This window comes from Micromonospora sp. NPDC049240, assembly GCF_040647835.1.
Lineage (GTDB): Bacteria > Actinomycetota > Actinomycetes > Mycobacteriales > Micromonosporaceae > Micromonospora.
In genome coordinates this window covers 219,730-275,671 of record NZ_JBEZCX010000008.1, presented here as the reverse complement: position 1 = coordinate 275,671, position 55,942 = coordinate 219,730, and the positions used below count along the sequence as shown (strand labels likewise).

At 73.7% G+C, this 55,942-nt stretch carries 52 protein-coding genes and 1 pseudogene (2 of these 53 running past the window's edge); 24 read left to right on the top strand and 29 right to left on the bottom strand.

Annotated features, from left to right (window positions below; all coding sequences use genetic code 11):
* Both AB0B02_RS14875 and AB0B02_RS14870 read right to left on the bottom strand, forming a co-directional pair.
* Positions 1–287: the 5' portion of a hypothetical protein gene (locus tag AB0B02_RS14875; RefSeq protein ID WP_357300548.1), read on the bottom strand. The gene continues 148 nt to the left of window position 1, outside the view; the window shows 287 of its 435 coding nt (coding positions 1–287); its start codon is at positions 285–287; its stop codon lies beyond the left edge, outside the window.
* Positions 288–538: 251 nt separating this feature from the next.
* The gene (locus AB0B02_RS14870; protein WP_281939401.1) at positions 539–3,031 is read right to left on the bottom strand and encodes a Tex family protein; all 2,493 of its coding nucleotides are present in this window, start codon (positions 3,029–3,031) and stop codon (positions 539–541) included.
* A gap of 171 nt (positions 3,032–3,202) precedes the next feature.
* Here AB0B02_RS14870 and AB0B02_RS14865 point away from each other — a divergent pair, with 171 nt between their 5' ends.
* Together AB0B02_RS14865 and dgt are read left to right on the top strand one after the other, a co-directional pair.
* Positions 3,203–4,465, top strand: coding sequence for a nucleotide sugar dehydrogenase (locus AB0B02_RS14865; protein WP_281939403.1), 1,263 nt, complete (start codon positions 3,203–3,205; stop codon positions 4,463–4,465).
* 45 nt (positions 4,466–4,510) lie between these two features.
* Positions 4,511–6,022, top strand: a complete 1,512-nt coding sequence (gene dgt / locus AB0B02_RS14860) for a dGTP triphosphohydrolase (protein ID WP_281939405.1) — start codon at positions 4,511–4,513, stop codon at positions 6,020–6,022.
* A gap of 7 nt (positions 6,023–6,029) precedes the next feature.
* Here the strand turns inward: dgt and AB0B02_RS14855 are convergent, their stop codons facing one another.
* The 8 genes from AB0B02_RS14855 to AB0B02_RS14820 form a co-directional block, all read right to left on the bottom strand.
* Positions 6,030–6,674 carry a NeuD/PglB/VioB family sugar acetyltransferase gene (locus AB0B02_RS14855; protein WP_357300544.1) on the bottom strand — a complete coding sequence of 215 codons (645 nt, stop codon included), beginning with the start codon at positions 6,672–6,674 and terminating at the stop codon, positions 6,030–6,032.
* Positions 6,675–6,679: 5 nt separating this feature from the next.
* Complete coding sequence (locus AB0B02_RS14850; protein WP_281939409.1) at positions 6,680–7,348, bottom strand: sugar transferase; 669 nt, start codon at positions 7,346–7,348, stop codon at positions 6,680–6,682.
* 108 nt (positions 7,349–7,456) lie between these two features.
* Positions 7,457–8,602 carry an MBL fold metallo-hydrolase gene (locus AB0B02_RS14845; protein ID WP_281939411.1) on the bottom strand — a complete coding sequence of 382 codons (1,146 nt, stop codon included), beginning with the start codon at positions 8,600–8,602 and terminating at the stop codon, positions 7,457–7,459.
* Between the two features lie 83 nt (positions 8,603–8,685).
* Positions 8,686–9,510: an SDR family NAD(P)-dependent oxidoreductase gene (locus AB0B02_RS14840; protein ID WP_281939413.1), complete on the bottom strand. Its 825-nt coding sequence runs from the start codon at positions 9,508–9,510 to the stop codon at positions 8,686–8,688.
* Positions 9,507–10,691: a zinc-dependent alcohol dehydrogenase gene (locus AB0B02_RS14835; protein ID WP_357300541.1), complete on the bottom strand. Its 1,185-nt coding sequence runs from the start codon at positions 10,689–10,691 to the stop codon at positions 9,507–9,509. Before AB0B02_RS14835 ends, AB0B02_RS14840 begins: the two co-directional genes overlap by 4 nt.
* Before the next feature lie 518 nt (positions 10,692–11,209).
* Positions 11,210–11,971, bottom strand: a complete 762-nt coding sequence (locus AB0B02_RS14830) for a succinate dehydrogenase/fumarate reductase iron-sulfur subunit (RefSeq protein WP_281939416.1) — start codon at positions 11,969–11,971, stop codon at positions 11,210–11,212.
* Entirely contained in the window at positions 11,968–13,902 is a 1,935-nt protein-coding gene (locus AB0B02_RS14825) for a fumarate reductase/succinate dehydrogenase flavoprotein subunit (RefSeq protein ID WP_357300538.1), read from the bottom strand. The genes AB0B02_RS14830 and AB0B02_RS14825 overlap by 4 nt, the downstream gene beginning before the upstream one ends.
* A 1-nt stretch (position 13,903) precedes the next feature.
* Complete coding sequence (locus tag AB0B02_RS14820) at positions 13,904–14,635, bottom strand: succinate dehydrogenase cytochrome b subunit (protein ID WP_357300536.1); 732 nt, start codon at positions 14,633–14,635, stop codon at positions 13,904–13,906.
* 29 nt (positions 14,636–14,664) lie between these two features.
* Between AB0B02_RS14820 and AB0B02_RS14815 the strand changes: the two genes are divergently transcribed.
* Positions 14,665–15,603, top strand: coding sequence for a LysR family transcriptional regulator (locus tag AB0B02_RS14815; RefSeq protein ID WP_281942596.1), 939 nt, complete (start codon positions 14,665–14,667; stop codon positions 15,601–15,603).
* Here AB0B02_RS14815 and AB0B02_RS14810 read toward each other — a convergent pair.
* On the bottom strand, positions 15,600–16,178 hold the full coding sequence (locus AB0B02_RS14810) for a TetR/AcrR family transcriptional regulator (protein WP_357300534.1): 579 nt from the start codon (positions 16,176–16,178) through the stop codon (positions 15,600–15,602). The two genes, AB0B02_RS14815 and AB0B02_RS14810, sit on opposite strands and share 4 nt — an antisense overlap.
* A gap of 67 nt (positions 16,179–16,245) precedes the next feature.
* Between AB0B02_RS14810 and AB0B02_RS14805 the strand changes: the two genes are divergently transcribed.
* Positions 16,246–16,737: an FBP domain-containing protein gene (locus tag AB0B02_RS14805; RefSeq protein WP_281939421.1), complete on the top strand. Its 492-nt coding sequence runs from the start codon at positions 16,246–16,248 to the stop codon at positions 16,735–16,737.
* Between the two features lie 20 nt (positions 16,738–16,757).
* Here AB0B02_RS14805 and hrpA read toward each other — a convergent pair whose 3' ends face one another.
* Entirely contained in the window at positions 16,758–20,753 is a 3,996-nt protein-coding gene (gene hrpA / locus AB0B02_RS14800; RefSeq protein ID WP_357300531.1) for an ATP-dependent RNA helicase HrpA, read from the bottom strand.
* Between the two features lie 127 nt (positions 20,754–20,880).
* Here hrpA and AB0B02_RS14795 point away from each other — a divergent pair, with 127 nt between their 5' ends.
* Positions 20,881–21,354 (top strand): cytidine deaminase, encoded by a 474-nt coding sequence (locus tag AB0B02_RS14795; RefSeq protein ID WP_281939425.1) that lies wholly within the window; start codon positions 20,881–20,883, stop codon positions 21,352–21,354.
* Positions 21,306–21,497: a hypothetical protein gene (locus AB0B02_RS14790; RefSeq protein WP_357300528.1), complete on the top strand. Its 192-nt coding sequence runs from the start codon at positions 21,306–21,308 to the stop codon at positions 21,495–21,497. Before AB0B02_RS14795 ends, AB0B02_RS14790 begins: the two co-directional genes overlap by 49 nt.
* Before the next feature lie 10 nt (positions 21,498–21,507).
* Here the strand turns inward: AB0B02_RS14790 and AB0B02_RS14785 are convergent, their stop codons facing one another.
* Positions 21,508–22,440, bottom strand: a complete 933-nt coding sequence (locus AB0B02_RS14785; RefSeq protein WP_357300526.1) for a MerR family transcriptional regulator — start codon at positions 22,438–22,440, stop codon at positions 21,508–21,510.
* 119 nt (positions 22,441–22,559) lie between these two features.
* On the opposite strand from AB0B02_RS14785, the gene AB0B02_RS14780 reads away from it, so the two are divergent.
* From AB0B02_RS14780 to AB0B02_RS14765, 4 genes are all read left to right on the top strand, one after another.
* Positions 22,560–23,606, top strand: a complete 1,047-nt coding sequence (locus tag AB0B02_RS14780; protein WP_357300524.1) for an iron ABC transporter permease — start codon at positions 22,560–22,562, stop codon at positions 23,604–23,606.
* Positions 23,607–23,743: 137 nt separating this feature from the next.
* On the top strand, positions 23,744–24,736 hold the full coding sequence (locus tag AB0B02_RS14775) for an iron ABC transporter permease (protein WP_357300522.1): 993 nt from the start codon (positions 23,744–23,746) through the stop codon (positions 24,734–24,736).
* Entirely contained in the window at positions 24,733–25,575 is an 843-nt protein-coding gene (locus tag AB0B02_RS14770; protein ID WP_357300520.1) for an ABC transporter ATP-binding protein, read from the top strand. Before AB0B02_RS14775 ends, AB0B02_RS14770 begins: the two co-directional genes overlap by 4 nt.
* Positions 25,576–25,612: 37 nt before the next feature.
* On the top strand, positions 25,613–26,557 hold the full coding sequence (locus tag AB0B02_RS14765; RefSeq protein ID WP_357300518.1) for an iron-siderophore ABC transporter substrate-binding protein: 945 nt from the start codon (positions 25,613–25,615) through the stop codon (positions 26,555–26,557).
* A 63-nt stretch (positions 26,558–26,620) separates the two neighbouring features.
* Here the strand turns inward: AB0B02_RS14765 and AB0B02_RS14760 are convergent, their stop codons facing one another.
* From AB0B02_RS14760 to trmB, 3 genes are all read right to left on the bottom strand, one after another.
* Positions 26,621–27,268: a hypothetical protein gene (locus AB0B02_RS14760; protein WP_107160752.1), complete on the bottom strand. Its 648-nt coding sequence runs from the start codon at positions 27,266–27,268 to the stop codon at positions 26,621–26,623.
* Between the two features lie 257 nt (positions 27,269–27,525).
* Positions 27,526–30,030, bottom strand: a complete 2,505-nt coding sequence (locus AB0B02_RS14755) for a DUF3516 domain-containing protein (protein ID WP_357300516.1) — start codon at positions 30,028–30,030, stop codon at positions 27,526–27,528.
* A gap of 88 nt (positions 30,031–30,118) precedes the next feature.
* Positions 30,119–30,745, bottom strand: coding sequence for a tRNA (guanosine(46)-N7)-methyltransferase TrmB (gene trmB / locus AB0B02_RS14750; RefSeq protein ID WP_357300606.1), 627 nt, complete (start codon positions 30,743–30,745; stop codon positions 30,119–30,121).
* A gap of 151 nt (positions 30,746–30,896) precedes the next feature.
* Here trmB and AB0B02_RS14745 point away from each other — a divergent pair, with 151 nt between their 5' ends.
* Both AB0B02_RS14745 and AB0B02_RS14740 read left to right on the top strand, forming a co-directional pair.
* Entirely contained in the window at positions 30,897–31,454 is a 558-nt protein-coding gene (locus tag AB0B02_RS14745) for a hypothetical protein (RefSeq protein ID WP_281939442.1), read from the top strand.
* Between the two features lie 257 nt (positions 31,455–31,711).
* Positions 31,712–32,347, top strand: a pseudogene (locus AB0B02_RS14740) (class F sortase); the annotation flags it as partial.
* Positions 32,348–32,614: 267 nt separating this feature from the next.
* On the opposite strand, the gene AB0B02_RS14735 reads toward AB0B02_RS14740, so the two are convergent.
* Genes AB0B02_RS14735 through AB0B02_RS14725 form a run of 3 tightly spaced genes read right to left on the bottom strand, consistent with a single transcriptional unit; the run spans position 32,615 to position 34,714 of the window.
* Positions 32,615–32,935 carry an antibiotic biosynthesis monooxygenase gene (locus tag AB0B02_RS14735; protein ID WP_281939444.1) on the bottom strand — a complete coding sequence of 107 codons (321 nt, stop codon included), beginning with the start codon at positions 32,933–32,935 and terminating at the stop codon, positions 32,615–32,617.
* Between the two features lie 20 nt (positions 32,936–32,955).
* Positions 32,956–33,753, bottom strand: coding sequence for an exodeoxyribonuclease III (locus AB0B02_RS14730; protein ID WP_281939446.1), 798 nt, complete (start codon positions 33,751–33,753; stop codon positions 32,956–32,958).
* 37 nt (positions 33,754–33,790) lie between these two features.
* Positions 33,791–34,714, bottom strand: coding sequence for a PAC2 family protein (locus AB0B02_RS14725; RefSeq protein WP_281939447.1), 924 nt, complete (start codon positions 34,712–34,714; stop codon positions 33,791–33,793).
* A 389-nt stretch (positions 34,715–35,103) separates the two neighbouring features.
* Here AB0B02_RS14725 and AB0B02_RS14720 point away from each other — a divergent pair, with 389 nt between their 5' ends.
* The 3 genes from AB0B02_RS14720 (at position 35,104) to AB0B02_RS14710 (ending at position 36,991) form a co-directional block, all read left to right on the top strand.
* Entirely contained in the window at positions 35,104–35,967 is an 864-nt protein-coding gene (locus tag AB0B02_RS14720) for a peptidase M23 (protein ID WP_357300512.1), read from the top strand.
* Between the two features lie 92 nt (positions 35,968–36,059).
* Complete coding sequence (locus AB0B02_RS14715) at positions 36,060–36,209, top strand: hypothetical protein (RefSeq protein ID WP_281939450.1); 150 nt, start codon at positions 36,060–36,062, stop codon at positions 36,207–36,209.
* A gap of 38 nt (positions 36,210–36,247) precedes the next feature.
* Positions 36,248–36,991 (top strand): EcsC family protein, encoded by a 744-nt coding sequence (locus AB0B02_RS14710; RefSeq protein ID WP_281939452.1) that lies wholly within the window; start codon positions 36,248–36,250, stop codon positions 36,989–36,991.
* A 15-nt stretch (positions 36,992–37,006) separates the two neighbouring features.
* On the opposite strand, the gene AB0B02_RS14705 is transcribed toward AB0B02_RS14710, so the two are convergent.
* A complete protein-coding gene (locus AB0B02_RS14705) occupies positions 37,007–37,852 on the bottom strand; it encodes a GDSL-type esterase/lipase family protein (protein ID WP_281939454.1) in 846 nt (281 codons plus the stop codon).
* 116 nt (positions 37,853–37,968) lie between these two features.
* Complete coding sequence (locus AB0B02_RS14700; protein WP_281939456.1) at positions 37,969–38,568, bottom strand: antibiotic biosynthesis monooxygenase; 600 nt, start codon at positions 38,566–38,568, stop codon at positions 37,969–37,971.
* 161 nt (positions 38,569–38,729) lie between these two features.
* Between AB0B02_RS14700 and AB0B02_RS14695 the strand changes: the two genes are divergently transcribed.
* The 5 genes from AB0B02_RS14695 to AB0B02_RS14675 are packed head-to-tail and all read left to right on the top strand — an operon-like array spanning position 38,730 to position 43,297.
* On the top strand, positions 38,730–38,993 hold the full coding sequence (locus tag AB0B02_RS14695; protein ID WP_107160622.1) for a DUF6343 family protein: 264 nt from the start codon (positions 38,730–38,732) through the stop codon (positions 38,991–38,993).
* An 11-nt stretch (positions 38,994–39,004) separates the two neighbouring features.
* Positions 39,005–40,417, top strand: coding sequence for an NADP-dependent succinic semialdehyde dehydrogenase (locus AB0B02_RS14690; protein ID WP_357300508.1), 1,413 nt, complete (start codon positions 39,005–39,007; stop codon positions 40,415–40,417).
* A gap of 42 nt (positions 40,418–40,459) precedes the next feature.
* On the top strand, positions 40,460–41,425 hold the full coding sequence (locus tag AB0B02_RS14685) for a TIGR03885 family FMN-dependent LLM class oxidoreductase (protein WP_107160756.1): 966 nt from the start codon (positions 40,460–40,462) through the stop codon (positions 41,423–41,425).
* A 37-nt stretch (positions 41,426–41,462) separates the two neighbouring features.
* Positions 41,463–43,043, top strand: coding sequence for a Na+/H+ antiporter (locus AB0B02_RS14680; protein WP_281939462.1), 1,581 nt, complete (start codon positions 41,463–41,465; stop codon positions 43,041–43,043).
* Entirely contained in the window at positions 43,040–43,297 is a 258-nt protein-coding gene (locus AB0B02_RS14675) for a UBP-type zinc finger domain-containing protein (protein ID WP_281939464.1), read from the top strand. Before AB0B02_RS14680 ends, AB0B02_RS14675 begins: the two co-directional genes overlap by 4 nt.
* 12 nt (positions 43,298–43,309) lie before the next feature.
* On the opposite strand, the gene AB0B02_RS14670 is transcribed toward AB0B02_RS14675, so the two are convergent.
* The 3 genes from AB0B02_RS14670 to AB0B02_RS14660 all read right to left on the bottom strand — a co-directional run bounded on the left by AB0B02_RS14670 (position 43,310) and on the right by AB0B02_RS14660 (position 45,077).
* Positions 43,310–43,843, bottom strand: coding sequence for a GNAT family N-acetyltransferase (locus AB0B02_RS14670; RefSeq protein WP_281939466.1), 534 nt, complete (start codon positions 43,841–43,843; stop codon positions 43,310–43,312).
* Positions 43,840–44,220 (bottom strand): hypothetical protein, encoded by a 381-nt coding sequence (locus AB0B02_RS14665; RefSeq protein ID WP_357300505.1) that lies wholly within the window; start codon positions 44,218–44,220, stop codon positions 43,840–43,842. The genes AB0B02_RS14670 and AB0B02_RS14665 overlap by 4 nt, the downstream gene beginning before the upstream one ends.
* Before the next feature lie 248 nt (positions 44,221–44,468).
* Entirely contained in the window at positions 44,469–45,077 is a 609-nt protein-coding gene (locus AB0B02_RS14660) for an HAD family phosphatase (protein WP_281939470.1), read from the bottom strand.
* 61 nt (positions 45,078–45,138) lie between these two features.
* Here AB0B02_RS14660 and AB0B02_RS14655 point away from each other — a divergent pair, with 61 nt between their 5' ends.
* Positions 45,139–45,654: a GNAT family N-acetyltransferase gene (locus AB0B02_RS14655; protein WP_357300502.1), complete on the top strand. Its 516-nt coding sequence runs from the start codon at positions 45,139–45,141 to the stop codon at positions 45,652–45,654.
* A 49-nt stretch (positions 45,655–45,703) separates the two neighbouring features.
* On the opposite strand, the gene AB0B02_RS14650 is transcribed toward AB0B02_RS14655, so the two are convergent.
* Positions 45,704–46,024 carry a multidrug efflux SMR transporter gene (locus AB0B02_RS14650; protein ID WP_091067592.1) on the bottom strand — a complete coding sequence of 107 codons (321 nt, stop codon included), beginning with the start codon at positions 46,022–46,024 and terminating at the stop codon, positions 45,704–45,706.
* Between the two features lie 89 nt (positions 46,025–46,113).
* Entirely contained in the window at positions 46,114–48,723 is a 2,610-nt protein-coding gene (locus AB0B02_RS14645) for a glycoside hydrolase family 9 protein (protein WP_357300500.1), read from the bottom strand.
* 219 nt (positions 48,724–48,942) lie between these two features.
* Here AB0B02_RS14645 and AB0B02_RS14640 point away from each other — a divergent pair, with 219 nt between their 5' ends.
* Positions 48,943–49,668 (top strand): protein phosphatase 2C domain-containing protein, encoded by a 726-nt coding sequence (locus tag AB0B02_RS14640; RefSeq protein WP_281939475.1) that lies wholly within the window; start codon positions 48,943–48,945, stop codon positions 49,666–49,668.
* A gap of 6 nt (positions 49,669–49,674) precedes the next feature.
* On the opposite strand, the gene hrpB is transcribed toward AB0B02_RS14640, so the two are convergent.
* A complete protein-coding gene (gene hrpB, locus AB0B02_RS14635) occupies positions 49,675–52,281 on the bottom strand; it encodes an ATP-dependent helicase HrpB (protein ID WP_357300497.1) in 2,607 nt (868 codons plus the stop codon).
* A 118-nt stretch (positions 52,282–52,399) separates the two neighbouring features.
* Positions 52,400–53,200 carry a SigB/SigF/SigG family RNA polymerase sigma factor gene (locus AB0B02_RS14630; RefSeq protein ID WP_281939478.1) on the bottom strand — a complete coding sequence of 267 codons (801 nt, stop codon included), beginning with the start codon at positions 53,198–53,200 and terminating at the stop codon, positions 52,400–52,402.
* Positions 53,201–53,466: 266 nt separating this feature from the next.
* On the opposite strand from AB0B02_RS14630, the gene AB0B02_RS14625 reads away from it, so the two are divergent.
* Positions 53,467–54,201: a hypothetical protein gene (locus tag AB0B02_RS14625; protein WP_281939479.1), complete on the top strand. Its 735-nt coding sequence runs from the start codon at positions 53,467–53,469 to the stop codon at positions 54,199–54,201.
* On the opposite strand, the gene AB0B02_RS14620 is transcribed toward AB0B02_RS14625, so the two are convergent.
* Positions 54,150–55,739 (bottom strand): phospholipase D-like domain-containing protein, encoded by a 1,590-nt coding sequence (locus AB0B02_RS14620; RefSeq protein WP_281939481.1) that lies wholly within the window; start codon positions 55,737–55,739, stop codon positions 54,150–54,152. The genes AB0B02_RS14625 and AB0B02_RS14620 overlap by 52 nt on opposite strands.
* Before the next feature lie 142 nt (positions 55,740–55,881).
* On the opposite strand from AB0B02_RS14620, the gene AB0B02_RS14615 reads away from it, so the two are divergent.
* Positions 55,882–55,942: the 5' portion of a hypothetical protein gene (locus AB0B02_RS14615; RefSeq protein WP_255563042.1), read on the top strand. The gene runs 68 nt beyond the window's last position; the window shows 61 of its 129 coding nt (coding positions 1–61); the start codon lies at positions 55,882–55,884; its stop codon lies off the right edge, out of view.

Below are 55,942 nucleotides of genomic sequence, written 5' to 3'. Positions count from 1 at the left end.
GGCACGCTGAGCAGGTAGAAACGCCCGTCGGTGTCCACCGCCCGGCTGCGCGCCCGGTCCACGTACCAGCCGGTGATCCGGGTGCGGTAGCGACCGCGGCCGTCGTGGGCGGTCGCGACCAGCCGGTCGGTCGCCAGGCCGCGCCGCCGCGCCTCGGCGGCGAACGCGGCCACCAGCTTCGCGGCCTCCGCCTGCTCCGCGGCGCGTTCCCGGGCGTCGGCCGCCGCGTGGGCCGCCACGGCCCGGCGCTGCCGCTCCCGCCACTGCGCGTCGTCGTCCACACCCACGACCGCGAGGGTACGCCCGCGCCGCGCGCCCGCGCGCCCACGACCGCCGGGTCGGGCGGTCCCGCTCGTGTGGGCGGTGTCCGTGCGTGTGGGCCGTGCCCGGCCGGGTCTGGCGGTGCTGGCCGGGTCGCGGTACCCGCCCGGCGTGGGCGGTGCCACCCGCCTCGCGGCGCTGTCGAGCTGAGTCGTTTCGTGACATCACCGCTGAGTCGTTCGTGCTCTCAGCTCGACAGGGCCGCGACCGGCGACGGTCAGGCCAGCCCGGCGCGGCGCAACGCCTCCGCCATGGCGTCGTTGACCGGCGCGGAGGCGCCACCGCCGCGCCCCTGACGCGGCTGTGAGCCGCCCCGGTCCCCACGCTGACGGCCGCCGCCTCCGCCTTGCCCGCCGCCGCCCTGCGCACGGTCCTGCCCGCCGGCCTGTCCGCCCCGCTGCCCGCCGCCGGCCTGCCCGCGACCCGGACGGCCACCGCCCGCACCGCCTCGGCTGCCGTCCGCACCGCCTCGGCCGTCGCGGTCCCGCCGGCCCTCCCCGCCGGCCGGGCGTCCGCCGCCGGTCGGCGCCTCGTCGTCCAGACGCAGCGTCAACGAGATCCGCTTGCGCGGCACGTCCACGTCGAGCACCCGCACCCGGACCACGTCGCCGGACTTCACCACGTCGCGCGGGTCCTTGACGAACGTGTGCGACATGGCGGAGACGTGCACCAGACCGTCCTGGTGCACGCCCACGTCGACGAACGCGCCGAACGCGGCCACGTTGGTGACCACACCCTCCAGCACCATGCCGGGCGTCAGGTCGCCGATCTTCTCGACGCCCTCGACGAACGTCGCGGTGCGGAACTCCGGCCGCGGGTCGCGACCGGGCTTCTCCAGCTCGGCCAGGATGTCGGTGACGGTGGGCAGGCCGAACGTGTCGTCCACGAAGTCGGTCGCCCGCAGGCCGCGCAGGATCGCGGACCTGCCGATCAGCGCGCGCAGGTCCTGCCCGGTGGACGCGAGGATGCGGCGCACCACCGGGTACGACTCGGGGTGCACGCTGGACGAGTCGAGCGGGTCGTCGCCGCCCGGGATGCGCAGGAAGCCGGCGCACTGCTCGAACGCCTTGGGGCCGAGCCGGGCCACCTTCTTCAGCTCGGTCCGGGTGCGGAACGGCCCGTTCGCGTCCCGGTGCAGCACGATGTTCTCCGCCAGCCCGGCGCCGATCCCGGAGACCCGGGTGAGCAGCGGCGCGGAGGCGGTGTTGACGTCCACCCCGACCGCGTTGACGCAGTCCTCGACGACGGCGTCCAGCGAGCGGGACAGTTTCACCTCGGACAGGTCGTGCTGGTACTGCCCGACACCGATCGAACGCGGGTCGATCTTCACGAGTTCGGCGAGCGGGTCCTGGAGACGCCGGGCGATGGAGACCGCCCCGCGCAGCGACACGTCGAGCCCCGGCAGCTCCTGCGAGGCGTACGCGGAGGCGGAGTAGACCGACGCGCCCGCCTCGGAGACCACCACCTTGGTCAGCGTCAGCTCGGGGTGTTGCTTGATCAGGTCACCGGCCAGCTTGTCGGTCTCCCGGCTGGCGGTGCCGTTGCCGATTGCCACCAGCTCGACGCCGTGCGTCGCGGCCAGCGTGGCGAGCGTGTGCAGCGACGCGTCCCACTGCCGGCGCGGCTCGTGCGGGTAGATCGTGTCGGTGGCGACCACCTTGCCGGTCGCGTCGACCACCGCCACCTTGACGCCGGTGCGCAGGCCCGGGTCGAGACCCATGGTGGGCCGCGCGCCGGCGGGCGCGGCGAGCAGCAGGTCACGCAGGTTGGTGGCGAAGACCCGGACGGCCTCCTCCTCGGCCGCCTGCCAGAGCCGCGTCCGCAGGTCGGCGGCGAGGTGGATGAGGATCCGGGTACGCCAGGCCCAGCGCACCGTGTCGGCCAGCCACCGGTCGGCGGGCCGGCCCCGGTCGCTGACGCCGAACCGGCCGGCCACGGCGGCCTCGTAGCGGCTGGGCCCGGTGACCGTGTCGGCGTCGTCCTCGGCGTCCGGGGCCATGGTCAGCTCCAGCACGCCCTCCTTCTCACCGCGGAACATGGCGAGGATCCGGTGCGAGGGCAGTTTCGGGTACGGCTCGGCGAAGTCGAAGTAGTCGGCGAACTTGGCGCCGGCGGCCTCCTGGCCCTCGCGTACCCGGGAGACCAGCCGGCCCCGCGACCACATCTGCTCGCGGAGCGTGCCGATCAGGTCGGCGTCCTCGGCGAAGCGCTCGATCAGGATGGCCCGCGCCCCGTCCAGCGCGGCGGCGGCGTCGGCCACGCCCTTCTCCGCGTCGACGAAGCCGGCCGCGGTGGCGCGCGGGTCCTGCGCCGGGTCGGCGAGGAGCGCGTCGGCCAGCGGTTCCAGCCCGGCCTCGCGGGCGATCTGCGCGCGGGTCCGCCGCTTCGGCTTGTACGGCAGGTAGATGTCCTCCAGCCGGGACTTCGAGTCCGCCGCCAGGATCTGGGCCTCCAGCGCGTCGTCGAGCTTGCCCTGACCGCGGATCGACTCCAGCACCGCGGCCCGCCGCTCGTCCAGCTCCCGCAGGTAGCGCAGCCGCTCCTCGAGCGTGCGCAGCTGCGCGTCGTCGAGGGTGCCGGTGGCCTCCTTGCGGTAGCGGGCGATGAACGGCACGGTGGCGCCGCCGTCGAGCAGCTCCACGGCCGCCCGCACCTGACGCTCGGCGACGCCGAGTTCCTCGGCGATCCGCTGGTGCACAGACTGAGTCACGATCTTGCTCCGCCTCTTCCCGGTGAGTTCGTCGTGCATTCTGCCCGCCGGTGCCGACAGCCGCGCAGCCGCCCGATGGAAAAGTCGACGAATAACATGAAAGCGCCCCTGGGCTGCCAACCGTGCCTCTAGCCTCCAACCAGGAATTTCTACTCCTGTCTGGAGAACCGGGTGAGCACGGAGAAAGTGGTCGTCATCGGTCAGGGTTACGTCGGCCTTCCCCTGGCCGTGCGCGCCGTCGAGGCCGGTTTCGACGTGGTGGGCCTGGATGTGGACGCCGACCGGGTCAAGCGCCTCGCCTCGGGGGAGTCCTACGTGGAGGACATCCCGGCCGAGCGCCTCGGCCGGGCCCTCGGCAGCGGCCGTTACCGCCCGAGCACCGAGTACGCCGACGCCGAGGGCTTCGACGTCTGCGTGATCACGGTGCCGACCCCGCTCCGGGACGGCACCCCGGACCTGAGTTTCGTCGAACAGGCCGGCCACCACGTCGGCCCGTACGTGCGGCCGGGCGCCACGGTGGTGCTGGAGTCGACGACGTACCCGGGCACCACCGAGGAACTGCTGCGCCCGCTCCTGGAGACGGCCAGCGGACTGCAGGCGCCCGGGGACTTCCACCTCGGCTACAGCCCGGAACGCATCGACCCGGGCAACCCGACCTGGCGGCTGGAGAACACCCCCAAGGTGGTCTCCGGCGTGGACGCCGCCGCGCTGGAGCGGGTGGACGGCTTCTACCGCCGGATCGTGGCCCGGACGGTTCCGGTGCCGTCCACCCGGGTCGCGGAGCTGACCAAGCTGATCGAGAACACGTTCCGCCAGGTGAACCTCGGGTTGATCAACGAGCTCACGATCCTCTCCCACCACCTCGGCATCGACGTCTGGCAGGCGATCGACGCCGCCGAGACGAAGCCGTTCGGGTTCATGCCGTTCCGGCCCGGGCCCGGCGTCGGCGGCCACTGCCTCCCGATCGACCCCTGCTACCTGTCCTGGCAGGTCAAGCGGCGGCTGGGCCGGCAGTTCCGGTTCATCGAGCTGGCCAACGACGTCAACCACGAGATGCCCGAGCACGTCACCCAGCGGATCATGGCCGGCCTCAACCGGGCCGGCCGGGCGGTCAGCGGCGCCCGGCTGCTGATGCTCGGCCTGGCGTACAAGAAGAACACCGGCGACATGCGTGACTCGCCGGCGGTGGACGTCGCGCGCCGGCTGTGCGACCTCGGCGCGGACGTGCGGGCCGCCGAGCCGTACGCCGAGCCGCACCAGATCCCCGCCGGCGTGCTGGTCGTGCCGCTGACCGAACACGAGGTCGACGCCGCCGACGCGGTGATCGTCGCGACCGACCACGACGTCTTCGACTACGAGATGGTGGCCGGCCGGGCCCGCTACGTCTTCGACGCGCGGAACCGGTGTTCGGGACCGACCGTGGAGCGGCTCTAGGAGCACCCCGCCCCGACCGTCGACGGCTGCGCTAGCGTGGCGATCATGGAGGCACCTGCGGATCCACGGGCCCGGCGACTCTTCGGGGGCAGCGCCCGGGCGCTCGGCGACCTGGCCGCCGGTCCGTTCCGGGCCGACCGGGACCGGATCGTCGCCTCGCCGTTCTTCGCCCGGCTGAACGGCGTCACCCAGGTGATCAGTCCGGGCGGCTCCGGGCTGCTGGTGCACAACCGGCTCACGCACAGCCTGAAGGTGGCCCAGGTGGCCCGCGCGATCGCCGAACGGCTGACCGCCGACCCGGCGCACCGGGACCTGCTGGAGAAGCTGGGTGGCTGCGACCCGGACGTGGTCGAGGCCGCCGCGCTCGCCCACGACCTCGGGCATCCCCCGTTCGGGCACCTGGGGGAGCGGGTCCTCGACCGGCTGGCCCGGCAGCGGCTGGGGCTGCCGGACGGCTTCGAGGGCAACGCCCAGTCGTACCGGATCGTCACCAGCACCGAGATCCGCGGCGCCGCGACCACCGGGCTGGACCTGACCGCCGCGGTCCGGGCGGCGATGCTGAAGTATCCGTGGACCCGGCTGGACCACCCCGACCCGCACCCGCGGCACCTCGACCCGGCGCCCCGGGGCGCCGCGCCGCCGCCGGACGACCCGGAGAGCGGGTCGCTGAAGTTCGGCGCGTACCGCACCGAGCTGGACGACCTGCGGGCGGCCCGGGAGCCGTTCGCCGGGCGGATCCCGGACTGGCAGCAGACGCCGGAGGCGTCCGTGATGGACACCGCCGACGACATCGCGTACGCCATCCACGACGTGGAGGACTTCTACCGCGTCGGGGTGCTCCAGCAGGGTGCGGTGGCCGCCGAGCTGATGGCCTGGCAACGTGAGTGCGGGCACCTGCGGTCGATCACCGCCTCGGCGCTGGACACCGCGGGCCGGCGGCCCGGCACGGCGATCGAGCGGCTGCGCCGCCAACTGCACCGCAAGGACGGCTGGATCGCCGACGACGAGGCGTTCGCCGCGGCGGTCGAACACGTCCGCGAGGAGCTGGTGGAGGGGCTGCTGGCGTTGCCGTTCGACGGCTCGATCGAGGCGGAGCAGTACGTCGCCCGCTTCTCCGCCCGCTGGTCCACCCGCTTCGTGGACGCCATCACGGTGACCCCGGAGCCGGACGTCCGCTCCGGGTACGTGCTGCTGGGCAAGGCGCAGTGGCACGAGGTGCAGGTGCTCAAGTTCGTCCACCACCGGTTCGTGCTGGCCCGCCCCGACCTGGCGCTGCACCAGCGCGGCCAGGCGCGGCTGCTGGACACGCTGGTCGAGGCGCTCTGGGAGTGGCTGCTGGACCCGGAGGAGGAGTCCCGGCTACCCCGCCGGCTGCACGACCTGGTGGAGCTGGCCGAGGCCGAGCTGCACCCGCGTACCCCGGACCGGATCGGTCGGGCCCGGGGCCGGGCCATCGTCGACTTCGTCGCGCAGCTCACCGACGGTCAGGCGGTGGCGATGCTGGACGCGCTCTCCGGGCGTTCCGGCGCGTTGTGGACCGACGCGTTCGTGCTCTGAGGCCCGCTCAGCGGGCCGGTACTCCCTTGACCACGAGGCCCGGCGCCACGTCGCGCACCACGCAGGCGCCGGCGCCGACTGTCGCGCCGGCCCCCACCCGAAGGCCCGGCAGCACCACGGCACCCGCTCCGACCAGCGCTGCGGTGTCGAGGCGGCAGTCGCCCGAGACGGCCGCGAGAGGGTGCAGGGAGACGTAGTCACCGACCACGCAGTCGTGGGCGAGGGTGGCGTTCTGGTTGACGTGCAGGTGCCGTCCGACGGTGACTCCGGTGGTGATCCGGCCGCCGGCGAACACCACCAGACCCTCGGCCGACACCAGGTCCGGGCCGACTGTCGCGTCCGGGTGTACGAGACTGGCCGCGGGCAGGCCGAACAGTTCGACCCGCGTGCCGACGACCCGCCGGACCCGTGGGTCGCCGAGGCCGAGGACGACGTGGGTCGCCGGCGACAGGTGCCCGAGCGTGGCCACGGTCCCGAGGTAGGGGACACCTGTCGACTCGACGCGCTTACGGTTCCGCTCCGACGGGTCGTCGTCGACGAAGCCGACCAGCCGCCAGGGCGGCCGATTCGACGCGGCGTTGACCGCGGCCACGACCTGCGCGATCTCCCGACCGTGACCGCCGCATCCGACGATGACGAGGTCAAGACCCACCGCCGCTACCGTCCCGCCGTCGCCGGTTCGGGCTGCTCCGGGGCGGTGCCGCGGAACTCGTACGCGGTGGCGGTGCCAGGTGCGTTGATTCCCCGCCGGCGGAGCACGGCCACCGCCGTCCGGGCCAGGATGCGGGCATCGAGGCTGAGGCTCCAGTGGTCCACGTACCGGAGGTCGTAGGCGAACCGCTTCTCCCAGTCGAGCTCGTTGCGGCCATTGACCTGCGCCAGGCCGGTCAGCCCCGGTCGGACGGCGTGGCGCCGGAACTGCTCCGGTGTGTAGAGATCGCGGTAGCTGGTCGGGAACGGGCGAGGACCCACGAAACTCATGTCCCCCCGCAGGATGTTCCAGAGGCTGGGCAGTTCGTCCAGGCTGGTGGACCGCAGCCACCGCCCCAACGGGGTCAGCCGGAGCTGGTCGTCGTCGGGCGAGAAGGCGGGGCCGCCGCCGGCCATGGAACGAAACTTCACGATGGTGAACTCGCGGCCCCGCCAGCCGATCCGCCGTTGCCGGAAGAGCACCGGGCGGCCCAGGCCGAGCAGCACCGCGACCGCCACCGCGGCCAGCACCGGGGCCATGACCAGCAGGGCGGTCGAGGCGACGACGACGTCGACGACCCGCTTGACGACCGCGACGCCGCCCCGGGATGAGGTGGGTGTTGCGGGATCTACCACGCCTGGGGAGAGGCGAACCTGCATGCTGTCCTCCGGCCGCTGACTCGTCAGCGAACAGAGTACGCAAAAACGGGCTGAAGAGTGCCTTGTCTGTCTTTTTCCGCCAAGTCAGGCGATCGCCTGCCACCAGCCGTCCACCGCCGGCGGCTCGTCCACCACGACCCGCTCGCCGGGGCGCGGCACCGCCAGCCGGGCGCCCCGCGCCTTCGCCTCGGCCCAGAGCCGGTCCACCGGCTCCGACCAGTCGTGCAGGGCCAGGTTGAACGTGCCCCAGTGCACCGGCACCAGCAGTTCGCCCCGGACGTCGAGGTGGGCGGCGACCGCCTCCTCCGGGAACATGTGGATGTTCGGCCAGGCCCGGTCGTACGCGCCGATCTGCATGAGCGTGACGTCGAACGGACCGTGCTCGGCGCCGATCGTGGCGTAGCCGTCGAAGTAGCCGGAGTCGCCGGTGTAGAACACCTTCCGCCGCGCGCCGGCCACCACCCAGGAACTCCAGAGCGTGCCGTCGCGACGCAGCCCGCGCCCGGAGAAGTGCTGTGCGGCGGTGGCGGTGAGCGTCACGCCACCGACCCGGTGGTGCTCCGACCAGTCCAGCTCGACGATGCGGTCCGCCGGCACGCCCCAGCGTTCCAGGTGGGCGCCCACGCCGAGCGGCACCAGGAACGGCGCGGACTGGTGGGTCAGCAGCCCCCGGACCGTCGCCATGTCCAGGTGGTCGTAGTGGTCGTGCGAGATCAGGACGGCGTCGAGCCGGGGCAACTCGTCGAGGCGGACCGGCGGCTCGTGGATGCGTCGCGGGCCGACCAGCGCCGACGGTGAGCACCTGTCGCTCCAGACCGGGTCGAGCAGCACCCGGTGGCCCTCGATCTCCACAAGCGTGGAGGCGTGGCCGTACCAGATCACGTTCAGCTCGTCGGCCGGGTCGGCGGGCGCGGCGTCGGTCGGGCGCAGCAGCGGCACGGCGCTGCCCGGCCGCCGCTTCTGCTTGCCGAAGATCAGCTCCCGGACCAGGTTGCGGCCCGGGTCGGCGACCATGGTGGCGTTCGTGCCGGTCGGGTTGTGGAACGTGCCGTCGCGGAACCGCGGTGACCGGGCGGCGCGTTCCGCCCGGGCGCCGGTGAGCCGGCCGCCGAGCTGGGCCGGCACGTCACGCGCCGCCCACGCCAGCCCGGCCACGGCGGCCAGCCCGGCGAGCCGCCACCCCCGCCCGCCGCCTGCCGTGCCCGGTTCGCGTTCCGTTGGTGCCCGCATGTTCGTCCCCTCCGCCGTGTCCCGCAGTACACGGTAGCCACCACCGTCCCCGTCCGTGGAACGACGGGCGTGGGGATGCTGACTCAGCTCAACCGCCGCCGTACCGCCGACCCGACCATCGCGGTCGCCCCGCCAACGGTCCGGACCACCCGCGACAGGTCGGGCAGCCAGCCGCCCCGGACCGCCTCGCCGGCCGGGTTGGGCGTGAACACCGCGCCCTCGGTCGGCGGCACCGGCCGGCCGGTGAGCCCGCCGAGGCGCATCAGCGGGCCGACCAGCACGTCGTAGACGGCCGGCAGCGCGGTGAAACCGACCCGCATGACCAGGTTGACCCGGCCCACCGAGATCTCCCGGCGGGGCTTGTCGGCGCAGTGCGCGATGGCCCGGGCCACCCGCTCGGGGGTGGTGATCGGCAGCGGTGGTCGCCCGATCCGTCCCACGTAGTTCGCCGCCTGCTGGTAGACCGGGGTGTCCACGCTGCCGGGGGTGACCAGGCAGACGTTGACGCCGGGCAGGTGACCGGCCTCCTTGAAGTGCCGCAGCGCCACCCGCGCCACCCCGGCGGAGCCCAGCAGGTCGGTGCGGACCACCTGCTCGAAGACCTCCGCCGGGATCTCCTCGAAGCGTCCGTACGCCATCACGGCGGCGGTGTGCACCCAGACGTCGATCCGGCCGAACCCGGCGACCGCGGTCGCCGTCAACGCGTCGAGCGCGCCCGGTTCGGTGACGTCGGTGGGCACGACGCGCACGTCCGCCGCGCCGGCGTCGGCGCACTCCCGGCGTACCTGCTCCAGCGTTTCGGGCGCGCGGGCCGCGAGGACCAACCGGTCCCCGCGGCCCGCGAACTCCCGGGCCGCCGCCCGGCCGATCCCGCTGGTCGCGCCGGTGACGACCACCGTCCGGGTCACGGTGCGAGCACGACCTTGACGCAGCCGTCCTCCTTCTTCTGGAACATCTCGTACGCCTGCGGCGCCTGCGCCAGCGGCAGCCGGTGGGTCCGCAGGTCCTCGACGCCCAGCGGGTCGTCGTCGCCCTCCAGCAGCGGGATGATCTCGTCCACCCAGCGGCGCACGTGGCACTGGCCCATCCGCAACTGGATGCCCCGGTCGAACATCTCCATCAGCGGCATCGGGTCCTGCTCGCCGCCGTACACCCCGGAGATCGAGACGGTGCCGCCGCGCCGGACCGCCTTGAGCGCGGCGTGCAGCACCACCAGCCGGTCCACGCCGGCCGCGTCGATCATCGGCCGGGCCAGCTTGTCCGGGAGCAGGCCGGCGGCGGCCTGCGCGATCTTGCCGACCGGCGCGCCGTGCGCCTCCATGCCGACCGCGTCGATCACCGCGTCCGGGCCCCGCCCGTCGACCAGGTCGATGAGCGCGCCCGGCACGTCGTCGAGCTGGCTGACGTCGAGCACCTCGATGCCGTGCCGGCGGGCCATCTCCAGCCGCTCCGGCACCAGGTCCAGGCCGATCACCCGGCCGGCGCCGAGGTGCCGGCCGATCCGGGCGGAGAACTGCCCGACCGGGCCGAGGCCGAACACGGCCAGTGTGCCGCCGGGCGGGGTGTCCGCGTACTTCACCGCCTGCCAGGCGGTGGGCAGGATGTCGGAGAGGTAGAGCCAACGCTCGTCCGGCCCGGTGTCGGGGATCTTGATCGGGCCGAACTGGGCCTGCGGGACGCGCAGGTACTCGGCCTGGCCGCCCGGGACCGAGCCGTAGAGCGAGGTGTAGCCGAACAGCGACGCGCCCTTGCCCTCGGCCGTCACCTGGGTGGTCTCGCACTGGGCGTAGAGCTGCCGCTCACACATCCAGCAGTGCCCGCAGGAGATGTTGAACGGGACGACCACCCGGTCGCCCTTCTTCAGCCGGGTCACCCCGGAGCCGACCTCCTCGACGATGCCCATCGGCTCGTGACCGAGGATGTCGCCGGGCTTCAGGTACGGCCCGAGCACCTCGTACAGGTGCAGGTCGGAACCGCAGATGGCGGTCGAGGTGATCCGGACGATCGCGTCGGTCGGCTCCTCGATCCGGGGGTCCGGGACGTCCTCGACCCGGACGTCACGCTTGCCTTGCCAGGTCAGTGCCTTCATGCCTGAATGTCCTCCTCGGTGCCGTCCATGGGACTGCTACCCGCGAGACATCACTTGAACCGGCGTCCGTCGCGCGGAGTCCCGGCCGTGTCGTCGGGCGCTCGGATGGGCAGTGGCGCCCTGCAAACCTGATGGCGCAGGTGGTTCACCGCGCCCGCCGGACGGACTGACGATGATCGACACCAGCTCGCCGAAATGGCGGTATCCCGGCCCGTGCGATACCGCCACCTCGGCGAGCTGGTGTGGATCAAGGCGCCGAAGGCCATCACGCCGGCGAGTCGGCGTGGGAACGCGCTGTTCCCGATGGCCCGCCACCGCGTCCGGGGCTTCGGCCGCTGCTCCCCCGATGCATCGGTGCCATCAAGTTTGTAGCGACCGAGGAGCGCCCCTCCACGTACTGCGCCGTCCGCGCCCGCGCCGCCGGCCGCCAGGCCGCGCCCGCCCTTTCGACCCGGCCGGAGCCGGCTCGAAACACGCAGGACCGGCTCGCGTCGCGCGTGGGTTCGAGGCCGGGCGGGTCAGGAGCCGGGGGTGCCGGCCCGCTTCGTGGTCGCCTTGAGGTAGTCCCGGTTGAGGCGGCCGATGGTGTTCAGCGGGATGCCCTTCGGGCAGGCCGAGGCGCACTCGCCGATGTTGGTGCAGCCGCCGAAGCCGGCCTCGTCGTGCGCGTCCACCATGCCGATCACCCGGGTGTAGCGCTCGGGCTGCCCCTGGGGCAGCAGCGAGAGCTGGGTGACCTTGGCGGCGGTGAACAGCATGCCGGAGCCGTTCGGGCAGGCCGCGACGCAGGCGCCGCAGCCGATGCAGGCGGCCGAGGAGAACGCGGCGTCGGCGTTGTCCTTCGCCACCGGGGTGGAGTGCGCCTCGGGGGCGCTGCCGGTCGGCGCGGTGACGTAGCCACCGGCGGCGATGATCTTGTCGAACGCGTTCCGGTCCACCACCAGGTCCTTGATGACCGGGAAGGCCCGGGCCCGCCAGGGCTCGATGTCGATCGTGTCGCCGTCGGAGAACTGCCGCATGTGCAGCTGGCAGGCGGTGGTGCCGCGCTGCGGGCCGTGCGCCTCACCGTTGATCATGAGGCTGCACATGCCGCAGATGCCCTCACGGCAGTCGTGGTCGAACGCGACCGGCTCCTCGCCGTCGAGGATCAGCCGCTCGTTGAGCACGTCGAGCATCTCCAGGAAGGACATGTCCGGGGACACGTCCGGCACCGGGTAGGTCACCATCCGACCCTTGTCCTCGGGGCCGGTCTGGCGCCAGATGCGCAGGGTCAGGTTCACTTGTAGCTCCGCTGCGAGGGGTGGACGTATTCGAAGGTCAGGTCTTCCTTGTGCAGCACGGGCTCGCCGGTGCCGGTGTACTCCCAGGCGGCCACGTACGCGAACCGGTCGTCGTCGCGCTGCGCCTCGCCGTCCGGGGTCTGGTACTCGGCCCGGAAGTGGCCGCCGCAGGACTCCTCGCGGTGCAGGGCGTCGATGCACATCAGCTCGGCCAGCTCGAAGAAGTCGGCCACCCGGCCGGCCTTCTCCAGCGACTGGTTGAGCCCCTCACCGTCGCCCGGGACGCGGACCCGCTGCCAGAACTGCTCGCGCAGCGCCCGGATCTCGGCGATGGCCTTGCGCAGCCCGGCGTCCGAGCGCTCCATGCCGCAGTGCTCCCACATGATCTGGCCCAGCTCCCGGTGGAACGAGTCCACCGTGCGGTCGCCGTCGACCGCGAGCAGCCGCGCGATCCGGTCCTCGACGTCGGTACGCGCCGCGACCGCCTCCGGGTGGCTGGCGTCGACCTTCTCCATCGGGTTGGCGGCCAGGTAGTTCGCGAGGGTGCTCGGCAGCACGAAGTAGCCGTCGGCCAGGCCCTGCATCAGCGCCGAGGCGCCGAGCCGGTTCGCGCCGTGGTCGGAGAAGTTCGCCTCGCCGATCACGAACAGGCCGGGGATGGTCGACTGGAGGTCGTAGTCGACCCAGAGGCCGCCCATCGTGTAGTGCACGGCAGGGTAGATCCGCATCGGCACCTCGTACGGGTCCTCGCCGGTGATCCGCTCGTACATCTCGAAGAGGTTGCCGTACTTGGCCTCGATGGCCTTGCGGCCGAGCCGGTCGATGGCGTCGGCGAAGTCGAGGTAGACGCCGAGGCCGGTGGGGCCGACGCCGCGTCCCTCGTCGCAGACGTTCTTCGCGGCGCGGGAGGCGATGTCGCGGGGGACCAGGTTGCCGAAGGACGGGTAGATCCGCTCCAGGTAGTAGTCCCGCTCGGCCTCGGGGATGTCCCGCGGGCCGCGGTCGTCGCCCTTGGCCTTCGGCACCCACACCCGGCCGTCGTTGCGCAGCGACTCGCTCATCAGCGTCAGCTTCGACTGGTGGTCGCCGGAGACCGGGATGCAGGTCGGGTGGATCTGGGTGTAGCAGGGGTTGGCGAAGTACGCGCCCTTGCGGTGCGCCCGCCAGGAGGCGGTGACGTTGCAGCCCTTGGCGTTGGTGGAGAGGTAGAAGACGTTGCCGTAGCCGCCGGAGGCGAGCACCACCGCGTCGGCCATCTCGGTGCTGATCTCGCCGGTGACCATGTCGCGGACCACGATGCCGCGCGCCCGGCCGTCGACGACCACCAGTTCGAGCATCTCGTGGCGGGCGTTCATCTCCACGTTGCCCAGGCCGATCTGCCGCTCCAGGGCCTGGTACGCGCCGAGCAGGAGCTGCTGGCCGGTCTGGCCCCGGGCGTAGAAGGTGCGCTGCACCTGGGCGCCGCCGAACGAGCGGGTGTCGAGCAGGCCGCCGTACTCGCGGGCGAACGGGACGCCCTGGGCGACGCACTGGTCGATGATGTTGACCGAGACCTCGGCCAGCCGGTGCACGTTCGACTCCCGGGAGCGGAAGTCGCCGCCCTTGACCGTGTCGTAGAAGAGGCGGTGCACCGAGTCGCCGTCGTTGCGGTAGTTCTTGGCGGCGTTGATGCCGCCCTGGGCGGCGATCGAGTGTGCCCGGCGCGGACTGTCCTGGTAGCAGTAGGACTTCACGTGGTAGCCCTGCTCGGCCAGCGTCGCGGCGGCGGAGCCGCCGGCCAGGCCGGTGCCGACCACGATCACGGTCAGCTTCCGGCGGTTGGCCGGGTTCACCAGCTTCATCTCGAAGCGGTGGCGGTCCCACCGGGTCTCGACCGGGCCGTCCGGGGCCCGGGTGTCGGCGATCGGGTCGCCCTCGGTGTACAGATCCATGTCAGGCCACCAATCCGGTGAGTACGGCGAACGGGACCACCAGGTAGCCGGCGCAGAGCACGACGGCGAAGACGAGCGCGGCGGCGCGGGCCCGGCGCTCGACCCGCGGCGTCTGCTGGCCGAGGCTGCGGAACGCGCTGAACGCGCCGTGCCGCAGGTGGAAGCCGAGGGTCACGATGGCGAGCGTGTAGAAGAGGGTGACGTACCAGCGGTCCGGGGCGAAGTCGGCGACCACGTTGCCGTACGGGTTGGCCGGGTCGCCCTGCGGGTTCAGGTGACCGGTGGTCAGGTCCAGGATGTGGTAGATCACGAAGAGCAGGATGATCACACCACCCCAGCGCATGGTGCGGGCCGCGTAGTTCACGTGGATCTTCCGCCGGTGCGCGTACGCCACCGGGCGGGCGGCCCGGGCGCGCATGGCGAGGACGACGGCCGCGCCGATGTGGGCGAGCACCGCCACGGTGAGGACGGCGCGCTGGATCCACAGGTACCAGGTGGTGGGCAGCAGCGGCGTGCCGAGGTCCCGGAGCCAGTGCGCGTAGTGGTCGAACGACGTCTCGCCCGTGAAGATCTTCAGGTTCCCGAGCATGTGCACGATCAGGAACAGCACCAGGAGGATGCCCGTCACCGCCATGACGGCCTTGAGGCCGACGTTCGAGCGGATGGGCGACCGAGTTTTCGTGATTACCACACGACCGACGCTAGGAGCACTTCGATCAGGCGTCCAATGCATCGAAATCACAGTCTTGATAGCCGTAAGCTATAGAGATGCAGCTCCATCAGCTCCGGTACTTCGTTGCGGTCGCAGAAGTACGACATTTCACCCAGGCGGCCGATGTCGTCGGCATAACGCAGCCCTCGTTGAGTAAGCAAATTCACGCCCTGGAGGCCGACCTCGGGGCGCCGCTCTTCGAGCGGGTAAGGGGCAACATCACGCTCACCACGGCCGGTGAGGTGCTGCTGCCGCTGGCCAAGCGGATCCTCGCCGACGTGGACACCGCGACCCGCGAGGTGCAGGAGCTGGTCGGGCTGCGCCGGGGGCGGGTCCGACTCGGGGCCACGCCCAGCCTGGCCACCTCGCTGGCGCCCCCGGTGCTGCGCCGGTTCCGCGACGCCCACCCCACCGTCGACCTGCGCGTCGAGGAGGGCGGCTCGCAGGATCTCGTCCGCGACATGCTCCGCGGCGACCTCGACCTCGCGCTGATCATCATGCCGTCCGGCGGCGCCGACCCGGGGCTGCGCGTCGACCCGATCCTGCGGGAGAGCCTGGTGGTCGCCTCGGTCGACCCGCTGCCGGGCGTCTCGACCGGCGGCGAGCTGCGCATCACCGACCTGCGCGACCAGCCGCTCGTCATGTTCCGCGAGGGCTACGACCTGCGCGACGCCACGCTCCAGGCGTGCCGGGCGGCCGGCTTCGAGCCGGCCCTGTCGGTGGACGGCGGGGAGATGGACGCCGTGCTCAGCTTCGTCGAGGCCGGGCTCGGCGTCGCGCTGGTGCCCGGCATCGTGGTGGCCCGCCGGCCCGGCATCCGGGTCACCCGGCTCGCGCCGCCCGGCGTGCGCCGTACCATCGCGGTGGCCCGCCGCCGGGACGTGGTGCCCACCCACGCCGGCCGCGAGCTGCGCCGGATCCTCCTGGAGTACGTGCACGACGCCACCGCCACCGACCGGCTCCCGGCCGGGGTGGAGCCGCTGGCCTAGCTGGCGGCGGCCGTGGGCCAGGTGCGCAGCAGGGCGTCGACGGCGTCCAGGACCCGCGCCCAGCTCTCCGGCGGAGCCGGCGGGCTGTGGTCGAAGCCGCCCCCCATCTCCAGCCCGACGAAGCCCTGGAAGACGCTGCCGAGCAGGCGGACGGCGTGCGTCTGGTCCGGCTCGGGCAGGTGGTAGCCGCGCAGGATCGCCCGCATCATCTGGGCGTGCCGGACGCCGGCGCTGCCGGCGGCGGTCGGTGGATCGAGCCGCAACTGGGCCGCCGCCCAGCGGCCCGGGTGCTCGTGGGCGTAGTCGCGGTAGGCGTTCGCGAAGGCGGTCAGCGCCTCCTTGCCGGCCCGCCCGGCGAGCGCGTCGGCGGCCCGGTCGGCGAGTTCGCCCAGCGCGAGCAGCGCGATCCCGGTCCGCAGGTCCTGGGAGTTGCGGACGTGCGAGTAGAGGCTGGCTACCGTGACGCCGAACCGTCTGGCCAGCGCCGACACGGTCACCTGGTCGAAGCCCACCTCGTCGGCCAGCTCCGCCCCGGCCCGGATCAGACGCTCCTGACTGAGTCCCACGCGCCCCATGTGCCTCCCCTCACCAAAGCTCATTATGCCTTTGCCTAATACCTTTAGGAAAATTACCCTCGGGTGTATGACCCCGCTTACCGAACCCGAGATCCGGGCCGCGTTCGTGAACTGCACCAGAGGTGAGGCGAAGCGCATGCATGTGCCCCGCGACCTCGACGCCCGCCCCTGGGCCGACCTCGACTACCTCGGCTGGCGCGATCCCCAGGCGTCCGACCGGGCCTACCTGGTCGCCACCGTGGACGGCCGACCGACCGGCCTCGCGCTGCGCCGCCCCAGCCCCGGCCCTCGGCAGCAGCGCCGCAACATGTGCTCGGTGTGCCTGACCAACCCGGCCGGCGGCGTCAGCCTGATGGTCGCGCGCAAGGCGGGCAAGGCCGGGCAGCAGGGCAACTCGGTGGGCATCTACCTCTGCGACGACCTCGCCTGCTCCCTGTACCTGCGCGGTCGCAAGGACGCCGGCCCCGGCGGCCGCCTGCCCGAGTCACTGACCCTGGCGGAGAAGATCGACCGCACCGTGTCGCACCTCACCGCCTTCATCACCCGCGTCACCACCTGACCGCACGCCGCGAGCGGGGGTCAGCGGGCTTCGGCGTCGTCCATGGCGCGGTAGATGCGCTGCTCGGAGACCGGGTACGGGGTGCCGAGCGCCTGGGCGAACACGTTCACCCGCAGCTCCTGGATCATCCAGCGGATCTGGCGGGCCGCCGTCGAGCCGCGCCGGGCCGGCGGCAACGCGGCCAGCATGTCCTGGTACTCCTTCTGCACCACGGCGATGCGGTCCTGCTGCTGCTTGTCGCGCTGCGGGTTGCCGGGCAACCGGTCCAGCCGGCGCTCGATCGCGGTCAGGTAGCGCAGCAGGTCGGGCAGGCGGGCGTAGCCGGCCTCGGTAAGGAAGCCGGCGTGCACCAGGCCGGTGAGCTGGGCGCGGATGTCGGCGAGCGCGGCCACCACGGCCAGGTTGCGGGTGGCGCCGAGCCGCTGCTCCACCGCGTACGAGGCGGCCAGCACCTGCCGGGCCCGGGCCATCACCTCGACCACGGTGTCGACCAGGTCGGCGCGGACTCGCTCACGCAGTGCGGCGAAACCGTCGGCGTCCCAGGCCGGGCCGCCCGCGTCCGCCATCAGTTTGTCGATGGCGGCGCCGGTGGCGTCCTCGATCAGCGCCGGCACCCCGCCGTGCGGGTTGCGGGACAGCGCCAGCTTCGCCTCGTTGCTCAGCCGCCCCTGAAGGAACCGCGCCGGCGACGGCATGGTCAGCCGCAGCAGTCGACGGGTGCCGGCCCAGTGCGCGGCCTCCTGCTCGCCGGCGGAGTCGAACACCTTCACCCCGACGGTCGCGCCCTCGTCCACCAGCGCCGGGTACGCGGTCACCGCGAAACCGGCGCGCACCTGCTCGATGGTGCGGGACAGGCTGCCGATCGACCACTCGGTGAGCCCGCTGCGGGCCACGTCCGGCGCGGCGGCGGCGACGACCTGGCGTACCTCCTGGCGGAGCCGGCGTTGCAGCGCCGGCAGGTCCTTGCCCTCGGCGACCGGTTTGTCGTCGTCGCCGAGCACCCGGAACGTGACCCGCAGGTGCGACGGCAGCTTGCCCACGTCCCACGCGTCCGGCGGCACGGTCACCCCGGTCATCCGGCGCAGTTGCCGGGTCAGCGCGGCCAGCAGCGGCTCCTCGCCGGGCGTGATGGCGGCCAGCGCCGCCCGCGCGTAGTCGGGCACCGGCACGAAGTTGCGCCGGACCGGCTTGGGCAGCGAGCGGATCAACGCGATGACCAGTTCCTCGCGCAGCCCCGGCACCTGCCAGTCGAAGCTCTCCGCCGGCACCTGGTTGAGCAGCGGCAGCGGGATGTCCACGGTGACGCCGTCGGTGGGCGCGGTCGGGTCGAACGTGTACGTCAGCGGCAGCGTGACGCCGTCGGCCCGCCACTCGTCCGGGTAGTCCTCCTCGTCCACGCCGCCGCGACCGGCGTTGACCAGCAGCTCGCGGGTGAACGTGAGCAGGTCCGGCCGCTCCCGGCGGGTCTTCTTCCACCAGGTGTCGAAGTGCCGGCCGGAGACGACGTCGGCGGGGATCCGCTGGTCGTAGAAGGCGAAGATGGTCTCGTCGTCGACCAGGATGTCGCGCCGCCGGGCCCGGTTCTCCAGCTCCTCGACCTCGGTCAGCAGCTTCTGGTTGTCCCGCCAGAACTGGTGGTGGGTCTGCCAGTCGCCCTCCACCAGCGCGTGCCGGATGAACAGCTCCCGGCTCAGCGCCGGGTCGATCCGACCGAAGTTCACCTTGCGGGAGGTGACCAGCGGGATGCCGTAGAGCGTGACCTTCTCGTAGGCCATCACCGCGGCCTGCTTCTTCTCCCAGTGCGGCTCGCTGTAGCTGCGCTTGACCAGGTGCTGGGCCAGCGGTTCGACCCACTCCGGCTCGACCCGCCCGGCCACCCGGCCGAAGAGCCGGGACGTCTCGACCAGCTCGGCGGCCATCACCCAACGCGGCGGCTTCCGGAACAGCGCCGAGCCGGGGAAGATCACGAACTTCGCGCCGCGCGCGCCGAGGTACTCGTGCTTCTGCGCGTCCTTGAGCCCGAGGTGGGACAGCAGGCCGGGCAGCAGCGACTGGTGCACCTTCGGGGTGTCGATCTCCTCCGGCAGGTCCGCGCCGGCGCCGCGCCGGCCCTCACCCTTCTCCGAGGTACGCAGCACCTGGCGCACCTGGCTGACGATGTCCTGCCACTCGCGCACCCGCAGGTAGTTGAGGTATTCCGCCTTGCACATCCGGCGGAACGCGCTGGAGGACAGCTCCCGCTGCTTCTCCCGCAGGTGCCGCCACAGGTTGAGGTACGCGACGAAGTCCGACTCCTTGTCGGCGAACCGGGCGTGCGCCTGGTCGGCCTGGGCCTGCCGGTCGGCGGGCCGTTCGCGCGGGTCCTGGATGGAGAGCGCGGCGGCGATCACCACCACCTCGGTGGCGCAGCCGTTGCGCTCGCCCTCGATCACCATCCGGGCCAGCCGCGGGTCGACCGGGAGCTGGGCCAGCCGCCGGCCCAGCGCGGTCAGCCGCTTCGCCGGGTCGGCCTCGGTCGGGTCGAGCGCGCCCAGCTCGTGCAGCAGGTTGACGCCGTCGGTCACGTTGCGCCGGTCCGGCGGGTCGATGAACGGGAAGGCGGCGACGTCGCCGAGCCCGATCGCGGTCATCTGGAGGATGACCGAGGCGAGGTTGGTACGCAGGATCTCCGGGTCGGTGAACTCCGGGCGGGAGTCGAAGTCCGACTCGTCGTAGAGGCGGACGCAGATGCCGTCGGAGGTGCGCCCGCAGCGCCCCTTGCGCTGGTTGGCGCTGGCCTGCGAGACCGGCTCGATCGGCAGCCGCTGCACCTTGAGCCGGCTGGAGTAGCGGGAGATCCGGGCGGTGCCCGGGTCCACCACGTACTTGATGCCGGGGACGGTCAGCGAGGTCTCCGCGACGTTGGTGGCCAGCACCACCCGGCGGCCGGCGTGCGGGGCGAAGACCCGGTGCTGCTCGGCGGTGGAGAGCCGGGCGTAGAGCGGCAGGATCTCGGTGCCGAGCAACGAGCGTCTGGACTGCACCAGTTTGCCGAGCGCGTCGGCGGTGTCCCGGATCTCCCGCTCGCCGCTGAGGAAGACCAGGATGTCGCCCGGCCCCTCGGCGGCCAGTTCCTCGACCGCGTCGCCGATGGCCTGGATCTGGTCCCGGACGTTCTCCTCGTCGGCCTCGTCCTCCCCGTCGGCCTCGGTGACCTCGACCAGCGGCCGGTACCGCACCTCCACCGGGTAGGTGCGACCGGAGACCTCCACCACCGGCGCCGGGTTGCCGTCGGCGTCGGCGAAGTGCCTGGCGAACCGGTCGGTCTCGATGGTCGCCGAGGTGATGACCACCTTGAGGTCGGGCCGGCGGGGGAGGAGCTGGCGCAGGTAGCCGAGGATGAAGTCGATGTTCAGGCTGCGTTCGTGCGCCTCGTCGATGATCAACGTGTCGTACTGCCGGAGCATCCGGTCGGTCTGCAACTCGGCCAGCAGGATGCCGTCGGTCATGAGCTTGACCAGGCTGTTCTCGCCCACCTGGTCGGAGAAGCGGACCTTGTAGCCGACCACGCCGCCCAGCTCGGTGCCGAGTTCCTCGGCGATCCGGTCGGCGACCGTCCGGGCGGCCAGCCGCCGCGGCTGGGTGTGCCCGATCAGGCCGGTGACACCGCGCCCCAGTTCCAGACAGATCTTCGGGAGCTGGGTGGTCTTGCCGGACCCGGTCTCGCCGGCCACGATCACCACCTGGTGGTCCCGGATGGCGGCGGCGATGTCGTCCTTGCGCTCGCTGACCGGAAGCTGTGCCGGGTAGGTGACGGTCGGCACCGCGGCCCGCCGGGCCGCCAGGCGCGCCTCGGCGCGGGCCACCTCGGCCCCGATCTCGGCCAGCGCCGCCTCCCGCCGCTGCGGGTCCCGCAGCTTCCGCGCGCCGTCGAGCCGCCGCTGGAGCCGGCGCTGGTCGCGGAACATCAGGGGGCCGAGGCGGCGGTGCAGGTCGCGGGTGGTCTCGGGAGCGGCGGGTACGGCTGGATTCTGCATGTCGTCGCCAAGGATAGGCAGCCGCGCGGCGGACCGCTCCCGGGTTACCCGCGCGTGGGCGTGCCGTCCGGGCGCGACGCCCCGGCCCGGATAGGGTTGCCGCCGACGAGGTCGACGAGGGGCGGGGATGATCATGCGGGACACCGACCGGGCGCTCGTGCAGGCCGCCACCGCCGTCGCGAAGCTCCGCTGCCGCAGCGAGAACCACACCGTCGCGGCGGCCGTGCGCAGCGCCGACGGGCGGGTGTTCAGCGGCGTGAACGTCTACCACTTCACCGGCGGCCCGTGCGCCGAGGTGGTGGCGCTCGGCGCGGCGGCCACCCAGGGGGCCGGCGAGCTGGAGACGATCGTCGCGGTGGGGGACCGGGGGCGGGGCGTCATTCCGCCGTGCGGGCGCTGCCGGCAGGTGCTGCTCGACTACTTCCCGTCGATCCGGGTGATCGTCGGGCCGCCGGACGGGCTGCGCGCCGTGCCGGTGGCCGAACTGCTGCCCGAGACGTACGTCTGGTCGGACCACCAGGTCGAGGTGCCGGCCGCTCCGCGTACCGGGGTGTGGCCGCAGCCGGTGGTGCCGGTGAGTCGCCAGTCCGCGGAGGACTGAGTTCCGCGCTGGCCGTCACCCGCCCCTACTGGGACGCGCTGCCCGGCCTGGTCCGCGACCACCTGCGCTGCCCGGTGGTGGACACGCTCGTCCCGATCCGCCGGAAGCACACCATCGACGGCCCGGTGATGGGCGCGGAGTAGGCCCGCCGCGTCAGCCGCCGCCCGCTCGGGCGCGCAGTGCCCGGATGGTCCAGTCCAGCACCGGCGCCAGGCTCTCGGCCGGGGGCCACCCGTTCACCACCGAGAGCAGGTGCTCGTAACGCTCCCGTCGAGGGTCGTGGGCAGCCTCCAGCCGGTCCAGCAGCCGCTGCCGCAGGTCCGCGTCGTCCGGCCGGCCGCAGAGCTGGGCGTAGCGGGCCGTCGCCCGGTCCAGGGTCGCGTCGGCGCGGGGCGAGGCCGGGTCCACGCCCGCGGCCAGCGCCGGGGCCGCCTCCTCCCGGACCAGGGCGACCGCGTCCCGGCGTACGCCCTCGACGCCCCCGCGGTCGGCCGCGTGCGACTCGGCCAGCCGCCGCAGGGCGGCCCGGAAGCCCGGGTCCAGTGCCAGCTCGGCCAGCTCCACCCAGGCTTCCCACCGGGCGTCGTCCGCGTCGGCGGGCAGTTCCGGGGTGAGCGAGCGGCGGACACCCGCGAAACCGGGATCGGTCAGGCCGGTGAAGGTGGCGTCGAGGAACTCGTCGACGAGCCGGCGGCGCTCCCGCTCGGCCAGCCCGGCCAGTCGACGCATCAGGTCGGCCTGGGCCGGGGTGGACCCCCGTCGGGCGATCATGGTCAGCGCCGCGCGACGCGACCGCAGCACGCGGATCTGCGCGGCCAGGGCGTCCGCGTGCGTCGCGGCGGCCTCGGGCAGGGTGACCTCCAGGGCCACCACCCGGCGCACCGTGGCCAGGTCGACGCCTAGCTCGCGCAGCGTCCGCACCAGGTCGATCCGGGCCGCCGCCTCGGGACCGTAGCGGCGGTGACCGGTCGGGCCCCGGTCGGTCGCCGGCACGATCCCCCGGTCGGACCAGAACCGGATGGTCTTCACCGGCACGCCTGTCCGCCGGGCCAGGTCGCCGATCGAGTAGCGCTCTCCACCGTCCATGTCGCCCACCCTGCCGCCTCCCCCCGGTGGAGGCGCAAGCCCATCGACAACGCCGAGTTAGGCGTGCCTTACCTGGTCAGTTAAGGTAAGGCGTACCTAATCGGAAGGCGAACACCCCCGTGACCACCGTCGCCGTCCGGCCCGCCCGGGCCGACGCCCCCGCCCGCCCCGGCGCGTCCCGCCGCGTCGCGGTCACGTTCGCGGCGGTGCTCCTGCTCGTCGCCGCGCTGCTGGCCAGCCTGGCGCTCGGCAGCCGCCACCTGCCGGTCGACCAGGTGTGGCACGCGCTGGTGGCGCCGGACGACGGCGACGCCACCACCGTGGTCCGCGAGCTGCGGGTGCCGCGTACCGCCCTCGGGTTGGTCGTCGGGCTCGCGCTCGCGCTGGCCGGGGTGCTGTTCCAGGCCGTCACCCGCAACCCGCTCGCCGAGCCGCGCATCCTCGGCGTCAGCGCCGGCGCGTCCTTCGGCGTGGTGCTGGCCATCGCCGTGTTCGGGGTCGGCACGCTGGCCGGCTACGTCTGGTTCGGCATCGCCGGCGCGCTGCTCGCCGGGCTGCTGGTGTTCGCCATTGCCAACCGCACCCGCGACGGCGCCAGCCCGGTCACGCTCGCGCTGGTCGGCGCCGCGCTCGACGCCGGTCTCGGCGCCATCGTGTACGCGCTGCTCAGCATCGACGCCCGCACGTTCGAGGAGTACCGCTTCTGGGTGGTCGGCGGGCTCACCGGCCGGGACGTGGGTGTCGCCGGGCAGGTGCTCCCGTTCGTGCTGGCCGGCGTGCTGCTGGCCGCGCTGGCCGCCCGGGGCCTGGACGCGCTCGCCCTCGGCGACGACGTCGCCCGCGGGCTGGGGCACCGGGTGGCCCTGGTCCGGCTGGCCGCCGGCGGCGGCGGGGTGCTGCTCACCGGCGCCGCGGTGGCCGCCGCCGGCCCGATCGCGTTCGTCGGGCTGGCCGTGCCGCACCTGGCCCGGGCCCTGGTCGGCGCCGACCACCGCTGGACGCTGCTGGTCGCCGCGCTGCTCGGCCCCGCGCTGGTGCTGGCCGCCGACGTGACCGGCCGACTGGTCGCCCCACCCGGCGAGATCCCCGCCGGCATCGTCACCGCCCTCCTCGGCGCCCCCCTGCTCGCCATCCTGGTCCGCCGCGCCAAGGTCGTCACCTCATGACCACCCCCGCCCCCCGCGATCTTGCGCTTTCTGCCCCGGCAAAGCAGACAAAGCCCTCATCGAGTGGGCCGCAACCGCAAGATCGCCGAGGGCGGAGTGGGGCGCTGGCGGGGAAGGCGCTGCTGCGCGTGGGGGCGGTGGCGGTGCCGTTCCGGTGGCGGGCGGTGGTTGTGGCGGGGGTGCTTCTGGGGCTGCTGCTGGGGGCGGTGGTGGTCAGCCTCTCGCTCGGGACGCCGTACGTGGCACCGGGTGACGTGCTGCGGTCGTTGTCCGGGGCCGGCACGCCGTACGACCTCGTGGTGCGTGACCTGCGACTGCCCCGCGCGGTGCTCGCGGCGCTGGCCGGGGCGGCCTTCGGGGTGGCCGGCACGCTGATCCAGAGCGTCGCCCGCAACCCGCTGGCCAGCCCCGACGTCATCGGCGTCACGCAGGGCGCCGGGCTGGCCGCCACGGTGGCGCTGACCAGTGGGGCGGCGGCGGTCCTGGTGGCCCCGGCGGCGCTGCTCGGGGGCCTGGCCGCGGCGGTGCTGGTGTTCGCGCTCGGCGCGCGGCACGGCCTGGCCGCCCAGCGGTTCGTGCTGGCCGGCGTGGCGGTGGCGTTCGCGTTCCGGGCGCTCATCGAGGTGGTGATGCTCACCGCCGACCCGATCGACGGCCTGCGCGCCCAGCTCTGGCTGATCGGCACGCTGGCCGGCAAGGGATGGACCGAGGCGGCCTGGATCGCCGGCACGCTCGCCGTGCTGCTGCCGGTGCTGCTCTGGGCCGGCTGGGCGCTGCGCGGCTCCGCCCTGGACGACGACACCGCCCGGGGGATCGGGCTGCGCCCGGTGGCCCGGCGGATCGGCCTGGCCGGCACCGGCGTGCTGGCCGCCGCCGCGGTCACCGCCCAGGTCGGCGCCGTGGACTTCGTGGCGCTCGTCGCCCCGCAGGTGGCCCGCCGGCTGGTCCGCGCGGAACGCCCGCCGATGCTCTGCGCCGCGCTGCTGGGCGCGCTGTTGCTGGTGCTCGCCGACCTGGCCGGCCGTCGCCTGTTCGCGCCCACCCAGTTGCCGGCCGGTGTGCTGACCGCGGCCATCGGCGGCCCGTACCTCATCTTCGTGCTGCTGCGCACCCGAGGGAGGCGGTCGTGACCGCGCTGCTGTCCACCCGCGACCTGGTCGTCGGCTACGAGGGCCGGACCGTGCTGGACGGGCTGGAACTCGACCTGCCGGCCGACGCGTTCACCGTGATCGTCGGTCCGAACGCCTGCGGCAAGTCGACGCTGCTGCGCACCATGGCCCGGCTGCTCACCCCGCGCCGCGGCGCGGTGCTGCTCGACGGTACGCAGATCCGCGCCCTGCCCACCCGGGACGTGGCGCGGCGGCTCGGCGTGCTGCCGCAGAGCCCGCTGGTGCCCGAGGGGATCACCGTAGCCGACCTGGTCGGGCGCGGCCGGCAGCCCTACCAGCGCTGGTGGCGGCAGTGGTCGACCGAGGACGGACGGGCCGTCGACGAGGCGATGCGGCTGGCCGACGTGACAGCGCTCGCCGACCGCCCGGTGGACACGCTCTCCGGCGGGCAGCGCCAACGGGTGTGGATCGCCATGACGCTCGCCCAGGACACCGACGCGCTGCTGCTGGACGAGCCCACCACATTCCTGGACCTGGCCCACCAGGTGGAGGTGCTGGACCTGCTGCACCGGCTGCGCGCCGAGCGGGGCCGGACCGTGGTGGCCGTGCTGCACGACCTCAACCAGGCCGCCCGGTACGCCGACCACCTGGTCGCCATGCGCGGCGGCGCGGTGGTCGCGGTCGGCCCGCCGCGCGAGATCCTCACCGCCGATCTCGTCCGCGACGTGTTCGGGCTCGACTGCGTGGTCGTGCCCTGCCCGGTCACCGGCGCCCCACTGGTGGTGCCCGCCCGCACCCAGACCTCGGCCGCTCCGGCCGGCACGTCGGCCCCGGCCGGCGCCCCCGTCGGCGACGCCTGAGCGTGCCGACCGCACCCGCACCACGGAAAGGAACCTGATGCGTCGCCTCGCCGCCGTACTCACCACCGCTCTCGCCCTCGGCGTCGGCCTCACCGCCTGCGGGGAGAGCGACCCCGTCGCCGACGCCGGCACCGGGGAGACCCGGGAGATCACCCACGCGATGGGCGCCACCAAGGCGCCGGCCGCGCCGAAGCGCGTGGTGGTGCTCGACACCGACAAGATCGACACCGCACTGTCGCTGGGCGTCACGCCGGTCGGCGCGGCCACCGCCGGCGAGGCGAAGAGCTGGCCCACCTACTTCGGCGCGGAGAAGCTCACCGGCATCACCGAGGTCGGCGTGCTCACCGAGCCGGACCTGGAGGCGATCAACGCGCTCAAGCCGGACCTGATCCTGGGCAGCAAGTTCCGCCAGGAGAAGTTCTACGACGAGCTGTCCGCCATCGCGCCCACCGTGTTCACCGAGAAGGTGGGCGTGACCTGGAAGGAGAACTTCCTCCTCGACGGCCGGGCGCTCGGCAAGGAGCAGGAGGCCAAGGACCTGCTGGCCACGTACGAGAAGCGGGCGAAGGACGTCGGCGCGAAGCTCGGCGACCCCGGCGCGCGGAAGGTCTCCATCGTGCGCTTCATCCCGGGCAACATCCGGGTGTACGGGCCGGACTCGTTCTCCGGCATCGTGGTCGGTGACACCGGCCTGGGCCGCCCCGAGCGGCAGCGTCTGGACGGCAAGGAGGACAAGCGGTTCGACCTGGTCAGCGCCGAGCGGGTGAACGAGGTCGACGGCGACGTGGTGTTCGTGACCGCGTACGGCGAGAAGGCCGCCGCCGAGCAGGCGAAGGTCACCGCCGGGAGCCTCTGGCAGGGCCTGTCCGCGGTCAAGGCGGGCAAGGCGCACGTGGTCTCCGACGAGACGTGGATGACCGGCATCGGCGTCACCGCCGCCAACAAGATCCTCGACGACCTCGAAAAGCACCTTCCCGCCTGACCCCCACCCCCCACCCCTTTCGAGGGCGCTGGCGGGGAGGGGAGTGGGAGGGGGCGGGGAGGGTTAGGCGGCGGTGGACCAGATGGCGCGGAACGCGGCGGCCTCGCCGGCCAGCCACTGCTCGATCCGCTCGGGCTTGGCGTCGGCCGGCATGCGGTGCGCCTCGCCTCGCCGCACGTCGACCAGCACCGGCTCGGCGTGCGGCAGCACCGCGTCCATGTGCCGGGCCATCAGGTGCAGCGTGGCAAGCGTCGCCTCCTCGCTCGGCGGCGCCTCGTCGAAGTGCAGCCGGATCGCCTCGGCCCGGCCGTCGGCGAAACGCACGCCGAACTGCGGGTTGATCTTCACGGGCAGGTCGCCCAGCATCGCCAGCGCATCCCGGGTCTGGGCCAGGTCGACGCCGGTCGGCTCGCCGAGCGAGTGCAGCCAGCGCGTCGCGCCCGGCACGAGCGCCTCGTAGAGCGGGCGCCAGCGTGGCTTGACCACGTCGGCGACCTGGGCCAGGTGGGTGCCGCCGGTGTGGAACGCGACGTCGGCCTTGAGCGCCTTGACGAACTGCCCGTGCGGGTTGAAACCGTGCCGGCTCGCCCGCTGCCGGCGCAGGCCGCCGACGAACGTCGCCTTGGTGGGGCCGGTCCGGTCGACGTAGCGGGTGAAGCCGAGGAGGGTGGCGTAGGGGGTGAGAGGGGCGGCTGAGGTGGGCGCAGTCACGAGCATCCTCCCAGGTCAAAAGCTCGTTTAGTACATACATTCTAATCGACGGGTGTGACATCGCCCAGGGTTTGGCGGCGCGTACGCGGATGGCGCAGAACGCCCGCGGTGGCGGCACGCCCCGTCGCGGTCGGTGGAGCACCGGGGCGTCTCGGGTACCTGCCGCAGGAGAAGGCGCTGGACCGGCGCCGAGGTGGCCCGGCTCGGCCCGGGCAGCGGCCGGCTCGGCCCGGAAAGGCCGGGCCGGCCGAGTCGGGTCAGAGCTGGCCGACGTCGGTGACCCGGACCACCGCCGCGCCCACCTCGTCCGAGGCGGCCAGGTCGACCTCCGCGCTGATGCCCCAGTCGTGGTCGCCGTCGGGGTCGTCCAGGATCTGGCGTACGGTCCACCGCTCCCGGCCCTGCTCGATCATCAGCAGCGCCGGCCCGCGCGCGTCCGGCCCCACCCCGATCGAGTCGTACGCCTCGAAGTACGGCTCCAGCGCGTCCGCCCACGCGTCCGCGTGCCAGCCGTCCCCGGCGTCCAGCTCGGCGAGCAGGTCCCAGCGGCGCAGGGCAGCCAGCTCGACGCGACGGAACAGCGCGTTGCGCACCAGCACCCGGAACGCCCGCGCGTTACGGGTCACCGCCGGCGGCCGGTCGTCCAGCGAGGCGGCCACCTCGGCCACGTCGGACGGGTTGCGCAGCCGCTCCCACTCGTCGATCAGGCTGGAGTCGACCTGGCGGACCAGCTCACCCAGCCACTCGATGAGGTCGACCAGTTCCTCGGTCTTGGCGTCCTCCGGCACGGTCTGCCGCAGCGTCTTGTACGCGTCCGCGAGGTAGCGCAGCACCAGCCCCTCGGAGCGGGACAGCCCGTAGAACTGGACGTACTCCGGGAACGTCATGGCCCGCTCGTACATGTCCCGGACCACGGACTTCGGGGCGAGCTGGTGGTCGGCGACCCACGGGTGGCCCTGGCGGTACATCTCGTACGCGCCCTCCAGCAGCTCGGCGAGCGGCTTGGGCCAGGTCACCTCGTCGAGCAGTTCCAGGCGGGCCTCGTACTCGATGCCGTCGGCCTTCATCGCGGCGACCGCTTCGCCGCGGGCCTTGAACTGCTGCGCGGAGAGGATCTGTCGCGGGTCGTCCAGGATCGCCTCGATCACGCTGAGCACGTCCAGCGCGTACGCCGGGGACTCCCGGTCGAGTAGCTCGATGGTGGCCAGCGCGAGCGGCGACAGCGGCTGGTTGAGCGCGAAGTCGAGCTGGAGGTCGACGGTGAGGCGTACCCGGCGACCCTGCTCGTCCGGCTCGGGCAGCTCCTCGACCACGCCGCCGGCACGCAGCGCCCGGTAGATGGCGATGGCCCGGCGGATGTGCCGCCGCTGGGCGGCCGGGTCCTCGTGGTTGTCGGTGAGCAGGTGCCGCATCGAGGCGAACGCCTCCCCGGGGCGGCCGATCACGTTGAGCAGCATCGAGTGGCTGACCTGGAAGCTGGAGGTGAGCGGCTCCGGCTCGGCCTCGACCAGGCGCTGGAACGTCGGCTCGCCCCAGCCGATGGAGCCCTCCGGCGGCTTCTTCTTCACCACCTTGCGGCGCTTCTTCGGGTCGTCGCCGGCCTTGGCGAGCGCCTTCTCGTTCTCGATCACGTGCTCGGGCGCCTGCACCACGACGCGGCCGATGGTGTCGAAGCCGGCCCGTCCGGCCCGGCCGGCGATCTGGTGGAACTCGCGCGCCTTGAGCAGCCGGGTGCGGATGCCGTCGTACTTGCTCAGGCCGGTGAAGAGCACGGTGCGGATCGGCACGTTGATGCCGACGCCGAGCGTGTCCGTACCGCAGATGACCTTGAGTAGGCCGGCCTGGGCGAGCGTCTCCACCAGGCGGCGGTACTTCGGGAGCATGCCGGCATGGTGCACGCCGATGCCGTGCCGGACCAGCCGGGACAGCGTCTTGCCGAAGCCGGACGTGAACCGGAAGTTGCCGATCGCGGTGGCGATCAGGTCCTTCTCGGCGCGGGTGCAGACGTTCACGCTCATCAGCGCCTGGGCGCGTTCCAGCGCGGCGGCCTGGGTGAAGTGCACCACGTACACCGGCGCCTGCTTGGTCTCCAGCAGCTCTTCGAGCGTCTCGTGCAGCGGCGTGGTCGCGTACGAGAAGAGGAGCGGGACCGGTCGCTCGGCCGAGCGGACGACGGCGGTCGGCCGGCCGGTGCGCCGGGTCAGGTCGTCGACGAAGCGGGTGGTGTCGCCGAGCGTGGCCGACATCAGCACGAACTGGGCCTGCGGCAGCTCGATGATCGGCACCTGCCAGGCCCAGCCCCGGTCGGGCTCGGCGTAGAAGTGGAACTCGTCCATGATCACCTGGCCGACGTCGGCGCGGCGGCCCTCCCGCAGCGCCAGGTTGGCCAGGATCTCCGCGGTGCAGCAGATGATCGGCGCGTCCGCGTTGACGCTGGCATCGCCGGTGAGCATGCCGACGTTCTCCGCGCCGAAGACCTCGCAGAGCGCGAAGAACTTCTCCGACACCAACGCCTTGATCGGCGCGGTGTAGAACGTCGTCCGGTCGCTGGCGAGGGCCGCGAAGTGCGCCGCGATCGCCACCAGGCTCTTGCCCGAGCCGGTCGGCGTATTCATGATCAGGTTCGCGCCGGAGACGATCTCGATGACCGCCTCCTCCTGGTGGGGGTAGAGGTCGAGACCGCGCTCGGACGCCCAGGAGGCGAACGCGTCGTAGAGCGTGTCGGGGTCGGCGGTCTTCGGCAGCGCGGCGGTGAGAGTCATGGCGGCTCCCATCGTGCCTGGGCGGTGCCGTGCCGCGCCAACCGGGTTCAGCGCTGCGGCGTCAGCGCCCCGGTTCAGCGCCCCGGCTTCAGCGCCGCCGGTGGATCAGGTCGAAGACGTCCCGGCCGGCGGTCAGCGCGCGCCGCTCGAACTTGGTCACCGGCCGGTGCGCCGAGCGGGGAGCGTAGCCACCGTGCACGTCGACCAGCTCCGGATCGGCGGTCAGCGTCGTCCGCATCGACTCGGCGTACTCGGCCCAGTCGGTGGCGCAGTGCAGCGTGCCGCCGGGCGCCAGCCGGGACCGCAGCAGCGCCACGTGCGCCGGCGCGATGATCCGGCGCTTGTGGTGCCGGGTCTTCGGCCACGGGTCCGGGAAGTAGACGTGCACCGCGTCCAGGCACCCCTCGGGCATCGCCCGGACCAGGTCCAACGCGTCGCCCTCGGCGACCCGCACGTTCTCCAGCCGGTGCCGTTCCACCAGGTCCAGCAGGTTGGCGATTCCTGGCGTGTGCACCTCGACCGCCAGATAGTGTCGGCTCGGGTCGGCCGCCGCCATCGCGGCGGTGGCGTCGCCCATGCCGGAGCCGATCTCCAGCACCAGCGGCGCCCGCCGTCCGAACAGCGCCGCCGGATCGCACGGCCCGTCGAGGGCGGCGATCTCCAGGCCGTACGCGGGCCAGAGCCGGGTCAGCGCGTCGCGCTGCCGGTCACTCATCCGGCCGCGACGCGGATGGAAGGTGCGGATGCGGGCGGTGGAGACGTCGGTGGTGGTCACAGCGACCCGAGCCTACGCGACCGACGCGGCCGTTCGGATGTGAGGTGCGGCCGGGGGTGAGAGGATTCATTCCCGTACGCCGGGAGGGGTCATGGGGTCAGTCAGGGGACGCGCGGCGCTGCTGGTCGCGGTCGGCGCGTGCGCCTTCCCGCTGCTCGGCGCGGTGCCCGCCCGGGCCGAACCGGTGCCCGAGCAGCCCGCCGGTGACGTGATCTTCGTGGAGGTCACCCCGGGCACGGTCGAGCCGGGTTTCCTGGTCGGCATCCGGGCCAGTTGCCGGGACAATTCGGTGCCCGCGATCGTGGCCTCCGACGCCTTCGGCAAGATCCAGGTGCAGCCGCAGCGCGGCCTGCTCACCGCCTCGCCGATGGTCAACGAGCGCACCCGACCCGGCAACTACCGGGTCAAACTGGAGTGCCCGAGCGGGGAGACCGCGTCCACCATGCTCCAGGTCGTCAAGCGGGCCCAGCCCACCCGGCCGCCGAGTCACCCGCCCAGCCACTTCCCCAGCCGCGGCCCGGCGACCGGCTTCGGCGGCACCGCCGGCCCCGGCCTCGGCGGCCTGCTGGTGCCGATCGGGTTGGCGCTGACCATGGTCGGCGCCGGTCTCGGCGTGGCCGCCTCCCGTCGGCACGCCGCCGGGCGCTGAGGCCCGCCGTGGCCGACCACGCCGCCCCGCCGCCCGCCGGTTCCCGGCGCTCCGGCTGGCCGTTCCTCGCCCTGCCCCCGCCCGCCGCCCCGCCGCGATCCGGCGGCTTCCGTTCTGCCGCGCCGGCCACCGGCTCCCGGTCGGCCACCGCGCCTCCGGGCGGCTCGGGGCCGTGGAGCCCGCCCCCGACCGGTCCGCCCCCCGCGCGCTCCCGGCCGGCCGGTCCGCCTCCTGACGGTGGGTCGCCGTCCGGTCCGTCGCCGAGGCGGGACCGGGGCCGGAGCCCCTGGTCGAAGCCGCTGGCTGTGGTGCTGGTGCTGGTCGGTGTGTTCGCCGTCGGGGCCGGCCTCGGCCGCACCGCCGGGCCGTTCGACTGGGCCGAGGCGTCCGTCGGGTCGAGCGCGGTGGCACCCGCGCCGACCACCGCCGCGGCCCGGAAACCGGTCGGCAAGCCGGTCCGCCTGTCCGTGCCGGCCATCAAGGTCGACGCGCCGGTCACCCCGGTCGGTCAGGCGCGGGACGGGTCGGTGGACGTGCCGCCGCTGACCGAGACCGACCAGACCGGCTGGTACAACCGGGGCGCGGTGCCGGGGGAGCCGGGGCGGGCGATCATCGTCGGTCACGTCGACAGCAAGAGCGGGCCGGCGGTGTTCTACCGGCTCCGCGAGCTGAAGCCCGGTGCGCTGATCCGGGTGACCCGCGCGGACCGCAGCGTGGTGTCGTTCACCGTCGACAGCGTGGAGTACTTCGACAAGGCGAAGCTGCCCGCCGCCCGGGTCTACGGCGACTCCGGCCCGGCCGAGCTGCGCCTGATCACCTGCGGCGGCACGTGGCTCGGCGGTCGCACCGGCTACGAGGACAACGTGATCGTCTTCGCCACCCGCACGCCGTGACCGGCCTTCCACCCACCACGACGGACCGACGTCCATACCGTTCCACTCATGGCGCGCTGGCCGGGTGGGTGGAACGTTATGGCTGTCTCCGCGCCCGTTTGACGTTCATGCCGTTCCACCGACCGCTTGCACTGCGCCCCGCGCTCCGGCCAGAGGAGGGTGAGGGTTTGGGTGCGTCTGTGGTTGCCAGAGCGACAATTGGCGAAACGGACGACGAAAGCCGCCAACTTCATGATCGCCGGGCCGGGGCGGGCCGGCGGGGCACTGTCAGGGGGTGTGGGGGACCTGGAGGGCCACCTCGAACTCCAGGAGGGTGGCGCCGGTGGCGACCGGCTTGCGCGGTTCGGCGCCCTCGGGGGCGGCGTGCGCGGCCCGGGACGAGCCCTGCGCCCACGCCTGGTACGCCTCCTCCGTCTCCCACCTCGTGTAGACGAAGTAGCGGGTCTCGCCGGCGACCGGGCGGAGCAGCTCGAAGCCGAGGAACCCGGGGGAGTTCTCCACCGCGCCGGCCCGGGCGGCGAACCGCTTCTCCAGTTCCTCGCCGGCACCGGGCGGGACGTCGATCGCGTTGATCTTCACGACTGCCATGCCGTCCAGCCTACGGCGACTCAGAACGCCTCGACGGCGGGCGTCAGGTCGGCGTCGACCACGATCGGGGCGTGGTCGGAGGGGCCCTTGCCCTTGCGGGCCTCCCGATCGACGTACGCGGAGCGGACCGCGCGGGCGAACGGCGCGGTCGCGTACACCAGGTCGATCCGCATGCCCTTGTTCTGGTGGAACATGCCGGCCCGGTAGTCCCAGTAGGTGTAGGGGTGCGGACCCTTCATCGGGGTGGGCACCACGTCGCTGAGCCCCAGGTCGCGCAGCGCGGCCAGCGCGGCCCGCTCGGCCGGCGTGACGTGGGTGGAGGTGGCGAACAGCGCCGGGTCCCAGACGTCGGCGTCGGTCGGCGCGACGTTGAAGTCACCGCAGACGGCGAGCGGCCGGGCCGCGGCCACCTCCGGCTCCAGCGCGTCGCGCAGCGCCGCGAACCAGGCCAGTTTGTACGCGTAGTGCGGGTCGTCCGGGGCGCGGCCGTTCGGCACGTACACCGACCAGACCCGCACCCCGTCGCAGGTGGCGGCGATGGCCCTCGCCTCCGGCGCGGGGAACCCGGGCTCGCCGGGGAAGCCGACCGCCACGTCGGCCAGCCCGACCCGGGACAGCACGGCCACACCGTTCCACCGGCCGTCGCTGTGGCTGGCCACCTCGTAACCCAGCGCGCCCACCTCGGCGACCGGGAACGCCCCGTCCGGGCACTTCGTCTCCTGGAGACAGAGCACGTCGGGCTTCGTGGTGCCCAGCCAGTCGAGCAGCCGGGGCAGGCGGGCCTTCACCGAGTTGACGTTCCAGGTCGCCAGGCGCATGGCCCCAGCCTGCCGCATCCCGGCCCGCTCCGCCCGGTCAGCGTTCCGGGGTGTCGCCCGGGCGGGTCTGCTCGGCGAGGAAGCGTTCCAGCTCGGCGCCGAGTTCGTCGGCGCTGGGCAGCGGGCCGGTCTCGGTGGCGAGCAGGCTCTTCTCGCCGCGACCCCGGGCGAACGCGTCGTACTGCTCCTCCAGCGCCTGGACCAGCGTGGCCGCCTCGTCGGTCTGGGCCACCTGGCGGTCGATCTCCACCCGGATCGCCTCGGCCGCGGTGCGCAGGCCGTCGCGCGGCAGCAGCAGGCCGGTGCCCTTGGACACGGCGGCGAGCAGCGCCTCGGCGGCGGCCGGGTACTCGGTCTGGGCGACGTAGTGCGGCACGTGCGCGGCGAAGCCCAGCGCGTCGCGTCCCTGCTCGCCGAGCCGGTACTCCAGCAGGTGGCCGACGCTGGCCGGCACCTGCACCTTCTGGAGCCAGGGCTCGTGCCCGGCGATCAGCTCCGGCCGGGTGGCGTGCGCGGTGACGCCGCTGGGCCGGGTGTGCGGCACCGCCATCGGGATCGAGTTGAGCCCGACGGTGAGCCGGACGTCGAGGCGGGCCGACAGCCCGGCGACGGCGGCCACGAACCGCTCCCACTGGAGGTCCGGCTCGGGGCCGGTGAGCAGGAGGAACGGCGTCTCGTCGTCGTCGTGCAGCAGGTGCAGCTCGACTTCCGGGGCGTCGTAGTCGGCCCAGTGGTCCTCGACGAAGGTCATCACCGGTCGGCGGGACCGGTAGTCGAACATCTGGTCGATGTCGAAGCGGGCGATGGTGCGGGCGTCCAGGGAGGTGAGCAGCTGTTCCCGGGCCAGCCGGGTGGCGCTGCCGGCGTCGACGAAGCCGGTGAGCGCCTGGATCAGCACCGGCTGGCCGAGGTCGTCGGGCAGCTCGTCGGTGAGTTCGTAGAGCTCGTGTGGGTCGAGCACCGGTGGGTCCTCCCTGTCGACGCGTACGGGGGGCGTCGCGCGAACGCGTCCCCGATTCGGCAAACGTACCGGGGGGAGTGGTCCATTCCGTTACGGACCCGTCGACCGCCCGGAGCGTGATCACAATTCGGCCACGGCTCGGTCCGGCGGCCCATGGCGGGTCGCCCGAACGGACGAGTTAGTCGATCACGGGCCGTTCCGCCGCCGGCCGCGTGCTTCCTGCCCCGGCCGACCGGCTGCGCGGCGGACCGGCGGTTGGCCCGTTCCGCGAGGTCGGCACCGTGCTGGGTGGGCCCGCACACGAATGTCCCGCGGCGTCCCCACGAAGTGTGGCGAGGGCCACCCGTTGAGCCTGGGTGATCCCTATTTGCCCTGTCTAGCCTCGTCGGATGCGTGACAACGGCACCCCCGACGACCCGAACGACCCCGGCCGCCCGACTGACCGTTTGGACGATACCCCCTCAACCGAGTGGACAACCACTGCCTCGGCGGGTACCCGGCGTACCCGGCTGCGGGCGCTGCTGAACCCCCGCGCCCGGCTGGTGGTCGCCGCCGGCACGGCCTGCTGCCTCGGCCTGGTCGGCGTCAGCCAGCTCGGCCTCGGCGCCCCGGACCGCGCCGCGAAGCCCGCCCCCGCCGTGGAACTGGCCGAGCGCGCGGCGTTGGACGCGGCCTCCCGCGGCCTGGCCCGTCCGAGCGCCGCCCCGGCCACCCCGGCCACCCCGAGCGCCAGCCCGTCCCCGTCCCTGTCCCCGTCCGCGACGTCGAAGCCGAAGGTCAAGGCCACGCCGAAGGCGAAGCCGAAGCCACGCCGGATCGTCCCGGTCGCCGGCCTGAACCGCACCCAGATGGACAACGCCACGAAGATCGTGCGGGCCGGCCGGGAGATGGGTGTGCCGCGCCGTGGGCTGGTCATCGCGGTGGCCACCGCGATGCAGGAGAGCACGCTGCTCAACTACGCCAGCGGAGTGCTGCCCGAGTCGCAGAGCTACCCGCACCAGGCCGTCGGCTGGGACCACGACTCGGTCGGGCTGTTCCAGCAGCGGCCGAGCAGCGGCTGGGGCACGGTGGCCCAGCTGATGGACCCGGAGTACGCGACCCAGGCGTTCCTGGCCGCGCTGGAGGAGATCCCCGGCTGGCAGGACCTGCCGCTGTCGGTCGCCGCCCAGGCGGTGCAGATCTCGGCGTTCCCCGACGCGTACGCGCAGCACGAGTGGCTGGCCGGCGAGGTGGTGGCGGAGGTCCTCGGCTGACCGAACTGGACGGTTGCCGGACGGCCGGTCCGGGTACCAAGGGGTTGCCGGTTCCAGGTACACATGAGGGGGACCGCGAACAGGAGGACGTCATGTCGCTGATGCAACGGATCACCACCTTCCTGCGGTCGCCGCGTGGTCAGCAGTTGGTCGACCGGGGCCGGCGCGAGATCGCCAAGCCGGAGAACCAGGCCCGGCTGCGGCAGCTCGCCACCCGGCTGTCGTCGACCCGCCGTCGCTGACCGGCCCACCCCCCGCCGTACGAACCCCGGAGCGTCCCGTGACCGACCCCGCCCCCGTCGACGGGGAGCCCACCGCCGTCCCCGCCGCCCCGGTCCCGCCGGTGGAGGCGCCCGAAGCGCCGCCGGCCACGCTGTGGGACCGGATGCGGGAGGACCCGCAGTACGCGCCGGAGCACCTGGCGCTGGAGGCGGTGCGCCGGCTCGGCCCCGAGGCCGCGCAGTGGGCCGCCCGGGCGCGGGCGGAGCGGCCGGACGCACCCCCCGAGCAGGTGGCCGACCAGGCGGTGCGCAAGTTCGTCAACCACGCCCGGCTGTCCGGTGCGGTCTCCGGCGCGGCCGGGCTGCCCGGCGCGGTGATCGACGTGGGCGTGCTGGCCTGGACCCAGGCGCGGCTGGTGCTGCACGTGGCCGCCGCCTACGGCGTCGACCCGACACATCCCGACCGGGCCACCGACCTGCTGGTGCTCCAGCGGGTGCACAAGGCCGCCGAGACCGCCCGGCTGGCGCTGGGCGTGGCCGCCGGCCGGGAACGCGCCGGCGCGTTGTTCGGCTCCGCCGGCAACCGGGCGCTGGGCCGGGTGATGCTCCAGCTCGGCGTGCGGCTGGCCCGGATGGCCGGGGTCCGCGCCGCCAAGCGGATGTTCGCCAAGGTCGTCCCCGGCGCCGCGATCATCCTCGGCACCTGGGCCAACTCGTCGGCCACCAAGGAACTCGCCGACCGGGCCCGCGCGCTCTACCGGGTGGCCGGCCCCCGGCAGCTCCCGGGCCCGCGCCAACCCTGACCGGTTCGGTCGGTCTCAGTCGCGGGCCCAGCCGGAGGCGTTCCAGGCCACCTCGGCCAGCCGGCCCTGGCCGGCCGCGTTCGGGTGGAACCAGTCCAGCGCGTTGACCTGGTCCAGGCCGAACCGGTGGCGGTGCACCGCGCCGCCGTCCCAGCGGCAGCGTGAGCCGTACGCGCGGCAGGCGGCGCGCAGTTCGTCGTCGTACGCCTCGATCCGGGCCTTGACCTTGGCCCGGCGGGCCGTCGCGGCCGACGCGGTCGACGTGGCGTCAGCCAGCAGCGCCGGGCAGACGCCGCGCGACCAGGCCCGGACGGCCCGCGACTCGGTGTGCCCGAGCTGCCAGAGGCGGTAGAGGTCGGGGATGCTGACCACCAGCACCCGCGCCTTCGGCCGGCCCTTGCGCACCACGGTCAGCGCCGCGTCGACCTGGTCCCGGAACGTGTCGACCGGGGTCATCGCGTCGACCCCGGCCCGGCACACGTCGTTCGCGCCGATCAGCACGGTGACCAGGTCCGCCTTGTCGCGGACCGCGGCCCGGGCCTGGTCGGCGAGCCCGGCCGCGCGGGCGCCGGGCTCGGCCCGGTTGTACGCCCGCAGCGCCGGCGCGTCCGCGCGCAGCCGGCGGTAGACGCTCTCCACCCGCAGGCTGTCCCCGCTCGACCACGAGTTGCGTTCACAACTCACCAGCACCAGGCAGGAGCCGAAGCCGGTGGTGACCGAGTCGCCGAGCGCGGTCAGCACCCGGGGGTCACCGGGCCGGGGCGTGTCGGACGGGCGGGGCGACGCCGAGCCGGAGCCGTCGCAGGCCAGCGCCACCAGCGCCGCGACGCAGGCGAGCGCGGCGATCCAGCGTCGAGGCATGCGGGTTCCCCCGTCCGGTGGCGCGAGGCGGCGCGTCGACCCTATGCGCCTCGGTCGTCCGTACGGAAGGTCTGTCGCCCATCTTTCATTGACACCGGTCGTTCACATTCGCGGGCTCAGCGTCGCCAGGGCGCCGGCTGGCCGTGCAGCCACCAGTGCAGCGCCCGGGTGATCCGCGGCAGCACCAGGTAGGTCATCAGCGGGGTCAGCACGAGCGTCATCAGCAGCGTCCGGCCCGCCAGCGGCACGTCGGCGACGAACCGGGCGGTCAGCAGCGTGGCGGTGAGGCTGAGCGGGAAGAACGCCAGCCAGATGGTGACCGCCTGCTTCCAGCGCGGCGGCGCGGCCGGGGCCGCCGGCTCGGCCGCCCCGACGGTCTCCACCACGTGGTCCACCGGCCGGTCGAACCAGCCCTCGATGCCGGTACGGCGTTCCACCCGGGTGTGCTCGACGATGCCCTGCGCGGAACTCAGCCACCAGTGCCGCTGCGGGGAGTCCTCCCAGCCGCGCAGCGTGTCCGCGTCGGCGAAGCGGTACATCACGTGCCACTCGGCGGAACCCGGGGCGCTGCGGACGAAGCCGGCGCCCAGGAACCCCGGGAAACTCTCCGCGAGCGCCGTGCCGGCCCGCATCCACGCCACCATCTCCCCGGTACGCGCCGGGTCGGCGCGCCGCGAGACGGCGACGGTCACGGGCACCGCCTGCATCGTGGTCATGCCATCCTCTCCACCGCCGCGGGATCTCCGCCGGAACCGGCACACCGATCCAACGCGTCCACCCCGCGGTCGCATCCGCCGCGTGCCCGCTCCGTGGCCGGGATCACCGGTCGCCTCGGCCGCACCGGTTAACCCCGGCCGAGCCGGGGTAGCCGGGAAGAATGACCCGATCACAGCCCCGCCGCGCCCGTGGCACGGTCGGACACGCGAACAGCGCGCTGAACCTGCGCCTCGTGCTGGCCCTGTTCGGTGTGGTCGTGATGACCGTCCTCGCGGTGTTCGCGTTCGCCGCCGACCTGGCCTGGCTGGGCGTCGTCTGCGCGATCCTCGCCGTGGTGGCCGTGGTCGATCTGGTCGTCATCCAGCGCCGTCGCGCCGCCCGCCGCCGGGAGGAGCCGGGCGTGCGGCACTCGCTGTTCGAGTGACAGGAGTCCCCATGCCCATCGCCACCACCAATCCCGCCACCGGACAGGTGCTCAAGACGTACGACGCGATGTCGGACGAGCAGGTCGACGCCGCGATCGAGCGGGCCGACCTCGCGTACCGGCAGTTGCGGGACACCACGATCGCGCAGCGCGCCCGGTGGCTCACCGCCGCCGCCGACCTGCTCGACGCCGAGCGGGACTCCACCGCCCGGCTGATGACCACCGAGATGGGCAAGACGTACGCCGCCGCCAAGGCGGAGGTCACCAAGTGCGCCACCGCCTGCCGCTTCTACGCGGACAACGCGCCGGTCATGCTCGCCGACGAGCCGGCCGACGCCGCCGCGGTCAAGGCGAAGCGGGCGTACGTCCGCTACCAGCCGATCGGCGCGGTGCTGGCGGTGATGCCGTGGAACTTCCCGCTGTGGCAGGTGATGCGCTTCGCCGCCCCGGCCCTGATGGCCGGCAACACCGGCCTGCTCAAGCACGCCTCGAACGTGCCGCAGACCGCGCTCTACCTGGAGGACCTGTTCCGCCGGGCCGGTTTCCCCGAAGGCGCGTTCACCACGCTGCTGGTCGGCTCCGACGCGGTGGACCGGATCCTCAGCGACCCCCGGGTCCGCGCCGCCACGCTCACCGGCAGCGAGCCGGCCGGCCGCTCCATCGCGCAGATCGCCGGCCGGGAACTCAAGAAGACCGTGCTGGAGCTGGGCGGCAGCGACCCGTTCGTGGTGATGCCCTCGGCCGACCTGGACAAGGCCGCCGAGGTGGCCACCACCGCCCGCTGCCAGAACAACGGCCAGTCCTGCATCGCCGCCAAGCGGTTCATCGTGCACACCGACGTCTTCGACGCGTTCGCCGAGAAGTTCGCCGCCCGGATGGCGGCGCTGCGGGTCGGCGACCCGATGGACGACGGCACCGACGTCGGCCCGCTGGCCAGCGAACGCGGCCGGGACGAGGTGCACGACCAGGTGACCGACGCGGTGCGGCAGGGCGCCACCGTGCTCTGCGGCGGCGAGAAGCCGACCGGGGACGGCTGGTTCTACCCGCCGACCGTGGTCACCGACCTGCGGCCGGAGATGCGGATGTGGGGCGAGGAGGTGTTCGGCCCGGTCGCCGGCCTCTACCGGGTCGGCTCGTACGAGGAGGCCGTCGAGGTGGCCAACGGCACCAGCTTCGGCCTCGGCTCGAACGCCTGGACCACCGACCCGGCCGAGCAGGAGCGCTTCGCCACCGACCTGGACGCCGGCAACGTGTTCGTCAACGGCATGACCACGTCCTATCCGGAGCTGCCGTTCGGCGGCGTGAAGAACTCCGGGTACGGTCGCGAGCTGTCCGCGCTGGGCATGCGCGAGTTCTGCAACACCAAGACGGTGTGGATCGGCGAGGGTGAGGCCGGCGCGGGCGCCGGCGCGCACGCCGAGTGAGGTGCGGTTGGCCGGACGCCGGCATGGGTAGGAGTGCTGCCCATGACGGCGTTCGGCTTCCACGCATCCCATGAGCAGATCCACCCGGCGAAGCTGCTGGAGGCGGTGATCCACGCCGAGCGGGCCGGCTTCGACGCGGCCATGTGCTCCGACCACTTCTCCCCGTGGAGCGAGCGGCAGGGCCAGTCCGGGTTCGCCTGGTCCTGGCTCGGCGCCGCGCTCCAGGCCACCAACCTCTCCTTCGGCGTGGTCAACGCGCCCGGCCAGCGCTACCACCCGGCGATCATCGCGCAGGCCATCGGCACGCTCGGCGCCATGTACCCCGGTCGCTTCTGGGCGGCGCTGGGCACCGGCGAGGCCAGCAACGAGCACATCACCGGCGACGTCTGGCCCCGCAAGGAGCTGCGCAACGCCCGGCTGCGCGAGTGCGTCGACGTGATCCGGGCGCTGCTGGCCGGCGAGGAGGTCAGCCACGACGGGCTGGTCACCGTGGACCGGGCCAAGCTGTGGACCCGCCCCGAGGAGCCACCCGCGCTGGTCGGCGCCGCGGTCAGCGTGGCCACCGCCCGCTGGTGCGCCGAGTGGGCGGACGGGCTGATCACGGTCAACGCGCCGGTCGACCACCTCCGGCAGATGATCGACGCCTACCGGGACGCCGGCGGGCGCGGGCCGCTGCACCTCCAGGTGCACGTGAGCTGGGCGCCCGAGCAGGCCGAGGCCGAGGCGATCGCGTACGAGCAGTGGCGCAGCAACGTGTTCGCGCCGCCGGTCTGCTGGGACCTGGAGACCGCCGAGCACTTCGACGTGGTCAGCGCCGACGTGCCGATGTCGAAGGTCACCGACACCGTCAACGTCTCCGCCGACCTGGGCCGGCACGTCGGCTGGCTCCAGGAGTACGTGGAGCTGGGCTTCGACCAGATCGCGCTGCACCACGTGGGGCAGGAACAGCGCGCGTTCCTCGACGCGTTCGGCGCCGAGGTGCTGCCGAAGGTACGCCCGACCGCGTGATCACGGGCCGGCCCGGGGCCGCCTAGGCTCGTACCCCATGGAAGCTCTGTTCGAGGTCGTGGTGTTCCTGGCGATCGCCACGTTCGGGGCGGCGCTGGCCCGCCGGCTCGGGTTGCTCGCGCCGATCCTGCTGGTGGTGCTCGGCCTCGCGCTGTCCTTCCTGCCGTTCTTCCCGCACGTGCGGCTGGAACCGGATCTGGTGCTCGTCGGCATCCTGCCGCCGCTGCTCTACGTGGCGGCGGTGAACACCTCGGTCCCGGCGTTCCGGCTCAACCTGCGGCCGATCCTGCTGCTCGCGGTCGGGCTGGTGATCTTCACCGCGTTCGTGGTGGGCACCGTGGTGCACCTGTTCCTGCCCGACCTGCCGTACGCGATCTGCGTGGCGCTCGGCGCGGTGGTGGCGCCGCCCGACGCGGTCGCCGCCACCGCGGTGGCCCGTCGGGTCGGCCTGCCCCGGCGGGTCGTCACCATCCTGGAGGGCGAGAGCCTGGTCAACGACGCCACCGCGCTGGTGCTGCTGCGGGTGGCGATCGTCGCGGCCACCGCCACCACCGGCGGCGTCGGCGTCGGTGACGTGGCCCGGGAGGTGCTGATCGCCGCCGGCGGCGGCATCGTGGTCGGGGTGCTGGGCGTGGTGGTCTTCGGCTATTTGCACAAGCGCATCACCGACCCGGTGCTGGACAACGCGCTGTCGCTGATCGTGCCGTTCGCGGTGGTGTACGCCGCCGAGGAGATCCACGCGTCCGGCGTGGTCGCGGTGGTGGTGACCGGGCTCGGCATCGGCCACAAGCTGCCGATGCTCATGTCGGCCGGCTCCCGCCTCCAGGTGACCGCGTTCTGGCGACTGATCCAGTTCCTGCTGGAGGGATTGGTGTTCCTCCTGGTCGGCCTGCAACTGCCCGAGGTGGTGCGCGACCTCGACGAACCGGTCGGCTCGCTGGTCGGGATCACCGCCGCGGTGCTCGCCGCCGTCTTCCTGTCCCGGTTCGTCTGGATGTTCCCGGCCACCTACCTGGCCCGGCTGGTGCCCCGGATCCGGCAGCGCGACCCCGCGCCGCCGGTGCAGTTCCCCATCGTCATCGGCTGGGCCGGCATGCGCGGCGTGGTGACGTTGGCCGCCGCGCTGGGTCTGCCGCTCACGCTCGCCGACGACCGGCCGTACCCGCGTGCGCTGCTGATCTGGCTGGCCTTCGCGGTGATCGTGGCCACCCTGGTCGGGCAGGGCGCCACCCTGCCCTGGCTGGCCCGGCGGCTGCGGCTGCCCCCGGACGACCCGGTGCAGGACGCGCTCTCCGCCGCCGGGGTGCAGCAGCGGGCCAGCCGCGCCGCCCGGGAACGGCTCGACGCGCTGGCCGGTGACGCGCCCGAGGCGGTGGTGGAACGGCTGCGCGGGCTGACCACGTCCCGCGCCAACCTGGCCTGGGAACGGCTCGGCGGCACCGACCGGGAGACCCCCTCCCAGGCGTACGCGCGGCTGCGGCAGGAGATGATCGACGCCGAGCGGGAGGTGTTCCGGGCCGCCCGCGACTCCGGCCAGATCCCGGAGGAGGTGCTCACCCGCGCCTACCGGGATCTGGACCTGGAGGAGTCGCTGCTACGACAGGAGGTTCTCGAATGAGCTGTCCGCACCTGACCGGGGCGGGCGACGCCGAGCCCGCCATCACCACCGAGTGCCCCGACTGCGTGGCGGTCGGCAACCGGGACTGGGTGCACCTGCGCGCCTGCCTGAGCTGCGGGCACGTGGGCTGCTGCGACTCGTCGCCGTACCAGCACGCCAGCCAGCACTTCCGGTCCACCGGGCACCCGGTGATGCGCTCGATCGAGCCGGGGGAGTCGTGGCGCTGGTGCTTCGAGGACGAGGAGATCGGCTGACGTCGGCGGCGCTCAGTCGAGCCGGCGGGCCAGCACCTGCCCCGGCCACGGCGGCCGACCCGGTCGGATCACCGTGAACGGCTCGGTGGCGGTGAACCCGCAGCCCTCGTAGAAGCGCACCAACGCCCGGTCGGCGCTCCGGAAGCAGTCCACCCGCAGCAGGCCGAGCCCGCGTTCGCGGGCCAGTTCCGCCGCGTGCGACAGCAGCCGCGCGCCGACCCCCCGGCCCGCGTACGCCCGGTCGGTGACCAGCAGGTTGACGTACAGCTCCGGCTCGGTGGCCGGCGGCACGTGCTCGGTCGCGTCGCCGACCACAAGCGCGCCGACGACCGTGCCGTCGGTCTCGGCGAGGTACAGGCCGCCGCCGCGAGCGTAGGCGTCGGCCCGGGCGATGTGGCGCGTGTCGGACGAGACCGGGTCGACGCCCCACTGCTCGGGCCGGCCGCGTTCGACCAGCCACGCGATGGCGCTGTCGAACAGCCGCAGCACGGTCGGCGCGTCCGCCGGGCCGCCGGGCCGGATGGTGATGCTTCCCCGTTCGGTCATCCCGTCATCCTGCTACCCGGGGGTGCCCGGTTGCCCGGCCACAGGTCGCCCACCGTCCACACCGCGGTCGCCACCAGCAGCAGCACCACTGCCGGGAGCACCGGCAGCGCGGCGGTCACCGCGTACAGCGGGGTGGCGGCGGCCAGCACCAGCCCGGCCCGGCGCAGCTTGCGGGCCGCCGGGGCGGCGGTGTCCGCGCCCCGGCTCAGCCGCACCGCCAGCAGCACGGTGAGCACCGTGTTGGTGGTGGCGGAGAGGCCGACGTCCCGGGTCAGGTACAACGCGCCGCCGGCCAGCCAGAGCCCGGTGCCGACGGTGTTGGCCAGGGTGGCGAGCGCCAGGGTGCGCAGCGGGCCGGGCGGCGGGCCGCCCCTCATCCGCGCCCGACCGGCACGACGCCCTCGTCGACGGTCATCCCTGCGACGCCAGGCGCAGCCGTCCCCCGCCGAGACCCGGAACGGCGCGACGCGGCTCACACCACCCGGCCTCGGTGCCCCGCCCTGCCGTCCGTTCGTCGATCTTGGAGTTGTGGCGGTTGACAAAGCTGACATTCATCGCTTCCCAGGCACCACAAGTCCAAGATCGGCAGGAGGCCGTGGTGCGGGGGCCGGTCGGTAGGGGGTTGTCAGGCCGGGCGGGTGGCGGCGCGCTCGCGGGGGTGGGGTACGCGGACCGACGCCATGCCGGCGGCTGTGGCGGCCTCGACGCCGAGGGTGGTGTCCTCGAAGACCAGGCAGTCGGCGGGGTCGACGCCGAGCCGTCGGGCGGCCAGCAGGTAACCCTCCGGGTCGGGCTTGGGCCGCGTGCAGTCCTCGGCGCAGACCAGCGTGTCGAACCGGTCGAGCAGGCCCAGCGTGGTCAACGACGCGGTCACCGACTCCCGGGTGCTGCCGGAGACGACCGCGAACGGCAGCCGCCCGTGCGCGTCCTCGATGTGCGCCAGCACCTCGGGCACGGCGCTCACCCCGGGCAGCAGTTCCTGGAACAGGTCCTCCCGGCGGCGGGCCACCACCTCGACCGGCATGGCCAGGCCGTGCCGCCGGTTGAGGTCGACGACGATGTCGGCGACCGGCCGGCCGCCCCAGGCGTAGAACAGGTCCTCCGGGAACTCGCAGCCCCACTCGGCCAGCGCCGCGCACCAGGCCCGGTGGTGCACCGGCATCGAGTCGACGATCGTGCCGTCGCAGTCGAACAGGTACGCGCGGAAGTCGCCGGCCGGCAGGGGGAGAGCCACCGGTGCAGCGTACGCCGAAAACCGTTCGCGTCCCCGCGTCCGCTCTGCCAGGGTCGGCGCCGTGCCGCACCGCAGCAGAAGCGCCCGCGCCGACGAACTGACCGGGATCCAGCGGATCGAGGTGGCCTCCGGCGCCCCGTTCCGGGAGATCGGCATGCACCTGGTGGCGGACATGCCACCGCTGCCCTTGGACGCGCTGGCCGCCGGGCAGCGCGCCGGCCGGCTGCGGGTGGCGGTCGACGCGGCCGACCGGCCGATCGCGTTCGCGCTCGTCGACCTCGTCGACGGGGCGGCCCACGTGCAGCAGCTCAGCGTCGACCCGGCGTACGCGCGGCGCGGCATCGGACGGGGCCTGCTCGACGAGGTGGCCGGGTGGGCGGCGGCCGAGGGGTGGCCGGCGTTGACGCTGACCACGTTCCGGTCGGTGCCGTGGAACGCGCCGTACTACGCGCGCTGCGGGTTCCGTGAGCTGGCCGAGGCGGAGCTGACCCCGGGGCTGGCCGGGTTCCTGGCGGCCGAGGCGGCGCTCGGCTTCGACGCGACCGACCGGGTCGCGATGCGCCGGCCGGTCGACTGAACCGACTCGGCGACGTGGGCAGGCGGGGCGCGGACCGGGCCGACGTCGGTCAGTGGGCGCCGCCGAGGTTGAGCACCACCACGCCGGCGATGACCAGCCCGGCCCCGACGACCTTGGTCACGCTCAGCGGCTCGCCCAGGAACGCCGCGCCGACCGCCATGATGGCGGCGGTGCCGAGCCCGGACCAGATCGCGTACGCCACGCCGACCGGGACGTCCCGCACCACGAGGGCGAGCAGCCCGAACGCGGCCAGGTAGCACGCCACCAGGCCGACCGTGGGCCAGAGCCGGGTGAAGCCGTCGCTCGCCTTGAGCAGGCTGGTGCCGATCACCTCGGCGGTGATCGCGAGGGCCAGGAGCAGGTACGCCATTTCGGGACCGTACCCGCCGACGTCGCGGACCGTGCGGTGACGACGCCGGACGGGCGCCGCCACCGCACGGTCGCGGGGACGGGAACGGGTCAGGAGAGGGTGCAGGCCTTCCCGTTCAGGGTGATCAGGGTGGGATCGGGGTTGGGGGCCCCGGAGCCGGTGCCGTTCAGGCCGAACGTGGTCGACGCGCCCGGTGCCAGCTTGGCGTTCCACGCCAGGTTCTTCGCGGTCACCGTGGCGCCGCTCTGGGCGACCTGCGCCGACCAGGCGTGGGTCACCTTCTGGTCGCCGGTGAAGGCCCAGCGCAGGCTCCACCCGTTCACCGCCGACGTGCCGGTGTTGCGCACCGTCACCTGGGTGGTGAAGCCGGACGGCCAGCTCCCGTGGGTGGTGTAGGTGACCGCGCAGGTGGGCGCCGGCACGGCCGCCGCGTCACCCTGGTCGGCCAGGAACGAGGCGAGCCAGGCCAGCGCCGAGTTCCAGTTGATCGCCACCTCGTTCGTCGCGTACGAGTTGATGTCGTCGACGTAGCAGAACATCGGCGCGCAGCCGGCGAGCAGGTTCGCCGCGTACGGGTCCTGGAGCGCGGCGTTCGGGCCACCGGCGAGCGAGCCGGCCGGCGGGGTCGGCAGGTCCGGGTTGAGCTGGTGGCCGAAGATCCGGCTGTGCTGGTTGTGGGCGTTCTGCTCGCCCCAACCGGTCACGTAGGACATGTTCAGCGCGTTGCGGCCGAACAGGTAGTCGGCGGCCTGCACCGCGCCGTCCCGGTACTTCGCGTTCCGGCTCAGGTCGAACGCGGTGGCCAGCACGATCGTGTTGTTCACGATGTTGCTGTTGCTGCCCCAGACGTACGCGTCGGCGGTGCCGGGCATCGGCAGCCCGTACGCCTGGTCGGCGATCGTGGCCAGGTAGCGGTCCGCGGCGGCGGTGATCGACGCGCGGATCCGGGTCTTCTCGGCGGCGGGGAGCGTGTTCGGCACGGTGGCCAGGTCGAGCCGGCCCAGCGCGGCCACGCTCTGCCAGCCGAACGCGCCGTTCGGGGTGAACACGTCGGCGGTGTGCAGCGGCGAGCCGGTGACGTCGGCCAGGTACGCCTTGTCGCCGGTGGTCAGCCACAGCTCGACCGCGGCCCAGTAGAACTCGTCGGTGACGTTGTTGTCCTCGTACGCGCCACCGCCGGTGCCGTCGCTGGCCGAGGCGTAGATCGCCGGGTGCGCCTTGGCCGCCGCGTACGCGGTCTTCGCGGCCGTGCCGCAGCGGGTCGCGAACGCGGCGTCGTACGGGGCGAACAGCCGCGCGCACTGGGCGGCGACGGCAGCCAGGTTGAGCGTGGCCGCGGTGGACGGCGGGTGCAGCTCACGCACCTGCGGGTCGTCCTGCGGGGCGAGCGGGAGGCCGGTCCAGTTCTGGTCGTGGATCTTGTGGTGGACCATTCCGGCCAGCGGCTTGCCGGCCGGCACCTGCATGCGCAGCAGGAAGTCCAGCTCCCAGCGGGCCTCGTCGAGCACGTCCGGCACGTCGTTGCCGCGCTCGGGCACCCGCAGCGTGGCGTCGCCGAGCGCCGCGCCGCCGTCGGCGGTCTCCGCGGTCTTGGTGCGCTCGAACGTGTTGAGCAGCTGGTAGGTGGCGATGCCGCCGTTGACCACGTACTTGCCGTGGTCGCCGGCGTCGTACCAGCCGCCGCGCACGTCCAGCTTGTAGTCGCAGACGCCGGGCTGGCACGGCACGTCCGTGTCGCCCTTGTTGGGGGCGACGTCGAGGTGGCCGGCGGGGCGGGCGTACTCGTCGCCGATCAGGTCGCCGTCGATCGCGATGCCGCTGCGCTGGGCGTAGAAGAACTGGAGCGAGTCGGCGCGCAGCCGGTCGTAGACCGTGCCGGAGATGTCGAACGGGTGGCTGGTCTCCCCGTCGACGGTCAGCGTGTAGCCGGTTCCGGGCGTGCGGTACGCGGAGAAGTCGACGGTCTGCACGTTCTGCGCCGACGCCTCGTCCACGCCGCGCGGGGTGGTCTCGCCGCTGGCCACCACGGCCCCGGCGGCGGACTTGAGCTGCCAGGGCAGCGCCCCGGTGGCCTCGGTGACCACGGTGGCGTGCTTCGGGCCGCCGGGCAGGTAGCCGACCTGGTTGACCCGGACCCGGGGACCGGTGTCCGGCTCGTACGGCGGGGCCGCCTCGCCGCCGCGCAGCGACACGTTGTCGAGGCAGAACGTCTGCGGCTGCGCGCTGCCGCCGACCTGGAAGATGAGCTGCGCGCCGGCGTTGTCGGCCGGCGCGGTGAACGTGGTGGTGACGTGCTTCGCGGTGCCGGTGGCGGTGGCGTCCACGCTGGCGTACGTGGTGTACGGGGCGCTGCCGAGCTGGAGCACCGCCTTGAGCGCCGCCCCGGGGGTGGCGGAGACGTCGAAGGAGAGTTCGTACTCGGCGCCGGAGATCAGCGGCACCGCGTCCTGGCCGATGCCGGCGTCCCAGGGGTTGGTCGTGCCGGCGGCGACCGTGGTGCAGAGCCGGCCGTCGGTGACCGCCAGCTCGCCGGTGCCGTAGGAGAACCAGGGGGAGACGCCGGCGCTGAAGTCGCCGTTGCGGAGCTGTTCGGGGGCGTCCGGCGGCACTTCGGCGAGGGCCGGGCCGGCGGTGGCGCCGGTGAGCGCCAGGGCGGCGGTCGCGGCGAGCGCGACCAGCCGACGACGGGAACGGGTCACGGAGGGTTCCTTCCGTGCTTCGGAGGTGACGGTGGGGGAGCGACGGGAGCTGGGAGCGCTCCCAATATCAGGCCGATGTTTCCATCGCGTTCCGTCGCTGTCAATCGATCCGGTCCGATGGCGGGCGCGCGCCCAGGCGCAGTGAGATTCACCGCGCCACGTACGATGGTGGTGATCTCCTAGAGACAACCGAGCCCTCGACCTGGCAGGCTGCGTCCCATGACCCTGAAGCTTCGTTCCGTCGGAGCGAGCGACCGTGGGCTGATCCGCAGCGGCAACCAGGACGCCCAGCACGCGGGCCCCTGGCTGGTCGCGGTCGCCGACGGCATGGGCGGCATGGCGGCCGGCGACCTGGCCAGCCGCATCGCGATCGACGCGATCGCCCCGCTGGACGTGGAGACCCCGGAGGACGCCCTGGTCGCCGCGCTCCAGGGCGCCATCGAGCAGGCCACCGCGGGCATCCGCCGGGCGGTCGAGGAGGACCCGGAACGCCAGGGCATGGGCACCACGCTGACCGCGCTGCTGTTCGCCCGCACCGGGAGCTGCCTGGCGCTGGCGCACGTCGGCGACTCCCGGGCCTACCTGTTCCGCGACGGCGTGCTCAAGCAGGTCACCCGCGACGACACGTTCGTGCAGATGCTCGTCGACCAGGGCCTGATCACCCCCGACCAGGCGAGCAGCCACCCACGGCGCGCCGTGGTGACCCAGGCGTTGCAGGGCGACCAGGTCTCCCCGGCGTACGCCACCATGGTGCCCCGGGCCGGTGACCGCTGGCTGCTGTGCAGCGACGGCCTCTCCAACGTGGTCCGCGCCGACACCCTCACCGAGGTGCTCGGCGAGGGCCTGGACCGGGACGCCTGCGCGGCCCGGCTCATCGACCTCGCGCTGCGCGCCGGCGGGCCGGACAACATCACCGTGGTGATCGCCGACGTCGTCGAGGAGTGAGCCCGGTCAGCGCCGGCGCGGGCTGGCCCGGCGGGTCGGCTCGGCCGTCGTCGGGTCCTCCGGCCACGGGTGCCGCGGGTAGCGCCCGCGCAGCTCCGCCCGCACCTGCGGATAGCCGGTCCGCCAGAACGAGGCCAGGTCCGCGGTGACCGCCACCGGCCGTCCGGCCGGCGAGAGCAGGTGCAGCAGCACCGGCACCCGCCCGTCGGCGATCCGGGGCACGTCCCGCCAACCGAACGTCTCCTGGAGCTTGACCGCGAGCACCGGCGCCGCCGCATCGGCGTAGTCCACCCGGATCCGCGAGCCGCTCGGCACCGGCAGCCGCTCCGGCGCCAGCTCGTCCAGCCGGGCCGCCTGCCGCCAGTCAAGCAGTCGGCGCAGCGCCGTGGCCACGTCGACGCGGGCCAGGTCGGCCCGGCGGCGTGCCCGGCCCAGCTCCGGCCCGAGCCAGCCGGGCGCGGCGGCGAGCAACGCGGCGTCCGACACGTCCGGCCAGTCGTCGCCGAGCGCCTGTCGGCAGAAGGCCAGCCGGTGGCGCAGCGCGGTCGCCTCCGGCGTCCAGCGCAGCAGCCCCGGACCCTCCTGCCGCAGCCCGTCCAGCACCGCCGCCGCGACCAGTTCCGGCTCGGGTGCGGCGAGCGGCCGGTCGACCAGCTCGATCGCGCCGAGACGGACCACCTCCCGGGCCACCACCTCGCCGCCGGACCAGGCCACCTCCCGACCGTCGCGCAGCAGCGCCGCGCCGGCCTCGCGCGCGGTCGCCTCGTCGACCGGCGCGGCCAGCCGGACCCGGGCGGCCGGCGCGCCGGGAGAACGGTCGGCGACCGCGACGGCCAGCCACGTCGACCCGGCCAGCCCCGACCCGGCCGCCAGCTCCGCGGCGGTGCCACCGGCCATCAGGTACGCGGACCCGCCGGGCCGCCGCACCCGGGCCAACCGTTCCGGGTACGCCAACCCGGCCAGCAGCCCCGCGGCCAGATCGTCCGGCAGGCGTTCCGGCCGGCCGCCGAGGTCTCGGGCGGGCCGGTGCGGTGGTTGGCCGGTCGTCGCTCCGGTCTCCGGCCGGCTGTCGGCGGTGCGGGCGGGCAGGGCGGCGCGCAGCCGGCGTACCTCGGCGCGCCACCGGGCGGTGGCGGCCGGGTCGGTGCCGGCGCGCAGCCGGCGCCACCGGGCCGGCAGGTCGTCCCCCATGCCGCCCGACGACTCGTCGGCGAGCACCGCCACCACCTCGGCCGCCCGGTCGGCGCCGACCCGTCGCACGCCGTCGAGCAACGCCCGGGCCAGCCGGGGATGGGCGCCGACCGACGCGATCGCCCGCCCCCGGGACGTGATCCGGCCGTCGGCGTCGACCGCGCCGAGCGTGGCCAGGGTCTCCCGGGCCACGGTCAGCGCGGCCGGCGGCGGCGGATCGGGCAGCGCCAGGCCACTGCCGTCCGGCGCGCCCCAGGCGGCCAGCTCCAGCGCGAACCCGGTCAGGTCGGCGGTGGCGATCTCCGGTTCGGGCTGCGGGGCGAGCCGGGCGTGCGTCGCCTCCGACCAGCAGCGGTAGACCGCACCCGGGGCCTCCCGCCCGGCCCGGCCGGCCCGCTGGGTGGCCGCCGCCCGGGACACCGGCACGGTGACCAGCGCGCCCAGCCCGCGGGCCAGGTCGGTGCGCGGCACCCGGCTCAGCCCGGCGTCCACCACCACCCGCACCCCCGGCACGGTCAGGCTGCTCTCCGCCACCGCGGTGGCCAGCACGACCCGCCGCCGGACGGTTCCCGGGTGGGCGGTTCCTCGGCCGGACGGTGGGGCCAGCGCGGCGTCCTGGGCGGCACCGGAGAGCCGGCCGTGCAGCGGCAGCACGGCGACCGTGTCGCGCAGGTCGGCCAGCCGCCCGGCGACGGCCGCGATCTCGCCCGCCCCGGGCAGGAAGACCAGCACGTCGCCGGCCCGCTCGCGCAGCGCGCGGCGCACCGTGGCGGCCACGTGGTCCAGCAGCGCCGGGTCCACCCGGCCCGCGCCGGGTGGGGCGATCGGGCGCGGCGGTGGCGCCCACACCCGGTCCACCGGGTGCAACGCGGCCTCGGCACGGACGACCGGGGCGGGCCCGCCGCCGCCCAGCAGCGCGGCGAACCGGTCCGCCTGCGGGGTAGCCGACATCGCCAGCAGCCAGAGGTCCGGCCGCAGGGTGGCCCGGGCCTCCACGCTGAACGCCAACGCCAGGTCGGCGTCGAGTTGCCGCTCGTGGCACTCGTCCAGCAGGACCGCGTCCACCCCGGGCAGCTCCGGGTCGTGGTGCAGCCGGCGTACCAGCAGGCCGGTGGTGACCACCTCGACCCGGGTCCGGGGCCCGCTCCGGCGCTCACCCCGGACCGCGTACCCGATCCGGTCGCCGACCCGCTCGCCGAGCAGGGCGGCCATCCGGTGCGCGGCGGCGCGGGCCGCCACCCGCCGGGGCTGGGCGATCACCACCCGCCCGGTGACCGCGTCGGCGACCGCCAGCGGCGCGGTGGTGGTCTTGCCGGTGCCCGGCGGCGCCACCAGCACCCCGGCGCCCGTCGCGCGCAGCGCCTCGACGAGCGCCGGCAGCACCGGCCGGACCGGCAGGTCGAGAGCAACGTCGGCGAGCACGCTCCCACTCTCGCACCCACCCCCGGATGCAAGCACGGGCCCCCGTTAACGGGGGCCCGTGCTTGCATCCGGGCGCGGAACGGCCCGGTCGGCGCATCGCCGACCGGGCCGGTAGCCGCTAGTACGTGCCGTCGAGCTGGCCGCGCAGCTTGGTCAGCGCCCGCGCCAGCAGCCGGGACACGTGCATCTGCGAGACGCCGATCTGCTCGGCGATCTGCGACTGGGTCAGGTTGCCGTAGAAGCGCAGCGTGAGGATCCGCTGCTCGCGCTGGTCGAGCGTGGCCAGCGCCGGGCCGAGCGCGACCCGCATCTCGGCCAGCTCGAACTCGCCGTCCTCGCCGCCGAGCAGGTCGCCCAGCTCGGTGGCGCGCTCGCCGTCACCGGTGGGGGTGGACAGCGACACCGCGTTGTAGGCGCGGGCGCCTTCCAGGCCCTCCAGCACCTCTTCCTCGGTGACCTTGAGGTGGGCGGCGATGTCGGCGACCGTCGGCGACCGGCCGAGCGTCTGGAGCAGGGTGCTGTTGGCGTCGGAGATCGCCAGGCGCAGCTCCTGGAGCCGGCGCGGCACCCGGATGTCCCAGGTGCGGTCGCGGAAGTGGCGCTTGAGTTCACCGATGATGGTCGGGATGGCGTAACCGGCGAAGTCGACGCCGCGGGACGGGTCGAACTTGTCGATCGCCTTGATCAGCCCGATCGCGGCGGTCTGTGCCAGGTCGTCGCTGGGCTCGCCCCGGCCGCTGTAACGGTGGGCGAGGTGGTTGGCCAGCGGGAGCCAGGCCTCGATGGCGCGGTCGCGCAGGGCGGCCCGCGAGGGGTGGTTCGGGGGCAACGCGACCATCGCGTCGAGCAGACTGGCGGCGCTGTCGGTGAGTGAGCGCGGGTCGAGCTTCGCGGGTGCCTTGGTCGTCGGGGCGGTCATGGTGGTCCTCCCTGCACCTCGTCCGCGGAGAAAAAGAAGAGACGCTGTGGTTTAGGTTTAAGTAGTCCGTTCGGGAGCAAGACTAGCCTGATCAGCTAACGGAAATCTAGCCGAAAGTACGATGCACTTACGGTGTATCAGGGCAGAAAAGGTCCTTATCGGGCCACAGTCCGCCCGAATCGCCGGGACGGAGTGTCGACTTTCTGTCGTTGTTCCGCCAACGGGACCGCCCGTAGCGTCCGTGGGGACACGTCTACGGAGGCACCGTGCTCGATCCCGCCGCGCCGCAACTCGTCATCAACGCCCGGACGCTGCTGTTCAGCTGGCTCCCGGCGGACCCGGGCGCGGCCGAGGCGCTGGTGCCGACCGGGCTCCGCCCGCATCCGCAGCGGCAGGTCTTCCTCAACCAGTACGTGGTCGACGACGACACGCAGACCTCCGGCTTCGGGGCCTACTCGCTGACCTACCTGGGCGTCTCCCTGGCGGACATGGAGCCGCCGGACCGGGAGACCCCCGGTGGCTGGTGGACGCACTACCTGGCCTCCAGCGACCGCGTCCGGCAGTACGCCGCCGCGCGTGGCGCCCCGGCCGCCGACGGGACGACCCGGCTCGACCTGCGGCGCGGGTGGCTCACGGCCGAGACCTGGGTGGACGACCGCCCGCTGATCCGGGTCACCGCCCGCGTCGGGCACACCGGCACCGACGCGTACAGCGGCCACCACCGCTATCTCACCCGCCACCTCGGGGAGCTGATCGTCACCGACTACCCGTACGTGGCCGAGCCGGTGTCCCCGTTCGAGGTCGAGTCGGTGGAGTTCCTGGCGCCCGACCATCCGGTCCACGCGCTACGCCCGGCCAACCCGCTGGACGTCTGCTGGGGGTTCTACTCGCCCCGGGTGTCCTTCGCCTACCCGGCCCGGCCGGGTCCGCCGGGCGAGCCGGCGGCACGTCACCAGGTGCCGGCGCGTCGGGCCCGCAGCGGTCTGCCGTCCGGGTCGTAGACCAGCCGGTACGCGGGCAGCGCCCAGATCCGCGTACGCCAGGGCAGTCGCTCGGGACGGTGCGGCCGCAACCGGCCGGGCGGGCGGGGACCGACACGGCCGCCGTCGTGCCAGCGGTCCAGCGCGTCCGCCGCCGCGGTGATCGCCGCCACCGCGTCCGCCGGGTCCAGCAGGTCGTCGTCCTGCGTCCCGTCCGGGTCCCGGTCCAGGTGCTCACGCCACAGCCGCAGCCGCAGGTCCCGGGCGAAGGCGCGGGCGCCGTCGCCGAGGCCGGCCGGGTCGGCGGGCGCCCGCTCGTCGCGGGTGTCGTCGAGCACGGCGCAGGACAGCTCGCTGTCGTGGGTCCAGGAGCGGCGGTTGAAGTTGTCGCTGCCCACGCTGGCCCAGACGTCGTCCACCACGCACACCTTGGCGTGCACGTAGACCGGGGTGCCCTCGTGGTTCTCCACGTCGAAGATGTGCACCCGCTCCGGGGCGGCCCGGTGGCAGAGCGAGAGCGCCTGCTCCCGGCCCACCATGTTCGGCGGCAGCGCCAGCTTGCCGTCCACGTCCGGATGACGGGGCACCACCGCCACCAGGTGCAGCTCCGGGTGCTCGCGCAACGCCTGGGCGAACAGTTCGGCCACCTCGGTGGACCAGAGGTACTGGTCCTCCAGGTAGATCAGCCGGCGGGCCCGGCGGACCGCCTTGGTGTAGCCGCGGGCCACGGTGCGCTCGCCGTCCGGGGCGAAGGAGTAGCGGGGGCGGACCGCCGGGTAGGTGCGCAACACCTGGATGTGGTGCGGGCCGCAGGGTGGCGGGTCGGCGGGCTGCTCGGGCAGCGGGTCCGGGGTGAGGTCCGAGCCGCGCAGCCGGTCCCGCAGGTAGGCCAACGGGTTCTCCGAGTCCAACGGCATCGGGTCGGTCCACCGCTCGCGGAACGTGGTGTCCAACGCGCCGACCACCGGGCCGCGCACCGCGAGCTGCACGTCGTGCCAGGGCGGGGTGGGGCCGTACCGGGGGGACATGCCCACCGGTTGCGGGTCGCCGGCGTGCGCGGCGTCGTCGCGCCGGCTGTGGCACAGGTCGATGCCGCCGGCGAACGCGATGTCGCGTTCCGGCTCGTCGGGGTGGCGCAGCACGACCAGCTTCTGGTGGTGCGATCCGCCGCGGCGGACCCGCTGGTCGAGCAGCACCTCGCCGCCGGCGGCGCGGATCGTCTCGCTGAGGTCGCGGTTCTCCGCCTCGCTGTAGGAGAGCGTGTCGAGATGGGAGCGCCAGAGCAGCCCCTTGACGATCACCCCGCGCTGGGCGGCCCGCGCGAACAGTTGGGCCACGGTCGGCCCGTCGGGGCGCATCCGTTCGTCCGGGTCGCCCCGCCAGTCGGTGAAGAACAGGTGGTCGCCGTCGCCCAGCGCCTCCACCTCGCTGACCAGCCGGTCAAAGTACGCGGATCCGTGAATCAGCGGCTCGGCGAGGTTTCCATCCGTCCAGACGGGTAAATCAGAGCCTGGGTTGGCGCGTTCCTGTGCGGTGAGGAACCAGTCCCGCAGGGTCACGTTCCAACCTCCCGAGGTCGACGACAGTCCTCACACGGTAGGACCCCCGGCAGGGCCCCGCACCACGACGCAGCAGGTCGGCGGCGGTACGCGCCTGGGGTACCCCGGACCCCTGGATCGCGAAACCCAAGGAGGCACAGACATGCCCGCCGAGACGACGAACACCGTGACCGACGGCCGCGACCAGGCGGTGGAGGGGGAGC

Bases quoted from the DNA above. Each gene is read 5' to 3' on its own strand.
- dgt (WP_281939405.1), top strand. From the start codon at position 4,511: ATGGAGGCACCTGCGGATCCACGGGCCCGGCGACTCTTCGGGGGCAGC.
- AB0B02_RS14845 (WP_281939411.1), bottom strand. From the start codon at position 8,602: ATGCGGGCACCAACGGAACGCGAACCGGGCACGGCAGGCGGCGGGCGG.
- AB0B02_RS14835 (WP_357300541.1), bottom strand. From the start codon at position 10,691: ATGAAGGCACTGACCTGGCAAGGCAAGCGTGACGTCCGGGTCGAGGAC.
- AB0B02_RS14825 (WP_357300538.1), bottom strand. From the start codon at position 13,902: ATGGATCTGTACACCGAGGGCGACCCGATCGCCGACACCCGGGCCCCG.
- AB0B02_RS14820 (WP_357300536.1), bottom strand. From the start codon at position 14,635: ATGCATTGGACGCCTGATCGAAGTGCTCCTAGCGTCGGTCGTGTGGTA.
- AB0B02_RS14810 (WP_357300534.1), bottom strand. From the start codon at position 16,178: ATGGGGCGCGTGGGACTCAGTCAGGAGCGTCTGATCCGGGCCGGGGCG.
- AB0B02_RS14805 (WP_281939421.1), top strand. From the start codon at position 16,246: ATGACCCCGCTTACCGAACCCGAGATCCGGGCCGCGTTCGTGAACTGC.
- hrpA (WP_357300531.1), bottom strand. From the start codon at position 20,753: ATGCAGAATCCAGCCGTACCCGCCGCTCCCGAGACCACCCGCGACCTG.
- AB0B02_RS14795 (WP_281939425.1), top strand. From the start codon at position 20,881: ATGATCATGCGGGACACCGACCGGGCGCTCGTGCAGGCCGCCACCGCC.
- AB0B02_RS14785 (WP_357300526.1), bottom strand. From the start codon at position 22,440: ATGGACGGTGGAGAGCGCTACTCGATCGGCGACCTGGCCCGGCGGACA.
- AB0B02_RS14765 (WP_357300518.1), top strand. From the start codon at position 25,613: ATGCGTCGCCTCGCCGCCGTACTCACCACCGCTCTCGCCCTCGGCGTC.
- AB0B02_RS14755 (WP_357300516.1), bottom strand. From the start codon at position 30,030: ATGACTCTCACCGCCGCGCTGCCGAAGACCGCCGACCCCGACACGCTC.
- trmB (WP_357300606.1), bottom strand. From the start codon at position 30,745: ATGAGTGACCGGCAGCGCGACGCGCTGACCCGGCTCTGGCCCGCGTAC.
- AB0B02_RS14745 (WP_281939442.1), top strand. From the start codon at position 30,897: ATGGGGTCAGTCAGGGGACGCGCGGCGCTGCTGGTCGCGGTCGGCGCG.
- AB0B02_RS14735 (WP_281939444.1), bottom strand. From the start codon at position 32,935: ATGGCAGTCGTGAAGATCAACGCGATCGACGTCCCGCCCGGTGCCGGC.
- AB0B02_RS14730 (WP_281939446.1), bottom strand. From the start codon at position 33,753: ATGCGCCTGGCGACCTGGAACGTCAACTCGGTGAAGGCCCGCCTGCCC.
- AB0B02_RS14720 (WP_357300512.1), top strand. From the start codon at position 35,104: ATGCGTGACAACGGCACCCCCGACGACCCGAACGACCCCGGCCGCCCG.
- AB0B02_RS14715 (WP_281939450.1), top strand. From the start codon at position 36,060: ATGTCGCTGATGCAACGGATCACCACCTTCCTGCGGTCGCCGCGTGGT.
- AB0B02_RS14705 (WP_281939454.1), bottom strand. From the start codon at position 37,852: ATGCCTCGACGCTGGATCGCCGCGCTCGCCTGCGTCGCGGCGCTGGTG.
- AB0B02_RS14700 (WP_281939456.1), bottom strand. From the start codon at position 38,568: ATGACCACGATGCAGGCGGTGCCCGTGACCGTCGCCGTCTCGCGGCGC.
- AB0B02_RS14695 (WP_107160622.1), top strand. From the start codon at position 38,730: ATGACCCGATCACAGCCCCGCCGCGCCCGTGGCACGGTCGGACACGCG.
- AB0B02_RS14690 (WP_357300508.1), top strand. From the start codon at position 39,005: ATGCCCATCGCCACCACCAATCCCGCCACCGGACAGGTGCTCAAGACG.
- AB0B02_RS14685 (WP_107160756.1), top strand. From the start codon at position 40,460: ATGACGGCGTTCGGCTTCCACGCATCCCATGAGCAGATCCACCCGGCG.
- AB0B02_RS14680 (WP_281939462.1), top strand. From the start codon at position 41,463: ATGGAAGCTCTGTTCGAGGTCGTGGTGTTCCTGGCGATCGCCACGTTC.
- AB0B02_RS14675 (WP_281939464.1), top strand. From the start codon at position 43,040: ATGAGCTGTCCGCACCTGACCGGGGCGGGCGACGCCGAGCCCGCCATC.
- AB0B02_RS14670 (WP_281939466.1), bottom strand. From the start codon at position 43,843: ATGACCGAACGGGGAAGCATCACCATCCGGCCCGGCGGCCCGGCGGAC.
- AB0B02_RS14665 (WP_357300505.1), bottom strand. From the start codon at position 44,220: ATGAGGGGCGGCCCGCCGCCCGGCCCGCTGCGCACCCTGGCGCTCGCC.
- AB0B02_RS14650 (WP_091067592.1), bottom strand. From the start codon at position 46,024: ATGGCGTACCTGCTCCTGGCCCTCGCGATCACCGCCGAGGTGATCGGC.
- AB0B02_RS14640 (WP_281939475.1), top strand. From the start codon at position 48,943: ATGACCCTGAAGCTTCGTTCCGTCGGAGCGAGCGACCGTGGGCTGATC.
- AB0B02_RS14630 (WP_281939478.1), bottom strand. From the start codon at position 53,200: ATGACCGCCCCGACGACCAAGGCACCCGCGAAGCTCGACCCGCGCTCA.